Origin of the sequence: uncultured Parvibaculum sp. (genome assembly GCF_963975745.1) — a bacterium.
GTDB lineage: Bacteria > Pseudomonadota > Alphaproteobacteria > Parvibaculales > Parvibaculaceae > Parvibaculum.
In genome coordinates this window covers 55,635-109,368 of sequence record NZ_CAXBIB010000005.1, presented here as the reverse complement: position 1 = coordinate 109,368, position 53,734 = coordinate 55,635, and the positions used below count along the sequence as shown (strand labels likewise).

Here is a 53,734-nt window from a genome sequence, read left to right as displayed (position 1 = left end):
TGGCGGCGAGGACTTCGACATGCGCCTGGTCAATTATCTCGCCGACGAATTCAAGAAAGAGAACGGCATCGACCTGCGGGGCGACAAGCTGGCGCTGCAGCGGCTGAAGGAAGCCGCCGAGAAGGCCAAGATCGAGCTTTCCTCGGCGACGCAGACCGAAGTCAACCTGCCTTTCATCACGGCAGACGCGTCGGGCCCGAAACATCTCACCATGAAGATTACCCGTGCCAAGCTCGAAGCGCTTGTCGAAGACCTGGTCCAGCGCACGATCGATCCCTGCAAGGCCGCATTGAAGGACGCCGGCGTCACGGCCGGGCAGATCAATGAAATCGTGCTGGTCGGCGGCCAGTCGCGCATGCCGAAGATCCGTGAAGCGGTAAAGCAGTTCTTCGGCAAAGAGCCGAACATGAGCGTCAACCCGGATGAAGTGGTCGCCATGGGCGCCGCGATCCAGGCCGGCGTGTTGCAGGGCGACGTCAAGGACGTGCTGCTGCTCGACGTGACGCCGCTGTCGCTCGGTATCGAGACGCTGGGCGGCGTGTTCACGCGTCTCATCGAACGCAACACGACGATCCCGACCAAGAAGGCACAGACTTTCTCGACGGCCGAGGACAACCAGTCGGCGGTGACGATCCGCGTCTTCCAGGGCGAGCGCGAGATGGCAGCCGACAACAAGCTGCTCGGTCAGTTCGACCTTGTCGGTATTCCGTCAGCGCCGCGCGGCGTGCCGCAGATCGAGGTTGCCTTCGACATCGACGCCAACGGCATCGTCAACGTGTCGGCCAAGGACAAGGCGACCAACAAGGAACAGACGATCCGCATCGAGGCGTCGGGCGGTCTGTCCGAAGCCGATATCGAAAAGATGGTCAAGGACGCCGAGGCGCATGCCGAGGAAGACCGGAAGCGGCGCGAAGAAGCCGAGACCCGCAACCACGGCGAAGCGCTAGCCAATTCAACCGAGAAGATGCTGGCCGAGAACGCCGACAAGGTTCCGGCCGATGTGAAGTCCGAAGTCGAAACCGCGCTGGAAGCCTTGAAGACCGCGCTCACGGGCGGCGACACTGCCGACATCAAGGCCAAGACCGATGCGTTGACACAGGTGTCGATGAAACTCGGCGAGGCGCTCTACAAGGCGGCCCAGGCCGAAGCCCAGACCGACGAGGCCGGCGGCGGTACGGATACCGATGGCGGGCGCGAAAATGTCGTCGATGCCGACTTCGAGGAAGTCGACGACGACAAGAAAGATCAGGACAAGTCCGCCTGATCAGGGGCCTTGAGATGATGCCCGTATTCTCCACACGATATGCCCGGCGGGTGCGCGCAAGCGCGTCCGCTGCGGCGTTACATTGTCTATGGTGACCTGCGATGTCGAAACGCGATTTCTACGACGTCCTGGGAGTCGGCCGCGATGCAAGCGCGGACGAATTGAAGAAGGCGTATCGTAATCTCGCCAAGAAGTATCACCCCGATCAGAATCAGGGCGACAAGGAGGCCGAGCAGCGCTTCAAGGAACTCAACGAAGCCTATGACGCGCTGAAGGACGATCAATCGCGTGCCGCCTATGACCAGTTCGGCCATGCCGCTTTCGATGGCGGCATGGGTGGGCGCGGCGGCGGGCGCGGCGGGTTTGGCGGCGGCGCCTCGATGTCGGACATCTTCGACGACCTCTTCGGCGAGTTCATGGGCGGAAGACGGGGCGGGCGCGGCGATGGCGGCCGCATGCGCGGACACGACCTTCGCTACAACATGGAAATCGACCTCGAAGAAGCCTTCGAGGGCAAGAAGGCGCAAATTCGCGTGCCGTCGTCGGTTGCCTGCGAGGCCTGCACCGGAACGGGCGCCGCACCCGGATCGAGCCCCATCACCTGCACGACCTGCCAGGGCCATGGCAAGGTGCGCGCCTCTCAGGGCTTTTTCACCATCGAGCGGACCTGTCCGACCTGCCACGGACGCGGACAGACCATCGACAAACCCTGTACGGCCTGTCATGGCCAGGGCCGCGTCGAAAAGGAGCGGACACTTTCGGTCAACATCCCGGCAGGCGTCGAAGACGGCACGCGCATCCGGCTGGCCGGCGAGGGCGAAGCCGGCATGCGGGGCGGACCGGCTGGCGATCTCTATATCTTTCTCTCGGTCCGGCCGCACCGGCTCTTCGAGCGCGACGGCGCGGATCTCTTCTGCCGGGTGCCGATCTCGATGGCAACGGCGGCCCTTGGCGGCGAAATAGAAGTGCCGACGCTGGGCGGCAAACGGGTCAAGGTGAAGGTGCCGGAGGGCGCGCAGACCGGCCGGCAATTCCGCCTCAAGGGCAAGGGGATGCCGGTCGTCAATTCGCGCGAGGCGGGCGATCTCTATATCCAGATCACGGTCGAGACGCCGGTTCATCTTACCAGGAAACAGAAGGAGTTGCTGCGGGAGTTCGAGACTTCGTCATCCGACAGCAACAGTCCGGAAAGCTCGGGCTTTTTCGCCAGGGTCAAGGAGTTCTGGGACGGATTCCAGAACTGACTGGATCGCGACGCAGCACTTTACGCTAGTCTGGGAGGGTCCCGCCGAAGCATCGGCGGGACCTTTTTCGACAGGCCTGCCCATAGATGCGAAACCATGTCCTGCCGGTGGCGCTGCTGATCGCCTCCAATCTCTTCATGACGGTGGCCTGGTACTGGCACCTCAAATACAAGCATCTGCCGATTGCGGCCGTCGTGCTGGTCAGCTGGGGCATCGCACTGATCGAGTATTCGCTCGCCGTTCCCGCCAACCGGATCGGATACGGTGTCTATACGGCGCATCAGCTCAAGACCCTTCAGGAAGTCATCACGCTGACGGTTTTCGTCGGTTTCTCGGCGTTCTATCTGGGGCAGGGGCCGACATGGAACACCGCGATCGGCTTTTCGCTGATCGCGCTGGGGGCTTATTTCGTCTTCCGGGGCTGAATAGGGGCTGCTATACCGCCCCAAACGCATGGAAGACCGACATGGCCGATGACATCAAGATTGCAGTGACGGGAGCGGGCGGCCGGATGGGCCGGACGCTGATCGGGCTCATCCATCAAACCGACGGGCTCGTGCTGACCGGCGGCATCGAGGCGGCGGGATCGGTCCATCTCGGCGCCGATCTGGGCACGCTTGCCGGGCTGGCACCGCTCGGCCTCGCGGCAACCGACGATGCCCTTGGCGTCGTCAAGGAGGCCGATGCGCTGATCGATTTTTCGGTACCGGCTGCGAGCGTCGAGCTGGCGGCGCTGGCCGCACAGGCGCGGATCGTTCATGTGATCGGCACAACCGGCTTTTCGGACGCCGATGAGGAACGGATCGCGGCGGCGGCGCGGCATGCGACCATCGTCAAGGCCGGCAATATGAGCCTCGGAGTCAATCTGCTGGCCGCCTTGGTCCGGCAGGCGGCCCGCGCACTCGATAGCGACTGGGATATCGAGATCGTCGAGATGCATCACCGTCACAAGGTCGATGCGCCGTCGGGCACAGCCCTGCTGCTCGGCGCGGCGGCCGCCGAGGGGCGCGGCATTGCGCTGAAGGAGAATTCCGAACGCGGGCGCGACGGACAGACCGGGGCGAGAAAGACGGGCGCCATCGGCTTTGCGAGTTTGCGCGGCGGTTCGGTCGTTGGCGACCATCAGGTGATCTTTGCCGGCGCACAGGAGCGCATCGTGCTTGGCCATGTGGCCGAGGACCGGGGTATCTTTGCGCGCGGCGCGCTGAAGGCGGCACAATGGGGGCAGGGCAAGGGGCCCGGCCTGTTCAGCATGGCCGACGTGCTGGGTATCGAATAATCTGTCTACGGATAAAACGCTGGAGTGAGCCTTGTCGAATCTGCTTGTGCTTGTCCGCCACGGACAAAGCGAATGGAACAAGAAGAACCTTTTTACCGGCTGGCGCGATCCTGGCCTGACCGAACAGGGCATTGCCGAGGCGCGCGAGGCGGGCCAGGCGATGAAGGCGCGCGGCCTCGTGTTCGATGTCGCCTTCACCTCGGCGCTCAGCCGCGCGCAGGAGACCAACCGGCTGATGCTCGAGGAGCTCGGCCAGACGGACATCGAGATCGTGAAGGATCAAGCGCTCAACGAGCGCGACTATGGCGATCTGTCGGGTCTCAACAAGGACGATGCGCGCCAGAAGTGGGGCGAGGAACAGGTGCATATCTGGCGCCGTTCCTACGACGTGCCGCCGCCCGGCGGCGAAAGCCTGAAGATGACCGCCGAGCGGGTGCTGCCCTATTACGAAAAGGAAATCCTGCCGCGCGTCCTCAAGGGCGAGCGCGTGCTTGTTGCGGCACATGGCAATTCGCTGCGGGCGCTGGTCATGCTGCTCGACAGGCTCAGCCAGGAAGAAGTGCTCGCGCTCAACATCGCGACCGGTGCGCCGATCGTCTATGAGCTCGACGACCGGGGAAATGTGCTGAAAAAGGAAATGCTGATCGAGCGCGAAGCGCATTGACCGGCCGTCAGGCCGGCCGCGCGGATTTGAGGCCGGCCAGCGCCGCTTCGAGCGCGCGGGCAAAATCGGCGCGCTCGGCTGGCGAGAGGAAGGATGCCACCTCCAGCCGCCGTCCGTGACTCAGCAAATGGAGATGGGTCGACTTGTCGGGGTTCTCCGTCAGCGAAAGGCGGACCCAATAGGGCTGGAAACTGAAGGCCCGGGCGCGCCCGCGTGCATCGACACGACGGATGCGCAATTCATCGTCCGACAATTGCACGGTTTCATGTGCCCGCGCGGCCCGGTAGTTGGCCCTGAACGCCAACCAGACCAGTGCGACCTCAAGACCGCAAAAGCCGAGAACCGGCCAGGCGCCCTTGGCCATGAAAAATGCGCCAGCGGTGAAATTGACCGCCGCAACGACCCCCATGACGATGAAGAAACCCCGGCGCGAAAGCGAACGATGCGGCGTCAGCAACGCATCGAAATGAAGCGGCGCGGACAGCGGCACCGCGTTCATGGCGGCGGCAGGGAAGGCGGCCAAGGCAGTCATGTGTGAAAGCTAGTGCAGGGCGGGCGCATGGGCAATGCGGCCTTGCAGCGCGGCGGCGTTATGGCAAAGTCTCTGCCATGCCAATGAAAAAACCCGAGATCGAAGAATTCTTCCGCCGCCTTTCGGCCAACCTCCCGGCACCCGAGACCGAGCTGAAATACAGCAACACCTATACGCTGCTGGTCGCGGTCGTGCTGTCGGCGCAGGCCACCGATGTCGGCGTCAACAAGGCCACCGAGAAACTCTTCAAGATCGCCGACAGTCCGCAGAAGATGCTGAAGCTCGGCGAGGCCGGCCTTGTCAGCCATATCAAGACGATCGGCCTCTATCGCAACAAGGCCAGGAACGTCATCGCGTTGTCGCGCCTGCTGATCGATCGACATGGCGGCGCGGTGCCGCGCGACCGCGCGGCGTTGCAGGCCCTGCCCGGCGTCGGCCGCAAGACGGCCAATGTGGTGCTCAATGTCGCCTTCGGCGAACCCACCATTGCCGTCGACACGCATATCTTCCGCGTTGCCAACCGGACCGGACTTGCGCCCGGCAAGGATGTGCTGGCGGTCGAACTGAAGCTCGAAAAGGTCGTGCCGGCCAAATATCGCCTGCATGCGCATCATTGGCTGATCCTGCATGGGCGCTATGTCTGCAAGGCGCGCAAGCCCGACTGTCCGGCCTGCAAGCTGGCCGATCTCTGCCAGTTCAAGGCCAAGACGACGCTGGCCTGAGCTTCAGGACACCGGCATGTTGCGGCGTGCCATCACCGATGACAGGCAGGCGGTCTTGTCGGCCGCGCCGCCCTCGAGCCTGCGCGCATCGACATGGCGTGCCGCGAGCACGCCGGAGGCGGTCTTGTAGAAATAGACGAAGAGACTGCAATCGCTGCCGGCATATTGCCAGACCTCGGCATCCGGTTCGCTGCGACGGAAATCGGGCGCGCCCAGACGCGCCGAAATGGCGGCAGGTGCCGCACCTGCAAGGCTCGCCGGGGTCAGCGCGCCGGCGCCAAGCGATGCCATCGCGCCGCCGCGCGCGTCGATGCCGCTACCCGGCGCCGTTTCGCAAGCGGCGAGGATCAAGGGCAGCAACAGAACCAGACGACGCTTCATGCAAAACTCTCCGGGGCGGCAAGCTTCTTGTAGGTATGGACCATCAGGATGGCGCCGAAAAGGGGCGCAAAGAGATTGAGGACCGGTACGGTCGCAAAGAGCGCCACAAGTACGCCGGCAGCCAGGACCCGGCCGCGGTGGCGGCGGCGGAGGGCCGTCGCATCTTTCGGCGCCCGATGGCGCAACGCCACCAGCTCGAAATATTCGCGGCCGAGGAGATAGCCGTTGACGGCCCAGAACAGAAAAACATTCACGATCGGGATCAGATAGAAGGGCAACACCAGCAGATTGACCGCAATCAGTACGGCCGTGAAGCGGATGGCAACGGCCACCGATTGCCAGAATGGCTGGTCCTGCCCCGGCGGATCGGAAGGATAAGACGTTTCCTCGACGCGCGCCGCGACGTTTTCGAGAAACAGGCCGGCGACCAGCGAAACGACCGGGTGAACCAGCGGGATCAACACGATGACGGCCAGGAAGCGCACTGCGTAGGCGAGGACGGTGTCGATCCAGCCAATGCCGAATTCGGGCAGCGCGGCGAGCGCCCATTGCAGGCCGGCGCCAAACAGCACCAGCAGGACCAGTGTCAGACCCAGGGACAGCCACATCACGCGGCGCAAGGGAGCGGAAAAGGTTTCGCGCAGGGCGCGCAGGGCGTCGGACAACATCCAGCATATCCTCGTCTGTTGCCGGTCGAAGCTGAAATGAAGAAAGGGCCGGCAGATGACAGAATGCCCGGCATGCGCCGCATGGTCGAGACATCATGTCGCATCCGAGAGGCGGCGAGCGCCCGATCTGATGCGGAAAGCCCCGTTTTTTGGACTTATGGAGCCGGTTGCCTATACTCCGGCCCGAACCCCTCCCCGAACTTCAATTGAATCCGAGGACCATGACCGATCTCAAATATGACGTTGCCGGCATCGGCAATGCGCTGGTGGATGTTATCGCCGACGCCGACGACAAATTCCTGATCGCCAACGACATCGAAAAAGGCTCGATGACGCTGATCGACGACAAGCGCGCCGACGAACTCTACGCACATATGGGCCAGGCGGTCGAAATGTCAGGCGGCTCCTGCGCCAACACGATCGCGGGGCTTGCCTCGCTGGGCGGCAAGGGTGCCTTTTTCGGCAAGGTGCGGAAGGACCAGCTCGGCGACGTCTTCATGCATGACATCAAGGCGCTCGGCGCCGATTTTCCGGCGAAGCCTGCAACATCCGGCGCGCCGACCGGGCGCTGCCTCATTCTGGTAACGCCGGACGCGCAGCGCAGCATGAACACCTTTCTGGGCGCTGCGCAGAAGCTCGGCCCGGACGACATCGACGAAGAAACGATCCGCGCTGCCGCCATCACCTACATGGAAGGCTATCTGTGGGACGAGCCCGGCGCCAAGCAGGCCTTTCTCAAGGCCGCGAAGATCGCGCATCAGGCCGGACGTCTGGTTTCGCTGACGCTGTCCGACAGTTTCTGCGTCAATCGCTACCGCGACGAATTCCGCCGTCTGGCAAAGGACGAAGTCGATCTGCTATTCGCCAACGAAGCAGAAATCCTGGCGCTTTATGAAACCGACGTCTTCGACGAGGCGCTTCAGAAAGTGCGGGCCGACTGCAAGTTCGCGGCGCTGACGCGCTCGGAAGCAGGCGCGGTCATCGTCGCCGATGGCGAGGTGCATGTGGTCGATGCCGACAAGGTTGCGAAGGTTGTCGATACGACGGGTGCGGGCGATCTCTTTGCGGCGGGATTTCTGTTCGGCCTGACCCGGGGGCGCGACCCGGTTACCTGTGGGCGGCTCGGCGCGATGGCGGCGGCCGAGGTGATCTCGCATTACGGACCCAGGCCGCAAGTCTCGCTGGCAAAGCTGGCGCAGACAAAAGGGCTGCTCTGAACGTCAGATCTTCCTGAGATACACGTCGCGAATGCGGTGGTCATCGCCCTTGCGCAGGATCAGGTCGGCACGCTGGCGCGTCGGCAGGACGTTGCGGTGGAGGTTGGCGAGGTTGATCGAGGTCCAGATCGCATCTGCCGTTTCGATCGCTTCGGCTTCGCTCAGCTTCGAATAGCGGTGGAAATAAGCGGCCGGGTCCTTGAATGAGGTGCGGCGCAAGCTCAGGAAACGCTCGATATACCAGCGCCGGATCGCTTCCTCGTCGGCGTCGAGATAGATCGAGAAGTCGAAGAAATCCGAAACGAAGGGTTGCGGGTCGTCGCCATCGGCAGGCTTCCAGGGCTGCAGCACGTTCAGGCCTTCGACGACAAGAATGTCGGGCTGGTCGACCATGACCGTTTCGCCCGCGAGAATGTCATAGGTGAAATGCGAATAGACCGGTGCTTCGACACGGCGTGAGCCGGCCTTCACATCGGAGAGGAAACGCAGCAGGCGCTTGATGTCGAAGCTTTCGGGGAAGCCCTTGCGCTGCATCAGGCCGCGTTCCTCGAGCACCTTGTTCGGATAGAGAAATCCGTCCGTCGTGATGAGGTCAACCTTCGGATGATTGGGCCAGCGCGCCAGCAAGGTGCGCAGAATGCGCGCCGTGGTCGACTTGCCGACCGCCACCGAGCCGGCCACACCGACGATATAGGGAACCTTGTCCTGCTCGCGGCCCAGAAAATCCGAGGTGACGCGATAGAGTTCCTGCATCTCGCCGACATAGAGATTGAGCAGGCGCGACAGCGGCAGAAAGATTTCCGACACCTCATCCAGTGAAATGCGCTCGCCGAAGCCGCGCAACTCCTCCAGTTCCGCTTCCGAAAGCGGCAAGGGCGTATCCTTGCGCAGACGGCCCCAGTCCTCCGAGGTGAAATGCCGAAAAGGCGACAGAAGCACCTTGTCGTCGGGGTCGCTCAGAGGCATGGGCCGGTTTCCACTGCGGTGGTCATGATGTCGGATCCCGTCTCAGTTCGAGCTTCGGGCAGCTTTTTCATCGAGACCGGAGCGCCCTTCGCGGCGCGCCAGTTCGGCATAGACATCGGCAGGATCGATCTCGAGGGCGGCCAGCAGCACCAGCCAGTGATAGAGCAGGTCGGCGCTTTCTGCGATGGTTGCCCCGGCATCGCCACGCGTAGCGGCGATCACCGTTTCGACCGCTTCCTCGCCAAGCTTCTGGGCGCAAAGCGGCGTGCCGCCAGCGAGCAGCCTGGCCGTGTAGGATGCCGCCGCATCCGTGCCCTTGCGGGCCGCAATCGTCGCGAACAATTGATCGAGCTGGCTGGCGTCGGCGGCCATGCGTGGCGGCTCCGGAAGCGTTGACATATCCGGCGGATGCCCGAAATGGCGCCGCACGGCGGCTTTGCGTAGCAGATTTGGGGCCGGGAAGCCAGCGGCGGCGCTGAAGGCCCGTCAGACCCGCGTCGAGAGGCTGGTGCCCGACAGTTCGCCGGTTTTTGCCCCATCCTGCGTTGCCTCCTTCAGATCGGCGCCCCGGAGATCGGCGCCCCGGAGATCGGCACCCAGAAGATTGGCCCGCAACAGGATCGCATTGGTGAAATCTGCGGCCGCGAGAAAGGCATTCTCAAAATTGACGTCGGCAAGGATCGTCTCGCGAAACACGGCGCCGGCCAGCACCGCACGCGAAAAATCGGTCCGCGACAGGTCCATGCGGGCGAAATCGGCGCGATGGCCCTTTTGTTGCCCGGTCTGAATCCAGAGCATGTGGTCGGCCAGAATCTTCGCCATGCGCTCCGGCCCGGGCGCTGTGCGCGGCTTCACGGCGCGCATCAGATCGCCGCGCGCCGAGGTCGCCTCATCCATGATGGCACGGCGAAAATCGGCATCGGCCAGATTGGCGCCCGACAGTTCGACGCCGCGCAGTTCGGCGCCAGCGAAGCTCGCCCCCCGCAGATCGGCACCCTGCAGGCTGGCGCCCGACATCGCCGCGCCTTCGAAATCGGCGTCCAGCAGTTTGCATTCGGCCATATTGGTGCCGAACATGCGCGCGCCGCGAAAGCTCGAATTCTCCTTGCCGACAGGCGCCGAAGCGCCGGTGCGAATGACCGCACCGCGGCGCAGATCGGCGCCGTCGAGGCGGGCGCCTTCAAGCTCGGCATTCTCGAATTGCGCCCCACGCAGATCGGCGCGGGTGAAATTCGTGCGCGTCAGATTGGCGCGATCGAACTGGGCACTGAAAAGATTGGCACCCGCAAACCGCGAGTCCTCGAGATTGGCACCGCTGAAATCACACCCGATGAAATGACCATGCGAGAAATTGAGATTGCGGAAGTCGAGACCTGACAGGTCGCACTCCTTCATGACGATGCACCAGCCATTGGGCACACCCCTCAAATACCGCTCATGAAGATCGTGAAGGCGCTTCAGCGCTTCCTGACTGATGCGGCGCCCGACAATGGCGTGCGGTTCGCCGGCCGATTTGCGCTCGGGCGCGGGCTCCAGCTCGATCGCAACCATTCGCGGTGCGGTACCTGAACTCTCGGACATTGACAGAAGACCCTAACGCACACTTTGCCGCGCAAAAGCGCGGTCACCAACCCGAAGCGCAAGCCTAGGTCGCAGCCTTTCACATTTGCTTAACAGGGGCACCCATGTCTGGTGCGATGGCGCCAGACAGATGTTCGCGCTCGAACGTCCCAACTTGAGACGCCATATGTACAGCCTGCGAGATCAGTCGCGCCAGAAGGGCTCGGCCTCGCGGAAGCGCCGCCACAGCCGGAGGGCGCCCTTCCAGTCCGCGGCGGCGCGCTTTTCGGACCATGCGAAAATGCGGGTTGCCGCACCGGCCGATCCCTCGTCGTTCGGCAGGGCGGCCAGCGGCCCGTCGAGGATCGCATGTGCGGTCGCCACATCGTTCAGGCCGCCGAATACGTCCTGAAGCTGCGAAAGATGCCTGATATAGGGTTTCGCCTTCCCGGCCTCGAAAAGAGACGAGAGAAAATGCAGGCCGTAGCGGAACTTTTTCAGACGCTTGCGTAGTTCATGGCGATCTTCGAGATCGAGCGTTTCGATGTCACGGCCAAGCTTGACGACGCTGGCGAGGCGGCGGTCGAGCGCCTCGACGGCGAAGTCACGCGCAAGCCGCGGCGCCTTGCGTTTGAGGCGCCAGCCGCGGCTGGCAAGAAACAATCCATATTCGAGGAGAAAGCGCGTATAGCGCCGCGACCCGAGTGCGGCCAGTGCCCGGTCCCAGGCCTCGTTCCGCGCCGCTGTCGCCCGCGCATGAAGACGCGACAGGGCCGCGTCGCGTGGCGTCACGGGCGCGACGATCTCCTCGACAAAGACATCGAAATCGCGCGCAGGCCCCAGTTCATTCGCCAGCCATTTCGCTTCCCCGGCAAGACGGTCGGCCATGCCGCCGCCGATCGCGGGGCGGAAAATCGCCAGAGCCGAACGCGCGCGCCGCAACGCCACCCGCATCTGATGCAGCGCCTCGGGAAGACGTGCTTCGACTGTGGCGGCTTCATTGGACGTCAGATGCACGAGGCAGTGACGCAATATGGTCGCGTAGGCGTCTTCCAGCGTCGTATCCGGCGCCAGCGCAAGCGTTTCCGCCTTGATCGCTGCCGGAACGCGCGGCCGCAGAAGCGCAAAGCCGCGTTCGGACTTGCTTTCGAAGCCGACGCGCAGATTTGCGATATCGCTGAGATCAAGCGCAAGCCGGTAGAGGCTTTCAGGCGATCCTTCCTTGAGTTCCAGTTCGATTTCGCTGACCGGAATCTCGCGTGCAGCGCCGGCGCGCAAGGCGCCCTTGTCGAGCGCCAGCTCGATGACATCGCCATCGGGCGTTTCGAGGCAATGAACGGTGCGGCGGATGTCGCTGACGAGGCGTGGTGAAATGGGGCTGCCGTTTGCGAGTTTCTGGATGCGCGACTTGAGGCCAGCCGGCAGCTTGTTGAGATCGGGTCCCTCGGCGCCGCGGGGCAAGCGCGCTTCGTATTCGCCAGTGTCGCGCGCCAGGGCGCCCGTCTTGTCGCCCGACAGGCCGCTGTCGGTCTTCAGCGTCTGCAGGCATGTGCGGCCCGATCGGCGCAGACGCAAGGCGAAACCATGATCGCCCAGCACCAGATCGTCGGTATCGAAATAGACCGAGTGCAGATGCCTGCCGCTGGCGCGACCGCGCTTCAGCCGCGCAATGGCCGGAGCGTGCCGTACCCGCTCCAGCTCGGCCGGCGTACAGACAAGTTTCAACTCGATTTCGCGGTCAGACATTCCGGGTCCGTTTCGCGCCATTCGCGGGGGGATCAAAGGGCCTCACTCGCAACCGGAGCGGGGCCATTCTGCCGGGCCGCCCCGTTGCGCGCAATCGCAACCGGATGGATGCGGCAAAACCTCACAGTCCGTAGCGTTTCCGGCGATTGGAACTACCAGCCCTAGCGTCTGATCGGCACGCCCGCCGCCGCCATATGCGCCTTGGCCTCGCCGATCGTGTATTCGCCGAAGTGGAAGATCGAGGCGGCGAGCACGGCGCTCGCATGTCCGTCGCGAATGCCCTCGACCAGATGGTCGAGATTGCCGACCCCGCCCGAGGCGATGACGGGCACCGGGACGGCGTCGGAGACCGCGCGTGTCAGCGCAATGTCGAAGCCCGACTTCGCGCCATCGCGATCCATCGAGGTCAGCAGGATTTCGCCGGCACCCAGCGCGGTGACCTTCACGGCATATTCGACCGCATCGATGCCGGTCGGCTTGCGCCCGCCATGCGTGAATATCTCCCATTTGCCGGGCGCGGTCTGCTTGGCGTCGATGGCGACGACGATGCATTGATTGCCGAATTTCTCGGACGCGGCGCGCACGAAATCCGGATCGAAGACGGCGGCCGTGTTGATCGAGACCTTGTCTGCACCGGCCAGCAGCAATTCGCGCACATCGGAGATCGCGCGCACCCCGCCGCCAACCGTCAGCGGCATGAAGCATTGCTCGGCGGTACGGCGCACCACGTCGAAAATGATCGCACGTTCCTCGTGGCTGGCCGTGATGTCGAGAAAGCAGAGTTCGTCGGCGCCGGCGGCATCATAGGCGCGCGCCGCTTCGACCGGATCGCCGGCGTCGCGCAGATCGACGAAGTTGACGCCCTTGACGACACGACCGTCCTTGACGTCGAGACAGGGAATGACGCGCGCTTTCAGCATCAGACGCGATCCTTCAGCAGCGCCAGCACTTCCTTCGGGTCGAGGCGGCCGTCATAGAGTGCGCGGCCCGAAATCGCCCCTTCGATATTGTCCGTGTCGGCGGCCAGAAGTTTCTTCACGTCGTCGATCGAGGAAAGGCCGCCCGACGCAATGACCGGAATCGAAATCGCGTTGGCGAGCGCCACCGTCGCCTCGATGTTCAAGCCCTCCAACGCGCCGTCGCGGTCGATATCGGTGTAGATGATGGCGGCGACGCCCACATCCTCGAAGCGCCGCGCCATGTCGAGTACGGTCAGATCGGAAACGTCAGCCCAGCCCTCGGTAGCGACGTAGCCGCCCCTGGCATCGAGGCCGACCGCAATGCGGCCGGGAAATCTCCTGCAGGCCTCGATCACCAGCGCCGGGTTCTTGACCGCCGACGTGCCGATGATGACGCGGGCGATGCCCTTGGCAAGCCACATTTCGATGGTCGCCAGATCGCGGATGCCGCCACCGAGCTGCGCCGGCATCGAGATCGCGGCAAGAATGCGCTCGACCGCCGCGGCGTTGACCGGCGTGCCGGCAAAGGCCCCGTTGAGATCGACGATGTGCAGATATTCGAAACCTGCCGCCTCGAAGGCGCGCGCCTGCGCGGCCGGATCGTCATTGAAGACGGTCGCCTTGTCCATCAACCCGTGGACCAGACGCACGCATTGCCCGTCTTTCAGATCGATCGCGGGAAAGAGGATCATTTCACTACCTTCAGGGACGCCATTTCAGGAAGTTGCCGATCAGCGCCAGACCGAGCGCCTGGCTTTTCTCGGGATGAAACTGCGCGCCGACCATATTGTCCTTCGCAACCATCGCCGTCACCGGCCCGCCGTAATCGGTGCGAGCCAGCATGTCGAGTTCGGAGACCGTGGCGAGAAAATAGGAATGGACGAAATAGGCATGCAGCCCATTCTCGCCGGTTTCGATATCGTCGAGCAGCCGGTGCGGTTTCGCCTGCGTCAACGTGTTCCAACCCATGTGCGGAATCTTCAGCGTCCGGTCGTCGGGGCGGATCATCACGACATCGCCTTCGATCCAGCCAAGACCTTCATGAATCCCATGCTCGATGCCGCGCGTCGCCATCAGTTGCATGCCGACGCAAATGCCGAAAAAGGGCTTCGCGTCGCGGTGCACCGCATCGGTCAGCGCCTCGACCATGCCGTTGACCGCCTGAAGCCCGGCGCGGCAGTCGCCGAAGGCCCCGACGCCGGGCAGCACGATGCGGTCGGCATCGCGCAGGGCGTCCGGATCGCTCGTCACCAGCACATCGGCGGCAATGGCATTGTCACGCGCCGCGCGTTCGAAGGCTTTCGCCGCCGAACGAAGATTGCCCGAGCCGTAATCGATGATCGCGATCTTCACCGGCGCCTAGCTCCCCGCTTTCGGAAAGAGACCGACAACGTCATCGGGCGTCGCTTCGGCGCGGCGCGGCCAGACCGGCCCGGGCGCCGCCACGCGGTCGAGGTGAAGAGGCCCCTCCCATTTGGCAAAGAAGGCCCGCTCGGCCTCTTCGAGATTGCCGCCCCCCGCCAGACCGACCATGCGATAGCGGTTCCGCTCCAGCGTCCAGCGGCGGATGTCGTTGGCCTCGAAGCCGAGCATCAGCTGCAGGACCAGCGAACAGACGGCAGCCGCTTCGGCCCCGAAAAGGTTCTGCGCGACCAGCGACACGGCAACGACCAGCAAGATCCAGAGCGCCAGCGCAATCCAGAGCCGGTGCCAGAGCAACCAGATCCATGAAAATGCAAAAGCCGGGAATGAGAAGCCTTCCTTGACCAGCACGATGCCTGCGCCGTCGAGCGGGGCGCCGGGAAGCTGGTGAACCGTATAGATGCGCATCGACATGAGGCCCGCTCGCAGCGGCGTTGCGTTCGGGCTCTATCTAGGCCAGACGGCGGCAAAAGGCCAGCGGCTCAGCTTCCCAGCACGCCCTTGGTCGAGGGGATGCGGGTCGCGGCGCGCGGATCGATCTCGATCGCCTCGCGCAGCGCCCGGGCCAGACCCTTGAAGCAGCTTTCGACGATGTGGTGATTGTTCTCGCCATAGATGTTTTCGATATGCAGCGTGATGCCGGCGTTCTGCGCGAAGGCCTGAAACCACTCCTTGAACAGCTCGGTATCCATATCGCCGAGCTTGGGCCTGGTGAAATCGACCTTCCAGACCAGATAGGGGCGCTGCGAGACATCGATCGAGACGCGGGTGCAGGTCTCGTCCATCGGGATGATGGCGGTTGCATAGCGGCGGATGCCCTTGAAATCGCCCAGAGCCTTTCGCACGGCTTCGCCGATCACGATGCCGGTGTCCTCGGTCGTGTGGTGGAAATCGATATGCAGATCGCCCTTGGCGCGCAGCTTCAGGTCGATCAGCGAATGACGCGACAGCTGCTCGAGCATGTGGTCGAGAAAACCGATGCCGGTCTCGACGTCATAATCGCCATTGCCATCGAGGTCGATCTCGACCGCGATCGAGGTCTCCTTGGTCTGGCGTTCGAGCCTGGCGGTGCGGGGCTTGCGGGTTTCGGACATCATAAGGTTCCGGCGGCGTGACTTTCAGCGGGCTTTTAGCAGGTGGCGCGGAAACCGGCCAGTGCCAAGCGGTCCGATTGCGCACCACCCAGGTTAAAGTGGCAATTCAATTTGAATCACAATGACTTAAAAGACGTTAACCAATTTACTTGGGCTTGTCTCAGATATTACTTTAAGAAATTCGATTTTTCCATGCGATATGAACGATAAGCTGTTGATTCAAATTGTAGCTGTTCATTTTTCCTAGTATTCGTCCAAGAGCTTGTCACAACATCTTGTTGGGCCGCGCCGCTGGTATCTATCCCGTCGACAACCATATGGGTGTTTACGCAATCCGATCGAGGACCCCCTGATGGCCTGGCAGACCCGCCTTACGCCCGAGCTCGCCCGTTTCGTCGCCGAGCAGGACCATTTCTATCTCGGCACCGCCAATGCGGCCGGAAGGCCCTATATCCAGCATCGCGGCGGTCCGAAGGGCTTTCTGAAGGTTCTGGGCGAAAACCGTCTCGGCTTTGCCGATTTCGCCGGCAATCAGCAGTTCGTCACGCTCGGACATCTGGCCGAGAACCCGCAGGCCTTCCTGTTTCTGATCGACTATCCGGCCCGGCGGCGCGTCAAGATCAGAGGGCAGGCCAGGGCTGTCGCCGACGATCCGGCGCTGGCCCGCTCGCTGGCCGATCCCGCCTATCCCGGCCGGGTCGAGCGGGCCATCCTGATCGATATCGACGAATGGGACGCCAACTGCCCGAGCCATATCCTGCCGCGCTGGGACGCCGCAGCCCTGACGCCAGCCTTCGAGCGTCTGGAGGCCCGCATCCGGGCGCTCGAGACCCAGGTCCGCGCGCTTGGCGGCGATCCGGGCGCATTCGACATGCCGGCCTGAGGCGCCCCCGGCCGGCCGGTCAATAGAGGTTCTTCTTCGCGTCGTCTTCCAGTGCCGTATCGATCAGCGCCGGCGCGACATCGAGCTTCATCTGGTCACGCAGCATCTCGCCGAAGCTTGGCAGGGCGTCGCGCGGTACATGATTTTCCGGATTCCAGAGATCCGAACGCTTCAGCGCCTTGGTGCAATGGAGATAGACCTCCCTGACCTCGACCAGCAGCACCGAGCGCGGCGGCTTGCCCTCAAGGGTGAAGCGGGCCATCAGATCGGGCGCCAGCGAGGTTGCGGCAAAGCCGTTGACGCGGAGCATCTCCTCGAAACCCGGCAGGAAGAAGAGAAGCCCGACCGCCGGCGCATGGGCGATATTGGTCAGCGTATCGAGGCGGTTGTTGCCCGGCCGGTCGGGCAGCGCGAGCCGCCGGTCATCGAGGACATGAACAAAGCCAGGTTCGCCGCCCCGGGGCGACACATCGGCCAGGCCGTCGGGTCGACTCGAACCGATGCAGAGAAAGGGCGAAAGTTCGATGAAACGGCGGCAATGCCGGTCGATGAAATCGAGCTGCTTGCCCAGCGCGCCGCCCGAGGGCTTCGGATAGACCTCACGCAGCGCTTCTTCCGATGTCAGGCGTGCGGGCATGGTATCTCTCCTCGGCCGGTAATTTGCGAGACATTATCACCCGCATTTCCGCCACTCCAGCCGTGTGACACTGCCATTTCGGCCAGGCCCCGGACGCGGCGCGGACTTGACCCTGTGGCGCAGAGCGGCCACATGGTAGCGGCAACCGCCGGCTCCCACGCAAATCCGACAGGAAAGACATGATGGCCCCGCACGATCCGATCAACTGGCACGGCACGACGATCCTGTCCGTGCGCAAGGACGGCCGGGTGGCGATTGCCGGCGATGGACAGGTGTCGATGGGCGACACGATCATGAAGGGTAATGCGCGCAAGGTGCGGCCGCTCGGCAAGGGCGATGTCATTGCCGGCTTTGCCGGCGCGACCGCCGATGCGATGACGCTGTTCGAACGGCTGGAGGCCAAGATCGAGCAATATCCGGGTCAGCTGATGCGGGCCTGTGTCGAGCTTGCAAAGGACTGGCGCACCGACAAGTATCTCCGCCGCCTCGAAGCGCTGATGATCGTCGCCGACGCGCAGGTCACGCTGGTGCTGACAGGCAATGGCGACGTGCTCGAGCCCGAGGGTGGCGTTGTCGGCATCGGGTCGGGCGGCAATTACGCGCTGGCCGCCGCGCGCGCCCTTGCCGACATGGATCTCGATGCCGAGGCGATCGTCCGCAAGGCGATGGGTATTGCCGCCGATATCTGCGTCTACACCAATAACAAGCTGACCGTCGAAACGCTCGATGCCGCCTGATCGGCGCCTCGCCGGGTTGCGATCCTCACCTTCTTCCTTCCGGAGTTTTCCTTTTTCCGATGACCAGTTTTTCCCCGCGTGAAATTGTTTCCGAGCTCGATCGCTATATCGTCGGCCAGCGCGACGCCAAGCGCGCGGTCGCCATCGCGCTCCGCAATCGCTGGCGTCGGCAGCAACTTCCGGAGGATTTGCGCGAGGAAGTCCTGCCGAAGAACATCCTGATGATCGGGCCGACCGGTGTGGGCAAGACCGAGATCTCGCGGCGCCTGGCGCGGCTGGCCGAGGCGCCCTTCATCAAGGTCGAGGCGACAAAGTTCACCGAAGTCGGCTATGTCGGCCGCGATGTCGAACAGATCATTCGCGATCTCGTCGAGATTGCGCTGGGCATGACGCGGACGAGGAAGCGCAAGGATGTCGAAGCAAAGGCGCATCTCGCGGCCGAGGCCCGCGTGCTCGAGGCGCTGGTCGGTGCCGGCGCAGGCGAAGCGACCCGCGAGAGCTTCCGGCGCAAGCTCCGGTCCGGCGAACTCGACGACAAGGAGATCGAAGTCGAGGTGACCGACAGCGGCGGCGGGATGCCGACTTTCGATATTCCGGGCATGCCGGGCAGCCAGATGGGCATGATCAATCTCGGCGACATCATGGGAAAGGCCTTTGGCGGCCGGACAAAGACGCGGCGCATGAACGTCCGCGACAGCTACGAGGTGCTGATCGCCGAGGAAAGCGACAAGCTGCTCGACCAGGAACAGCTGACGCAGGAGGCCATCCTTTCGGTCGAACAGAACGGCATCGTCTTTCTCGACGAGGTCGACAAGATCTGTGCCCGGGCCGAACGGCAGGGCGGCGATGTCAGCCGCGAGGGCGTGCAGCGCGATCTTCTGCCGCTGATCGAGGGCACGACGGTTTCGACCAAGCATGGCGCGGTCAAGACCGACCATATTCTTTTCATCGCGTCCGGCGCCTTCCATATAGCCAAGCCGTCGGACCTGTTGCCGGAACTGCAGGGCCGGCTGCCGATCCGGGTCGAACTCAAGGCGCTCGGCAAGGACGAGTTGCGCCGCGTGCTGACCGAACCCGAAGCGAGCCTGATCAAGCAATATGTCGCGCTGATGGAGACCGAAGGCGTCACGCTGGCCTTCACCGATGACGGGATCGACGCGATTGCCGATATCGCCGCATCGGTCAATGCGACGGTCGAGAATATCGGCGCACGCCGCCTGCACACGGTCATGGAACGGGTGCTCGACGAGATCAGCTTCGGCGCCACCGACCGTACCGGCGAGACGGTCACGGTCGATGCGCCCTATGTGCAGAAGCATATCGGCGATCTGTCGAAGAATGCCGACCTGTCGAAGTTCATTCTCTGAGCACGATCAGGCCGGCACACCCGTCCATCTGCCTTGCCGCGAATCCTGGCGTCAGTTGTCAAATCGCGCATGGCGAATCCGTTTTCGGTGGACTTCGCCAATAGCGAGTCGTCACCTGCCCGGCCCTTCACCAGCAGCGAGTCATTCAACCTTGCGCCGCTTACGTGTGTCGAGAACCGCCAGCAACCGGGCAATTTCGGCCGGATTCATGTCGCCGATCTCTTCGGCGAGCCGGTTTGCGGCCTCCGTTGCCTCCGGGGCAAGACCCGATGTATCGATGACCACGCGCGGATGGGAAAGCCGCGCCAGGCGCTCCAGTTCCTCGGCTTCGTCCCAGATCACGTTGAAATAGCCGACGATTGCCTGCACCAGACGCCAGCTCGGGCGGCCGCGCCGGCCATGTTCCAGCGCCGAGAGATAGGCCGGCGTCACACGCAGGGCCGCCGCCATCTCCTTCATTGTCGTGCCGCGCGCGCGGCGCAGTTCGCGCAGTTTCCGGCCGAAGGGCGTCATCGTTTCCTGCGCAACCAGATATAGAAGGCGCCGCCGCCGCCATGTTTGGGGTGGGCCGGCTGGAAGCCCGAGAGATGAATGCGGAAGGCCGCTTCCTCAAGCCAGCGCGGCACGGCACTTCTGAGCACGCCCTGGCGTTCTGGCACCTCATAGAAGCTGGCGCCATGCAGCGTATGGCGCGCATAGGGCGAGGCGCCCTTGCCGGTGATCACCAGCAAGCAGCGCAGACCGCGCGCCCGCGAGCGGCTCAGAAACGACAGCAGCGCTTCATGTGCCTCGTGCTGGCTATGTCCGTGCAGATCGAGCGTCGCCTCGACCTCCATCTGGCCGCGGGCAAGGCGCTGGCTGACGCGGCGGTCGAGACCGGTCAGCAGCGGTGGCTCGGGCGCGCGTGTTTTCGCCGCCTTCGGCGGCAACGGCGCGGCGGGCGCGGTGCGGATGGGCGGGGGAACGATGGCGGCAAGCTCGGCGGCCTCGGCCAATGGTATTTCCACAGCGGGTTTCCGGCGGCGGCGGGGCAGCGGCTTTGCGTCCTTCACCACCGCGCGCCAGAGCTTGTTCTCTTCTTCGGTCAGCGGCCGCGCCCGCCGCCGCGACACTTTCCCGTCGTCATCGTTGTTGCCGCCGGTTGCCATCAAGCGCCTCCGGCCTATCGGGGGGCGATGGTTTTCGGCAGCAATGCGACAAGCGTGCCTTCGGCCTTCATGCGGCCGGCGATCTCGCCGGGTTCGTCGCCCGAGCCGAAAAAAATGTCGCCGCGCTGCCGCCCCAGGATCGCCGAGCCCGTGTCCTGCGCGACCATCAGATGCGCGAACGGCACTTCGCCGCGGCCATCGGGTGTCGGATGCCGCGTCGTCAGCCAGAACAGCGAACCGAGCGGATGCAGCGTGCGATCGACTGCGAGACTGCGGCGCGGCGTCAGGTTGACGCCTTCGGCGCCGGGCGGGCCAAGTGCCGGATCGGTATTCCTCAGTAGACGGAAGAAAATATAGGAATCGTTCTGCCGCATCACGTCGCGGCCCTCCGCCGGGTTGGCCTCGAGCCAGGCGCGGATCGTCTGCATCGAGACATCCTCGCGCCGGATCGCCCCGCGATCGATCAGCACCTTGCCGATGGAGGTATATTCGTGGCCGCTTTTCGCGGCGAAGGCGAGGCGCACTGTCTCGCCGTTCTCGAGACGCACGCGGCCTGAGCCCTGGACATGCAGGAAGAAGGCGTCGACCGGACTTTCGAGCCAGACCAGCGCCAGCGCATCATGATCGAGCGCGCCGTCCTCGATTTCGCGACGGGTCGGAAACCCGGCCCCGCCCGGACGCATCTCGAAGCCCGGCGGCGGCGCGAGTACCGGCGTCTGATAGGGCCCGTGGCGGGTCAACGCGCCGCGCATTTCGGGTTCGTAATAGCCGGTGAAGAGGCCCGTCTCGGCCGGAAGGCGCACCGGCACGAACCAGTGTTCGAAGAAGCCGCGCGCCGAGCCGGGTGCGACCGGCTGCAGCGCCGCGGCACAGGCCGGTTGCCAGTCGCCGGCCCGGCCATAGATCGATCCGGCGCCGGTCTTGCCGTCGAGCGGCGCGCCGGCATCGAGCTCTGCGATGCGGGCACAGGAGCGGGCAAAGGCCGCAAGCGCGGCGGCGTGGTCGTCTTCGGCCCAGCCTGCGAGATCGGCAAAAGACATCGCGGCCACATTTGCACGCGCATCCATGACGGTCGCTCCCGGCGCACAGGACAGAACGGCCAGCACCAACAAGGCCGGCAGGAGAGATCGCATCAGCCGGCGCATCGCCGCGCCGGTCAGGCGGAAGCGCCGGTCGCGACCAGCTTCCAGTTCGGATCGCGGCTCTTCACGTCGCGCTCGAAGGTCCAGACATCGTTGACCTCGCGGATCGTCACCGGATCGCCCTCGACGACAACGCCGTCTGCGTTCTTGGTGCAGGAAGTCAACTGGCTGCGGAAGGTGACGGTCAGGCGCGCGCGCGTGCCGTCAAGCGCGGCCGCACTGAGCTTTGCCCTGTCGATGCCGATGAAGCTCTGTTCCACCTGCAAATTCTTGCTTTCCCGCGCAGCAATGGCGGAATCGAATCCGGCAAAGACTTCGGCGCTCAGCAGCGGCCGCAAGGCCGCGCGGTCGCCTTCGGCATAGGCCGTGACGATCATTTCATAGGCCGCGCGTGCGCCGCCCAGAAAGGCTTCGGCATCGAAACCGCGATCGATCTGCGAAATGGCGGTCAGCGTATCGGCCAGCGGTGTACCGTCTTCGGCGATGCCGCGCCAGCGATTGCGAATTTCGAAGGGCTCGGCGAAAGGGTCGCCTGCTGCATCGACGGTACGGCTGCGGCCGGCGCTGTCGGCCTTTGTGCGCGGGCGTGTCGGCAGCGTCACGACCTTGTCGTTGCCCGCCGGCGTGCCGCCGGCCGGATTGCCCGCATCGGAATAGGGGTCGTAAGGCGGGCGCTCATGGCCGGTGCGGCGGCCGAGTACGCTTCTGAGCTTCAGAAAAACGCCGATCGCAATCGCGAGCAGAATGATGTTGAGAAGTGTCAAGCCGCCGTCCATTCGCTCGATGAGCCTTGCCTGTGAGCCGGATCGGACCCTTGCCGGGCCCCTGTTTTCATATAGAGCAGCAGCCCCGCGCCGCCCAATGGGTGACGGACGCCTCCAAGCTCGCTACTGTAATTCTAACCTAGGGCAATTGAAGCGAATTTGCTACCGGAGCCGTCGCGACGGATTGCCCGCGATTCACCCTTGCGGGGCCAAATGCCCCTGGAAACGCCTTGCCCCTCTTCGTTTTCCTGGTCCTTGTCGGCCTGCCGCTGGCCGAGATCGCCCTGTTCGTCGAAACCGGCCGCGTCATCGGCGCCTGGCCGGTCGTCGGCCTTGTCGCGTTGAGTGCGCTGGCCGGCATCTGGCTGATGCGGCTGCAGGGGCCGGCGACGCTGCGGCGCGCGCAAGCCGCCATGCAGCGCGGCGAACCGCCGGTGGCCGAAATGCTGGATGGCACCCTCCTGTTCGTCGCCGCGCTTCTGATGGCGACGCCGGGCTTTCTGACTTCCGCCCTCGGGGTCTTGCTGCTGGTCGCGCCGCTGCGCCGCCTCGCCGCGCGGTTTGCGGCACGGCGCTTCGCACAGCGGGCCCATCTCCATGTCCACGCCGCGCATATGCGGCCCGGTCCGGGCGGCCCGATCATCGAGGCGGAAGACTGGGAAGTCGATCCGGCGCCCGATGCGGAACCCGGCAACGACCCCGCATCGCGGCGCCTGCCGCCCGGCCGCAACGATGATTGAACGGCCCGGCTTTCTTGTCGCGGATCGGGTTCCGTGGTAGCCAGCAGCCTCGTCATTTGCTGACGCATGTCTTTACTGAAGAATATCGGGAGCGGCCGGGATGTCGGATCAGAGCACCAACAATGACGCGAACAACGCCGGGCAACCTGCCGTCGCACAACTTCGGATATTGACGCAGTATGTGAAGGATCTCTCTTTCGAGAATCCGAATGCGCCGCAATCGCTCGGCCCGGTCGAGGAACAGCCCAATATTTCGGTGCGGGTCGATGTCGGCGTGCAGCGCATGAGCGACACCGACTACGAAGTGTCCCTGAAGCTCGGCGCCGATGCCAAGACCGGCGACAAGACGATGTTCCTGGTCGAGCTCGATTATGCCGGCCTGTTCCGGCTGACCAATATTCCGGAGGCCAATCTCGAAGGGGTTCTGGTGGTCGAGTGCCCGCGCCAGATCTTCCCCTTCGCGCGCCGGATCATTGGCGACCTGACGCGCGATGGCGGTTTTCCGCCGCTGATGATCGACCCGATCGATTTCGTCACGCTTTATCAGCAGCGCCGTCAGCAGATGGCCCAGGAGCCGGCCGGTAGCGGCCAGCCCAACTGATCCGACCCGGTCAGGGTTTCGACGCCGCCCACAGGGTTTCGCCGCGCAAGTCCCCGACAAAGGCCTCATGGGCCTCGCGCTCGGCCGCGGTCAGGCGTGGCGGCAGCGGTTCGGGACGCGGCCGGGCCTGCGACCGGACAGGCTCGGTGCCATTGGCGCGGGCCGCGTCGATCTCGGCCTGCAGCACGAGACCGGGCTGGCGCCCGCCCATCAGTTCCAGATAGACCTCGGCCAGAAGCTCCGAGTCGAGCAGCGCACCATGTTTCGTGCGGCCCGAATTGTCGACGTTGAAACGCCGGCACAGCGCATCGAGATTGTTCTGCGCGCCTGGAAAGCGCCGCCGCGCGATGTCGAGCGTGTCGATGGCGCGTGCCATCGGCAAGGCCGGACGGCCGATCCGCGCCAGCTCGGCATTGATGAATCCCATGTCGAAATTTGCATTGTGAATGACCAGCGGATCCTCGCCGATAAACTCCAGGAACTCATCCGCCTTGTCGGCGAATTTCGGTTTGCCGCTGAGAAACTCGGCCGAGAGGCCGTGAATCTTCTGCGCCCCGTCCGGCATGTCGCGTTCGGGATCGAGATAGGTATGAAAGAATTTCCCGGTCGCCATATGGTTGAAGAGCTCGATGCAACCAAGCTCGACCAGACGATGGCCATCCTGTGGCGAGAGGCCGGTGGTTTCGGTATCGAGAACGATTTCGCGCATCGGCTCGTTGTCTCCGCTTTCTCTCTCAGCGTTCGGCAAAACGGAAGCTGCCATCCGCACCGATAATCGCGCCGGGATTCCAGGCCACTTCCCAGACATGCCCGTCGGGATCGGCGAAATAGCCCGTATAGCCGCCCCAGAAAGCATCGCAGCCGCGCTTCAGGATCTTTCCGCCGGCCGCTTCGGCTTCTGCCAGCAGCGCATCCACCTCGTCCTTTTCGCGCACATTATGCGCCAGCGCGATGCCCGAAAAACCTTCGCCATGGGGCGCCAGATTGGCATCTTCGGCCAGCGCATTGCGGCCGAACAGGGCGAAGACGATACCGCCGCATTGATAGAAGGCGACGCTGTCGTTGCTTTGCGGCAATGTCCGCCAGCCCAGCGTCTCGTAGAAGCCGCGGGCGCGGCCGAGATCGGCGACACCCAGCGTGATCAGGCTCAGTCTTTGTTCCATGACGCCATTCTAACGCCCTGAACTAGGCCTTGCCGAGCCTTTCCTTCAGCACCTTGCCCTCGCGGCTCTTCAATGCCTCGACGATGGCAGCGACCTGCGCGCGCGCATGATCGAGCCCCTTGTCGCTTTCGACGATGAAATCGGCGCGGGCGCGCTTTTCGGCATCGGGGACCTGTTTGGCGTGGATGGCCGCGAATTTCGCCTCGTCCATGTCGGGCCGCGCCAGAACGCGCGTCTTCTGCAAATCGTAGGGTGCGGACACCACCACCACCACGTCGACGCGGGCTTCGCCGCCGGTTTCGTAGAGCAGCGGAATGTCGAGCACCGCCATCCTGTGGCCGGCAGCCAGGCTCTCGCGCAGAAAGGTGACCTGCGCGTCGCCGACCAGCGGATGGACGATCGCTTCGAGTTTTCTCATCTCGTCCGGCAGGCCGAGCACGCAGCGCGACAGCGCCTTGCGGTCGACCGCGTCGTCGACAATCGCAGACGGGAAGGCGGCACGGATCGGCTCGACGGCCTTGCCGCCCTTCTCGTAAAGCGCATGGACAGCGGCATCGGCGTCATAGACCGGCACACCGAGTGCGCGGAACATCTTTGCGGTTTCCGATTTTCCCATGCCGATGGAGCCGGTAAGGCCGATAAGGAGCATGATCCGGTTCCTTTCACTTCTTTCCGATGTCGGCCAGCACGAGATTGCGCAATTCCGCGGTGACGTCGGGGCGCACGCCGAACCAGGCCTCGAAGCCCGGCACCGCCTGATGCAGCAGCATGCCGAGCCCGTCGACCGTCGGGTGCCCGGCTTCGCGGGCGCGGCGCAGCAGTCCGGTTTCGAGCGGCGTATAGACGATGTCGGTGACCAGCGCCGATTGCGGCAACGGCGCCAGATCGATGGTCACATCGTTCTCGCCCTTCATGCCCAGCGTGGTCGTGTTGACGAGGAGCCCCGCGCCATCGAGCGCCCTTGCCGCTTCGGCGGTCGAAAAGACTTTCGCCGATTTGAGTTCGAGATCGCGCATCAGCGCCTCGGCACGCGACCGCGTCCGGTTGACGATGCGGATTTCGGGCGCGCCTTCGTCTTCGAGGGCGGCGGCGATCGCGCGTGCCGCACCACCGGCACCGAGGATCACCGCAGGTCCGGCAGCAGCCGCCCAGGATGATGCGCGATCCTTCAAATTGGCGATGAAGCCATAGCCATCCGTGTTGCGGCCCTCGAGGCCTTTTGCCGTGGTGACAATCGTATTGACCGCCTTCAGGCGTCTTGCCACCGCATCATGGCGGTCGAGCGCGGCAAATGCCGTTTCCTTGTGCGGCACCGTCACATTGGCGCCGATGAATCCGAGCGAGGGCAATTCGCGGATCGTCTGTGCGGCGCCGTCCGGCGCAACGGCAAGGCTCACATATTCGGCATCGGGGATTGCGTATTTCTCGATCCAGTATGTGTGGATCAGCGGAGAGCGCGAATGCGCGACCGGCCAGCCGATGACGCAGACTCGCTTGAGATCCTTCTCGGCGGGCGCCCGCTCCTTGCTCGGCTCGGTCATGGCGTCACCACGCCATGCCGGCGCAATTCGGCCAGCAGCGGCAGCAAGGGCAGTCCGAGAATGGTGAAGTAGTCGCCTTCGATCTGCTCGAAAAGCTGCACGCCGGGCCCCTCGAGCTGATAGCAGCCAACGCTTTTCATCACCTTCTCACCGGCATTGGCCAGATATTCATCGAGAAATGTGTCGCTGAAGTCGCGCATGGTCAGATGGGCCTGTGCAGCATGGCGCCAGATGACGACATCGTTTGCCGCCAGCGCAACGCCGCTGTGGAGAATATGCGGGCGACCGCGAAAAGCCTGCAAATTGGCGCGCGCTTCTTCCATCGAGCGCGGCTTGTCGTAGCGGCGGCCTTCACAGGACAGGATCTGGTCGGCACCGATCACGAACGCGGCCGGATGCCGTTGCGAAACGGCCCTTGCCTTTTCCTCGGCAAGTTTCAGCGCCAGCATATCGGTTTCGTCCGCTCCCTCGCGGCCGGCGAATCCTTCCTTCAACGCATCTTCATCAAGCCGCGAATCCACGATCTCGAAAGCAAGGCCGGCGCCCTTCAGAAGGGTCGCGCGCACGGCGCTGGCCGATGCCAGGATGAGGGAAGGTTTCGTCATGCCGGTCAGCTGATCTTTTGCCGCTCATTATAGAGGTTGAGTACCGCAGCCGCGGTTTCCTCGATCGAACGGCGCGTCACATCGATCACCGGCCAGCCATTGCGGGCAAACAGCTTGCGGGCAAAGGCAACCTCTTCGGCAACGACTTCCGGCTCGACATAGGCCGTGTCGGCCTTCTCGTGCAGCGAAAGCAGCCTGTTCTTGCGGATTTGCACCAGGCGATCGGGGCTGGTTGTCAGACCGACGATCAGCGGATGCTCGACCGTCTCGAGGTCCGGCGGCAGGATCGTGCCGGGCACGATCGGGATATTGGCGGCCTTGATGCCACGATTGGCCAGATAGATGCAGGTCGGCGTCTTCGAGGTGCGGCTGACGCCGAGCAGGATGATGTCGGCTTCGTTGAGATCGCCGGCCGACTGTCCGTCGTCATGCGCCATGGTGAAGTTCAGCGCGGTGATGCGGCCGAAATATTCGGCATCCATTGTGTGTTGCGAACCGGGTTTGTGCGAGCTCTCCTTGCCGAGATACTGACCGAGTGCCTGCATGGCCGGATCGAGAACCGAAATGCAGGGCGACTGCAATTCGCGGCAGCGCCGTTCGAGCCGGTCGCGCAGTTCGTCATTGACCATCGTGAACATCACGATCCCGGGTGCGGATTCGATCTCGCCCAGCACGCGCTCAAGCTGCTTGGGTCCGCGCACCAGCGCATAGACATGCTCGATCGGGCGTGCGTCTTCATATTGCGCGCAGGCCGCGCGGGCCACCGTGTTCAGCGTTTCGCCGGTGGCGTCGGAGACCAGATGGAGATGGAAGACGCGTTTGCCGCTCATTCTTGTGCCGTGTTCCTGCTTTTCCTGGCGCCCTTCCGGGCCGGCGCGGCAAAGGTATCGGGGGCAGGGGAGAGGCGCCAATTCTTTTTGCGCAAGAGGCATAACAGCTATCGGCCATGTTGTGGCCGCGCCTGTGAATCCGTGTGATTAACGGGTGTAAGTCGCGCTTTCGCGCCAGGCCCTACATAGTCATACCCGTGTTTCGTTTTTACTCCCCCGTATCGTGCCCCGCTGCGTAAACCGGCGATCATGTCCGGAAAAACGGGTATGACCGGGCGGTCGGAATCGGGCGGTCGAGTTGTCCCCGTTCGTCATGTCTTGTTGACGCTTTCGCTCCCCAACCTATCTCGCTGAAGCCAAAGGAGCAGCGCTTTGACGGGCTGTATTTTGTCACAGCCTGTGGCATGAAGGACCGGCCATGGGCTTCGAAGAAGCTGCCCTTTCCAATCTGTGGACAAGCCTGCGCAAGGATTTGATCCCCACCATTCACAGGCATCCTTCACTATCCACTATTTTTAAGATTCTTGAATCGTAGGAGAAAGAACGGTTGAAAGCGGCAAGCGCTGGCGGGAAACGGCTTCTCAAGGCATTGAGACGCGAGCCGGTCGATCAGGTGCCTGTCTGGCTGATGCGCCAGGCCGGTCGTTACCTGCCCGAGTACCGGAAGGTGCGTGCCGAGGCCGGCAGCTTTCTCGATCTCTGCTACACGCCGGATTTCGCCGAGGAGGTCACCTTGCAGCCGATCCGGCGCTATGGTTTCGACGCCTCGATCCTGTTCTCCGATATTCTGGTCGTTCCCGATGCGCTCGGTCAGCCTGTTGCCTTCAAGGAAGGCGAAGGTCCGGTGCTCGAACCGATCCGGAATGCCGGCGAACTGGCAAAGTTGAAAAGCGTCGAGGGGCTGCGGGACAGACTGGCGCCGGTCTATGAGACGGTGCGGCGGTTGCGCAGGAGCCTGCCGGCCGAGACTACGCTGATCGGTTTTGCCGGAGCACCCTGGACCGTGGCGACCTATATGGTTGGCGGCAGGGGATCGCCCGATCAGGCGGCGGCAAAGGCATGGGTCTATACGGCGCCGGATGAGTTCCAGAAACTGATCGATCTTCTGGTCGCGGCAACCATCGAGCATCTCTCGGCCCAGATCGAGGCCGGTGCGGAAGTGGTGCAGATTTTCGATACCTGGGCCGGCAGTCTGCCGGAACTTTCCTTCAGGCGGTTTGCGATGACGCCGATGGCCGAAATTCGCACGGCCCTGAAGCAGCGCTATCCGGCTGTGCCGGTGATCGGCTTTCCGCGCGGTGCGGGTCCGATGACGGCCGCGTATCTCGATGCGACCGGAATCGACGGGCTGAGCCTCGATACTGCGATGTCGCCTGGCTGGGCGCGGGATCGGTTGCAGGGGACAACTTGCCTTCAAGGCAATCTCGATCCGTTGCTGCTGGTTGCCGGCGGTTCCGAAATGCAGAGACAGGTCCGCCATATCCTCGACACGCTGGGCCACGGACCGTTCATTTTCAATCTCGGTCACGGCATCGTTCCGCAAACGCCGCCCGATCACGTTGCTGAACTGGTCGAGCTGGTCCGGGAGTGGCGGCCATGACACGCCGGATCGCGATCGTCCTGTTCAATCTCGGCGGGCCGGATCGCCCGGAGGCGGTCGAGCCGTTCCTGTTCAATCTGTTCAGCGATCCGGCCATCATTCGGGTGCCACAGCCCTTTCGCTGGCTGATTGCCAGGCTCGTGTCGAAAAGACGCGCGCCGGTGGCGCAGGAGATCTATGCCGAGATCGGTGGCGGCTCGCCGCTGGTGCCGCTGACCGAGGCCCAGGCACGCGCCCTTGAGGCTGCATTAGCCGATGGCGAGTCCGAGTATCGCTGCTTCCTCGCCATGCGCTACTGGCATCCCTTCGCCGATGAAGCCGCCGCGGCCGTCAAGGCTTGGGGCGCCGACGAGATCGTGCTGCTGCCGCTCTATCCGCAATATTCGACGACAACGACCGAGTCTTCGCTGAAAGACTGGGACCGGGCGGCAAAGAGGGCGCGGCTTGCCGTGCCGGCAAAAGCCGTCTGCTGCTATCCGGTGACCGAGGGCTTCATTGCCGCACATGCGTCCTTGCTGGCCGAAGCGCTGCAGAAGGCCGGGCCGACCGACAATCTCCGGGTGCTGTTCTCGGCGCATGGCCTGCCGAAAAGGATTGTCGAGCAGGGCGACCCCTACCAGGCGCAGGTCGAACAAAGCTGTGCGGCCATCGTGGCGAAACTCGATCGGCCCGGCCTCGACTGGGTGACCTGCTACCAGTCGCGCGTCGGGCCGCTCGAATGGATCGGGCCGTCGACCGAGGCCGAGATCAAGCGTGCCGGCGCCGAGGGCAAGCGGCTGATCGTCGTGCCGGTCGCCTTCGTCTCGGAACATTCCGAAACGCTGGTCGAACTCGACATCGAATATGCGAAGCTTGCGCAGGAGAACGGGGTGCCGGCCTATTTCCGGGTGCCGGCGCTGGGCGTCCATCCCGATTTCATCGCTGCGCTGGCCGGTCTGGTGCGCGCGGCGCGGGACGACAGCGAGATTCTCTGCCCCGAAGAGGCGGCCGGGCGGCCCTGCACCGCCAAGATCATGCTCGAAACGGTCAACTGAGGCACGTCATGGATTTCCTTGCGGGTTACTACGTCTGGATCAAGGCGCTGCACATCATTTCGGTGATTTTCTGGATGGCCGGCATGGCCTATCTGCCGCGCCTGTTCGTCTATCATGCCGAGGCGGCGCCGGGCTCGGACAAGGCCGAGACCTTCAAGATCATGGAACGGCGTCTGCTCAGGGGCATCGTCAATCCGGCGATGATCGCGAGTTTCCTGTTCGGAATCCTGATGCTGGTCGCCAATCCGGCGCTGCTGTCGCAGGGCTGGATGCATGTGAAACTGCTGCTGATCCTGGTCATGTCGGCGCTGCACGGCTTCTTCGCGCGCTGGCGCAAGCAGCTCGAGCGGGACGAAAACCGCCACGATGCTCGCTTCTACCGGATCGTCAATGAGGGGCCGCCACTCCTGGTGATCCTGATCGTGCTGCTGGCGGTTGCCAAGCCCTTCTAGCCGGGCCGTGGGGCCCCGCACCAATTTTCGTTGAATTTTCCGGCGCCTGGTCTTATATCGGTTGCAAGCCGGATTTCTTCCGGTGGCCTTCTTTCAAGTCCTTTCCCGGCCCAGGCCTCAGACAGGCGGCGGCCAGAAGACCGCGCACAAGGCTCAAGACCCGCAAGGGACAGCCCTTCTCGTGCGACGGCGGAGAGAGCGAAGGCCCGCTTTCCCATCAGATTCTCATACGAAACACCGATCCGCCCTTCAAAACCCGCCCCTATAGGTCCCGCAACGGCCTTCCGGCGGCACCCTCCAAAGAAAGACCACCAAAGCCGATGACGCAGATCAAGCTGCAGGACCTCAAGGCCAAATCGCCGACCGACCTTCTGGCGCTGGCCGAGGAACTCGAAGTCGAGAACGCCTCGACGCTCCGGACGCAGGACATGATGTTCGCGATCCTGAAGCAATATGCCGAACAGAATATCGACATCATCGGCGAAGGCGTGGTCGAGGTGCTGCCCGACGGCTTCGGCTTCCTGCGCTCGCCGGAAGCCAATTACCTGCCGGGCCCGGACGATATCTATGTCTCGCCCTCGCAGATCCGGCGCTTCTCGCTCCGCACCGGCGACACGGTCGAAGGCGAGATCCGCAGCCCCAAGGATGGCGAGCGCTATTTCGCGCTGCTGAAGGTCTCGACGGTCAATTTCGAGAGCCCCGACAAGGCGCGCCACAAGGTCCATTTCGACAATCTGACGCCGCTCTATCCGGACGAAAAGCTCAATATGGAGGTCGACGATCCGACGCTGAAGGACAAGTCGTCCCGCGTCATCGACATCGTGGCGCCGCTCGGCAAGGGCCAGCGCGGGCTGATCGTCGCGCCGCCGCGCACCGGCAAGACGGTGCTGTTGCAGAACATCGCCCATTCGATCACCACCAACCATCCCGACTGCTATCTGATCGTGCTGCTGATCGACGAGCGGCCGGAAGAAGTCACCGACATGCAGCGCTCGGTCAAGGGCGAGGTGATTTCCTCGACCTTCGACGAACCGGCGACGCGCCACGTCCAGGTCGCCGAAATGGTCATCGAGAAGGCCAAGCGCCTGGTCGAACATGGCCGCGACGTCGTGATCCTCTTGGACTCGATCACCCGTCTCGGCCGCGCCTACAACACCGTTGTGCCGTCGTCCGGCAAGGTGCTGACCGGCGGCGTCGACGCCAATGCGCTGCAGCGCCCCAAACGCTTCTTCGGCGCGGCGCGCAACATCGAGGAGGGCGGCTCGCTGACCATCATCGCGACCGCGCTGATCGATACCGGCTCGCGCATGGACGAAGTGATCTTCGAAGAGTTCAAGGGCACCGGCAACTCGGAAATCATTCTCGACCGCAAGGTCGCCGACAAGCGCGTCTTCCCGGCGATCGACATCCTCAAGTCGGGCACCCGCAAGGAAGAGCTGCTGGTCGAGAAGGGTCAGCTCTCGAAGATGTATGTGCTCAGGCGCATTCTCAATCCGATGGGCACGGTCGATGCGATCGAGTTCCTGCTCGACAAGCTGAAGCAGACCAAGAGCAATGACGAGTTCTTCGACTCGATGAATACCTGAGGCTCAGGGCCGCAAGTTTTCCCAGCCCGGAAAGGCGCCGTCGAAATGCGGCGCCTTTTCGCTGTCGCGGTCCCATGCGGCTTTCGCGGCACAATGTTCCTGCGCGATGACGCGCGCCGCGACGTCGCCGTCAAGCGCATTGGCCGCGAGAATGACCGTCTCGTCAGGCTCGATCAGATTGGCGCCGGTCATCGCGGTGCCGCAGCGCGAACAGAACGAGCGTTCGAGGCCGGGCGAGCTTTGATGGACCGTCAGATGTTCGGCGCCTTCCCATGTCACCTCGTCGCGCAGCGCAACGCAGAAGGCGCCGGCCGCGCCGCCGGCCGCCTTGCGGCACATCGTACAATGACAGGTGACGATGCCGCTGATGCGCCTGGCGCGGAAGCGCACCGCGCCGCAAAGGCAGCTGCCCTCGATCATCGCTGCTCCTTTCAGGGCACCAGCACGCTGGCGCCGGTCGTCTTGCGCGCCTCGAGATCCATATGCGCCTTCGCGGCCTCGCCCAGCGCATAACGCTGATTGACCTCGATCTTCACCGCGCCTTTCGCGACGACATCGAAAAGTTCGGCCGCCATCTCCTGGAAGGCGGTCGGCGTTTTCAGCATGTAGTGGAACATGGTCGGCCGCGTCACGAAGAGCGATCCCTTCTGCGCCAGGATGCCGAGATCGACGCCGGTCACCGGGCCCGAGGCATTGCCGAAGGAGACCAGAAGTCCCAGGGGCGCCAGGCTGTCGAGCGAACCGATAAAGGTCGCCTTGCCGACGCCGTCATAGACGACCGGCACTTTCTTGCCGCCGGTGATTTCCTTGACGCGTTCGGCGACGTCCTCCTTTGTGTAATCGATCACGTGATCGCAGCCATGGGCGCGGGCCAGCGCCGCCTTCTCGTCGGAACTCGTCGTGCCGATCACGGTGGCGCCGAGATGCTTGGCCCATTGGCAGGCGATCAGGCCGACGCCGCCGGCGGCTGCATGCCAGAGGATCGTCTGGCCCTTCTCGACACGGAAGGTCTGGCGCAACAGGAACTGCGCGGTCATGCCTTTCAGCATCATCGCGGCGGCCTGTTCGTCGGCAACGCCGTCCGGAACTTTCGCAACCGTCATCGCATTGACGTTATGGGCTTCGGCATAGGCGCCGATCGGACCGGAGGCATAGGCGACGCGGTCGCCTTCCTTCAGATGCGTGACGCCCTCGCCGACCGCGGCAACCGTGCCGGCCGCTTCCATGCCGATGCCCGACGGCAGCGCCACCGGGTAAAGCCCCGAGCGGTGATAGGTGTCGATGAAATTGATGCCGATCGCCTTCGCGCGCACCTGCACCTCGCCGGGTTTGGGCCCCGCGAGTTCGACCTCCCTGAGCGCCATCGCTTCCGGTCCGCCGGTCTTCTCGATCCTGATCGCCTTGATCTTCTGCATGTGAATGCGCCTCTGTTGCTTTCTGGTGTTCGGATTATTTGCGGGCCAGCGCCAGGCCGATGCCGGCGCCGACCAGCACCGCGCCGGTGATGCGGTTGCGGATCGCCTGGGCGCGCGCGCCCTTCAGATAGGGCGCCAGCCTGCCGGCCGCGAGGCCGAAGGCGCCGTCCGACAATGTGCCGACCGCGATGAAACTTGCGGCCAGCAGCAGCAATTGCGGTGTCGCCGCTGCGGCCGGGCTGATGAACTGCGGAAAGAACGCCGCGTAGAAAGCCAGCGTCTTCGGATTGGTGACCGAGATCAGAAAGCCGCGGCGGTAAAGCGTTGCGGCGCTGTCGGTCTTTTTGAGTTGGGCCGGGAGATCGGGATCCTCATAGGGCGCGCGGAAGGCCTGCACACCGAGAAAGACCAGATAGGCCGCGCCGATCAGCTTCAATGCTTCCGACCAGGGTCCCAATGCCGCGAGCAGCGGCGCAAGTCCGAGGACCGTCAGCGTCATGTGAACGAGAAGCGCCGATGTGGTGCCGGCCAGTCCGATCATCGCCGCGCGCGGGCCCTGGCGGATGCCGCAGGCGACCAGATAGGTCACCACCGGTCCCGGCATCAGGCAGAGGATCAGCGTCGCGGCGATGAAGCCCAGATAAAGCTCGAGCGACAAAGGCAGCTCCACAAAGGAGCGTCATTGCTTCGTCGGCCTTGCGGCCTCCTCGCAATGACGATTGTTGTTTATCCCAGATGCCGGGCGAAGAATTTCAGCGTGCGGTCGTTGGCCTCGTCGGCGGTTGCCTTGTCGTAATGCGCGCCGCCGGGACGGGCGAAGGCGTGGTCCATCTCCGGATAGCGATGGATCGTCACATGGCTGTTGTCGCGCAGGCCCGCCACCACGGCCTCCTGCGCCTCCGGCGGCACGAATTCGTCCTTGCCGGCGATATGCAGCATCAGCGGCTTCTTGATGCCCCGGGCATCGTCGAGCCGGTTCTGGATGTTGACGCCGTAATAGCCGACCGAGGCATCGGTGCTGGTGTGGCAGGCGGCCAGATAGGCCAGCTGCCCGCCCAGGCAATAGCCGACCGTGCCGACCTTGCCGGACGAAAGCGGACGCAGCGTGCGGATGGTCGCGGCGATGTCGGCCACGCCCTTGTCGACATCGAACTTGCCGAAGAGATCGAAGGCCTTTTTCCACTCGGCTTCGCTCTGATCGGTGATGTCGATGCCGGGCTCGATGCGCCAGAAGAGATCGGGGCAGAGCGCCATATAGCCTTTGCCGGCCAGCCCGTCGCAGAGATCGCGCATCACCTTGTTGACGCCGAAGATCTCCTGGATGACGACAATGCCGGGGCCTGTGCCCGTTGCCGGTTTCGCGAGATAGCCCGTGAAGTTTCCGTCCGGGGTTTCGATCGCAATCGTGTCGCCGCTCATGGCCGGCCTCCTTCGTCGTCAACGGGGGAACGTCAGAGCCGGAACTCTAGCGATCCTTACCCGTCGAATCGAGGGAAAGCGGCAGTTTTTCAGGCGGCTTCGGCGGTTTCCGGACGGCCCAGCAGGGCGCGCAGGCGCAGCCGCGCCGGCAGGCGGCGGGGGCTGTCGTCGTGCTTGCCGGCCGGCTGTTCGCTGCGCGCGGACAGGGCGACGTCGAAGGCATTGACGTAGCTCGAGGCATAAGTGGCAAGGATGTTCATTTTATTCACCAATGGGTCTAGTCTGTGGGCTTGATATGCGCCTTGTCGTGGCCATTATCAAACGATCTTTTTGCACCGCAGAAGTGAGAAAAACTAACCTATGTTGACCCGCCGCCTGCCGTCGCTGAAAGCCCTGCGCGCCTTCGAGGCGGCCGCCCGGCTGGGCAGCTTCTCGCGCGCCGCTGCTGAGCTCGGCGTCACCCATGGCGCGGTCAGCCATCAGATCCGGGCGCTGGAGGAGGAACTCGGGGCGGCGCTGTTTCACCGCACCGGCCGCGCGGTCGAACTGACCGAGCGCGGCGCGCGGCTGCTGCCGGTGCTGTCGGCCGCCTTCGACCAGATCGCCGAGGGCTGGGTGCAGGCGGGTGCGCGCGACAGCGCCGCGCTGACGGTTTCGGTCGAGCCCTCCTTTGCCGCGCGCTGGCTGGTGCTTCGGCTCGGCAAATTCCACCGCGCCCATCCCGATATCGAGCTTCGGCTGATGCCGTCCTCCGAGCTGGTCGATTTCGAGCGCGAGGATGTCGATATCGGCGTGCGCTACGGGCTCGGCGGCTGGCCCGATGCGATCGCCGAGAAGCTCTTCGAGGCGACCGTCTATCCGGTCTGCGCGCCCTCGCTGATCGATCCGAAAAAGCCGATCCGCAAGCCGGAAGACCTGAAGAACTATCCGCTGCTGCATGAGGAGACGATGCAGCACTGGCTCAACTGGCTCGAAGGGGCCGGCGTGAAGAACCCGCGCTGGGCCGCCAAGGGCCCGCTCTTCATCGAGGCCAGCCTGGCGCTGCAGGCGGCGGCCGGCGGGCAGGGCGTGGCGCTGGCCAATGACACGCTGGCCATGGCCGATCTCGCCGAAGGCCGGCTGGTGCGGCTGTTCGAATTCGAGATGCCCGACGAGGAAGCCTATTGGCTGGTCTATCCCGAACGCAGCGCCGCCCGGCCCAAGGTGCAGGCCTTCCGCAACTGGATTCGCGAAGAGGCCGGCCTGCCGGCGACGGCGATGGGCGGTGGTGTGGGGAGAGGGCGGGGACGGAAGTAGGGATCAGGCGTCGGCGAGACCCAGCCGGTTCTCAAGCCGCGCCATGCGCTCGTCCAGACGGTCGAGGCGATTGGAGACATTGGCATACTGGTTTTCGAGAATGCCGAGACGCGATTTGACCTCGCGCATGTCCTTGGCGGCCCGATCGACTTTTTCGTCGAGACGGCGGAGATAGGTCAGGGCGGCGTTGTTTTGTCCCTCTGCCATCTGGAAATCCTACCCCGTAACTATCCCGTCCGCACCCGCCTGAGCTCCGCCAACAGCGCCGCCGCTTCCGTCAGCGGCAGCGAGCAGGTCTCGCCGGCACAGACATAAGCGGCCGGCTGGCCGCCCTGTTTCCCCTTGCCGCGCGCGGGGTGCCCCGCCGGCAGCGCCGCATCATCCGCGACCCGCATCAGCACGCGGTTCGGCAGTGCGACGCCGAAAGCGGCGCGGGCGAGGGGGGCGGTCTCTTCCGTGGTTCCCACCAGCACGATCTGGACGGGCCTGAGCCGCGTCTCGAAGCTTGCGATATAGGTGCCGAGCGGAAAGATGTTCTGCTGCAGCTCGCCGGCAAAGGCGCGGATGATCTCGTCGGCGCGGGCCATGTGGTCCGGTTTGCCGGTCATGAGCGCCAGCCGCGCGAAGACCGCGGGCAGGGTGCCGTTGGCGGCCGGCGTCGCGTCGTCGGCAACCGTCCGTCTGCGGACGATCAGCGCCGGGGCGTCGTCGGCGGTGAAGAAATAGCCGCCGTTTGTCCCGTCGCGGTAATGGGCGTCGAGTTCGGCGACCAGGCTTTCGGCGGCCTCGACATAGGCGCCGTCCCCCGTCGCCTCGTGAAGCGCCAGCGCGGCCGCGGCCATGTTGGCCAGATCGTCGGCCATGGCGAGATGCTGCAGGCGGCCGTCGCGCCAGGCGTGGTGCAGCCGGCGCTCGCCGTCCTTGTCTGGACGCATCGTCTCCATCACGAAGCGGAAGGCTGATGCTGCCATCTCGATCCAGCCCGGCTCGCCGAAAGCGGCGCCGGCACGCGCCAGGGCCGCGATCGCCATGCCGTTCCAGTCGGCCAGCACCTTGTCGTCGAAGCCCGGATGCACGCGCAGGTCGCGCTCGACGAAGAGGCGCGCCTTCAGCGGTTCGAGTGCGGCTTCCTCTTCGGGCGAAAGCGGCAGGTCGGCGCGGGCCAGCCGGTTGAGAATGTTTGCGTGTTCCCAGTTGCCTTCCGCCGTCACGTCATAGGCGGTCTTGAAGAGTTCGGCCTCGGCCGGGGTGAAGAGATTGTCGATCTCGGCTTCCGACCAGACATAGAACCTGCCCTCGACGCCCTCGCTGTCGGCATCCAGAGACGCGGCAAATGCCTTGTTTGTTTGCGCCTCGCTGCGGGACGAAGAAGCTCCTTGCCCGGCGCCGCCCTCGACAACCATCTCGCGGGCGATCCACTCGACCGTCTCGCGCACCCGGCGCGCGTAAAGCGGCTTGCGCGTCTCCTGCCAGACCAGCGTCAAAAGGTCGATCAGCAGCGCATTGTCGTAGAGCATCTTCTCGAAATGCGGCGCCAGCCAGAACTCGTCGACCGAATAGCGCGCAAAGCCGCCGCCGAGATGATCGTAGATGCCGCCCTCCGACATGTGGTCGAGGGCCCGCGTCACGGCTTGCGAAAAATCGGCGCGGCCGGTTTTCAGATGCGCGCGCAAGAGCAGGGTCAGGATCGGCACTTGCGGAAATTTCGGCGCGCCCTTTATGCCGCCATTCTCGCCATCCATCATCGGCAGCAATTTTTCGGCGACGATCAGCGGCACCTGTTCGGTCGGCTCGCCCGGCCGCGCGGTCGCCGATTGTTCGGCGAGTGCGGCCACCAGCGCCGTGCGGTTCTTGTCGATCTTTTCGGGTTCCTCGCGAAAGAGGCGCGCCACTTCCTCCAGCACCTGCACGAAGCCCGGCCGGCCGTAATTGGGTTCCTTGGGAAAATAGGTGCCGCCCCAGAAGGGCTCGCCGTCCGGCGTCAGGAACATCGTCAAGGGCCAGCCGCCCTGCTGTCCCAGCAGATGCAGCGCCGACATGTAGATCGCATCGATGTCGGGGCGTTCCTCGCGGTCGACCTTGATGTTGACGAAATGCGCGTTCATCACCGCCGCGACGCCCGGATCCTCGAAGCTCTCATGCGCCATCACATGGCACCAGTGACAGGCCGCATAGCCGACCGAAAGCAGGATCGGCTTGCCGGTCGCGCGCGCGGCCTCGAGCGCCGCCTCCCCCCAGGGATGCCAGTGCACCGGATTGTCCTTGTGCTGCAGGAGATAGGGACTCGTTTCATGCTTCAGAAAATTGCGTGACATCGGGCCTTCCGGACGATTGACTCGGGAGCGAACTGATTTGTTGCGGCAATGTGGGGCATATGATCCGCCCCGTCGAGAAAGAGATAGGGCAATGAAAGTCACGATCGATGTCGATCTCACCCCGGTTGAAGCGCGGCGGCTGATGGGCCTGCCCGATCTCGAACCGATGCAGCAGCGCCTGATTGCCGAGCTCGAGAAACGCATGGCCTCGAACCTCTCCTATGTCGATCCCGAGCAGATCGTGAAGGCGATCATGCCGGTCGGCGCACAGGGGCTCGAACAGTTCCAGAGCCTGTTATGGGGCATGGCGCAGACGGCGATGGGCGGCGGCAAGAAGCCGGCGAAAAAGGACGACGCCGGCAAAAGCGGAACGAAGAAGGAATCCTAGGCGCATAAGCAACGGATCGCCGCGACGTGGAAACGATTTATGCCCTGTCGTCGGCTTCGGGCCGCGCCGGCGTTGCCGTGTTGCGCGTCTCGGGGCCGCGCGCCCGCGCGGCGCTCGAGGCGCTGACGGGGGAGGGCGTGCCGCGCCCGCGCATGGCGGCGCTGCGCCGTTTCAGCGATCCCGAAACAGGCGCCGCGCTCGATCGCGGCCTGGCGCTTTTCTTTCCGGCGCCCGCAAGTTTCACCGGCGAGGATGTCGTCGAGCTGCATCTGCATGGCGGCCGCGCGGTCGTGACGGGCGTTCTCTCGGCGCTGGCGCGGCTGCCGGATCTGCGCGCGGCGGCGCCGGGCGAGTTCACGCGCCGCGCCTTCGAGAACGGCAAGCTCGACCTGACCGAGGTCGAAGGCCTTGCCGATCTGATCGATGCCGAGACCGAGGCCCAGCGTGTCCAGGCGCTGAGGCAGATGGAAGGGGCGCTGGGCCAGCTCTATGAAGGCTGGCGGGCGCGCCTCGTGCGGCTGCTGGCCCATGCCGAGGCCGAAATCGATTTTCCCGACGAGGAAGTGCCGGGCGACCTGATCGCGAAACTCGGCCCCGAGATCGCGCGGCTGCAGGCCGGGATCGCCGCGCATCTCGACGATGGCGGGCGCGGCGAGCGCTTGCGCGACGGTATCGAGGTCGCAATCGTCGGGCCGCCCAATGTCGGCAAGTCGAGCCTCCTCAACCGGCTGGCGCGGCGCGAGGCCGCGATTGTGTCCGATGAGGCCGGCACCACGCGCGACGTGCTCGAAGTCCGGCTCGATATCGGCGGCGTGCCGGTGACGCTGGCCGACACGGCGGGCCTGCGCGAGGCGGCGGGGGCCGTCGAGCGGGAAGGGGTGCGGCGCGCGCTGGAGCGCGCCGAACGGGCCGATCTGCGGCTGGTGGTCGCTGCGCCGGATGCCGGCGACTTCGCGCTGGCGCGGCCGGGCGACATCAGGCTCCTCAACAAGATCGATCTCGGGGCCGAGGTGCCGGCCGGCGTGATCGGCGTTTCGGCGGCGACCGGCGCCGGCCTGGACCTTCTGGAGGCGGCGCTGGCCGAGAAGGTCGGTCTGGCCTATGGCGTCAGCGAGCATCCGCTGATCACCCGGGCCCGGCATCGCGAAGGCTTGCGCGAATGCGCCGCGGCGCTGGTGCGGGCAGGCGAGGGCAGCGAGGCCGATCTCGTCGCCGAGGATCTGCGTCTGGCCGCCCGTGCGCTTGGCCGGATCACCGGCCGGGTCGATGTCGAGGAACTGCTCGACGTGATCTTCCGCGATTTCTGCATCGGAAAGTGATGAGCCGGATTGATGGACGCTTCCACCCTCCCCTCGGGGAGGGTCAAACGGCTGCTAGCCGTTTGGGGCGGGGGCAGGGCAGATGCCCGCGAGATAGTCGTTGATGTGTAGGGATGGGAAGCGCCGCGCCCCCGCCCCGAAAACTTTCGCTTCGCTCAATTTTTCGACCCTGCCCGAGGGGAGGGTGGTAAGCGGAGTACGCGGCCTGTTTCACGTGAAACATGAGGAGTGCGAAGAATCCGATTCCGCCTCAAAGGCTTGCGCGCGAATCTTCATCCATGCGCCTTCGGCATGTGGAAAAGTTTTGACGCATGCCTCGCCAGCGACTAAAGCTCTGACGCGCTGTCGTTGAATCCGTTGCTACGGAGACAGGCATTTCTCGCGCGGACAGGAATGATGAGCGAAGCTTTCGATGTGATCGTGATCGGCGGCGGCCATGCCGGCTGCGAGGCGGCCTCGGCTGCAGCGCGGGCCGGCGCGCGCACCGCGCTGGTCACGCACCGGATCGCGACCATCGGCGAGATGTCCTGCAATCCGGCGATTGGCGGGCTCGGCAAGGGCCATCTGGTGCGGGAGGTCGATGCGCTGGACGGGCTGATGGGACGGGTCGCCGATCGCGCCGGCATCCAGTTCCGCCTGCTCAACCGGCGCAAGGGGCCGGCCGTACGCGGTCCGCGCGCCCAGGCCGATCGCAAGCTCTATCGCCAGGCGATGCAGGATGCGATTCTGAATCATTCCAGCCTGACCGTGATCGAGGCCGGCGTCGGCGATCTGCTGGTCGAACATGGCGTCGTGGCCGGCGTCGTTACCGAGGATGGCCGCAGCCTGCGCGGCGGAAGGGTGGTGCTGACGACGGGAACCTTTCTGCGCGGCATGATCCATCTCGGCACCACGCGGATCCCGGCCGGCCGCGCTGGCGAGGCGCCGGCGCTGGGTCTTTCGGAGCGGCTCTACGGGCTGGGCTTCCGGCTCGGCCGCCTCAAGACCGGGACGCCGCCGCGGCTCGATGGCGCCAGCATTGACTGGGCTTCGCTCGAGGTACAGCCGGGCGACCGGCCGCCGGTGCCCTTCTCCTTCCTGACGCGCGAGATCACCGGGCCACAGGTCAATTGCCACATCACCCGGACGACGGCGGCCGGGCACCGGATCATCGAGGAAAATCTCGGTTTTTCTCCGGTCTATTCCGGTCAGATCGAGGGTGTCGGGCCGCGCTATTGTCCTTCCATCGAGGACAAGGTGGTGCGCTTCCGCGAGCGCGACAGCCACCAGATCTTTCTCGAGCCGGAAGGCCTCGACGACGACACGATCTATCCCAACGGCATTTCGACGGCGCTGCCGGAAGAGGTACAGCTGGCCTTCCTGAAGACGATACCGGGGCTTGAGCATGTCGTCATGCGGCGCGCGGGCTATGCGATCGAATATGACTATATCGATCCGCGCGAGCTGAAGCCGACGCTGGAGACCAGGCGCCTGCCGGGGCTCTATCTGGCCGGCCAGATCAATGGCACCACAGGCTATGAGGAAGCGGCGGCGCAGGGGCTGATGGCCGGGCTCAATGCGGCGCTTTCGGCCGGGGGCGGCGAGGGCGTCGTCTTCGACCGGGCGCAGGCCTATATCGGGGTGCTGATCGACGATCTGATCACGCGGGGCGTCAGCGAACCCTATCGGATGTTCACCTCGCGGGCCGAGTACCGGCTGACGCTTCGGGCCGACAATGCCGATCAGCGGCTGACCGGTCTTGGCATCGCCTCGGGCATTGTCGGTCCGGAGCGGGCGGGGGTCTTTGCGGCCAGGCAGGCGGCGCTTGAGACCGCGCGGGCCTTTTGCGGTTCGGCGCGGCTCAGCCCCAGCGAGCTGGTCAAACGGGGCCTCAGGATCAATCAGGATGGCGTCGCCCGGTCGGCCATGGACCTTCTGGCTCATCCAGATATCGATATAGGCGTTCTTGCCGGGATCTGGCCGGAGATGCGGGCATTCGAGCCCGGGATCGCCGAACAGCTCGAGATCGAGGCGCAGTATGCGGGCTATCTCGGCCGGCAGGAGGCCGATATAAGGGCCTTCCGCAAGGATGAGGGGATGCGGCTGCCGGCCGGGATCGACTATGCCGGGATCAAGGGCCTGTCGATCGAGGTCCGGCAGAAGCTGGCGGCGGCGCGTCCGGCGACGCTCGGGCAGGCGGCCAGGGTCGATGGCGTGACCCCTGCTGCACTGACAACGTTAATGATTCACGTGAAACAAAAGCGCAGTGCTTGAGGGGCATGACCCGGTATGTCCCAACATATAGTGTCTGACGGCGCGCAAGTCATTGATGCGGAATCCTTTTCGGCCGTTACCCATGTTTCACGTGAAACAATGGCCGGGCTGGTCCTTTACGAGACCCTGCTCCGGAAATGGCAGAAATCCATCAATCTGGTCTCTTCGGCCACGCTTTCCGAGCTCTGGCGCCGGCATATGCTCGATTCCGCCCAGCTGGCGGCCCTGGCGCCGGACGATGCCCGGGATTGGGTCGATCTGGGCAGCGGCGGCGGCTTTCCGGGGCTGGTGATCGCCATTATACTGAAGAATCGACCCGGTTTTCGCATGCATCTGGTCGAGAGCGACCAACGCAAATGCGTCTTTCTGCGCGAGGTGGCGCGGGAAACCGGCGCCCCGGTCGAAGTCCATGCAAGGCGGATCGAGGATTTCGCGGCCAAAAGGGGTGCGACGGCCGATGTGGTTTCGGCCCGGGCCCTGGCGCCGCTCGAGCGGCTGCTGGGCTGGGCCGCACCGCTTTTCGACACCGAAACAATCGGGCTGTTCCTGAAGGGGCAGGGGATCGAAGGCGAATTGACGGAAGCGCGCAAAGGGTGGATATTTGAGGCCGAGTTTTCCCCCAGCCGTTCCGATCCCTCGGGATGCGTGCTCAAGCTGCGAGGCCTCCATGGAGCCGATCGACCTTAACCAGGGTGCCGCGACGCCGGTTTCCGCGGGTAGTGCCGCGTCGCTACTTGCTCCGTCCACGGATCGACCGCGCATTCTGGTGGTTGCCAACCAGAAGGGCGGCGTCGGCAAGACGACAACCGCGATCAATCTGGGTACGGCGCTTGCCGCGGTTGGCGAGCGTGTGCTGATCGTCGACCTCGATCCGCAGGGCAATGCCAGCACCGGTCTCGGCATCGGCCGGGCCGAGCGCAAGGTTTCGGCCTATGACGTGCTGATCGGTGCGGCGCTGATCGAAGATGCGGTGGTGCCGACCAAGGTGCCGGGTCTCGATATTGTTCCGTCCACGATGGATCTTCTCGGTGCCGAGCTGGAGCTTGCCTCGGTGCCGCGCCGTTCGCACCGGTTGCGCGATGCGCTGGCGCGGATGCCGCGTCACGGCAAGAAGCGCGAGAACAGCGAAACCGAAGCGGCGATGACCGCGCGGCCCTATACCTATCTGCTGATCGACTGCCCGCCTTCGCTCAATCTTCTGACCATCAATGCGATGACGGCGGCCGATGCGATCCTGGTGCCGCTGCAATGCGAGTTCTTTGCGCTTGAAGGGTTGAGCCAGTTGCTGCGCACCGTCGAGCGCGTCAAGACCAGCCTCAATCCGCGGCTCGAAATCCAGGGCATCGTGCTGACCATGTTCGATCAGCGCAACAAGCTCTCCGACCAGGTCGCCTCCGATGTGCGGTCGCATCTCGGCGACAAGGTCTATCGTACCGTCATTCCGCGCAATGTCCGGATCTCGGAAGCGCCATCCTATGGCAAGCCGGCACTGGTTTATGACCATCGCTGTGCCGGCAGCAAGGCCTATATGAAGCTGGCCGCCGAAATGATCCAGCGCGAAAGAGCGTTGCGGCGCAGCGCTGCGTGAGGCGTCTGCGTTAACTTAATCCGTGGTCTGAAGACTCTTAACAAAATCTTCTAACCACTTGTAATGATTCGACAAGAGGCCCTACCCGGTAGTGATGCCGGCGGGCGGGGTTGCGGAAAACGAGCCTTTCCGCGGATCTGCGGCAAGGCCCGGCCGGTACGGCCGGTCATACCGGACAAACAGCAGGCCGCGCCTTCGGGTGGCGGCAGGGGGCAGAGGAAGAAGGATGACGACCATGGCAGAGGAAACCCCGAGCCGTCTCGGCCGCGGTCTGGCGGCGCTGATCGGCGACGACACGGCTTTCGCACTGGGCGACAGCGCGGCACAGGCGCCGCGCGGCATTCGCGAGGTGCCGATCGAACATCTGCGCGCCAACCCGTTCCAGCCGCGCCATACCTTCCGGGCCGAGGAGCTCAACGACCTTGCTGCCTCGATCCGCGAGAAGGGCATCCTGCAGCCGATCGTGGTGCGGCCGGTGGCGGGCGATGCCAACAGTTTCGAGATCGTCGCCGGCGAGCGGCGCTGGCGTGCCGCCCAGGCCGCGCAGCTCCACAAGGTGCCGGTGATCGTCAAGGAACTCTCGGACGCCGAATCGCTCGAGATCGCCATCATCGAGAATGTGCAGCGTGCCGATCTCAATGCGGTCGAGGAGGCGGCCGGCTATGACCGCCTGATGATGCAGTTCGACTATACGCAGGAAAAGCTCTCGCAGCTGATCGGCAAGAGCCGCAGCCATGTCGCCAACACGCTGCGTCTGCTGTCGCTGCCCAAGCCGGTCCAGGCGCTGATCGAGGAGGGCCGGCTCACCGCCGGTCATGCGCGTTCGCTGATCGGGCAGGCGCGGGCCGAGGAGATGGCGCGCGAGATCGTCGCCAAGGGATTGTCGGTGCGCGAGGCGGAAGCGCTGACGCGCAAATCCGAAGCGCCCGGTTCGGCGACGCGGCCGAAATCGCTGCCCAAGGCAGAGAAGGATGCCGACACGCTGGCGCTGGAAAAGAACATTTCCGACCAGCTCGGTCTCAAGGTCGAGATTTCCTTTTCCGGCGACAAGGGCGGGCAGGTGACCATCGCCTACAAGACACTGGAGCAGCTCGACGAGATCTGCCGGCGCCTGGCGGGGCGCAACGCGCAGAAGATCAACTGATCCGTATACGGAGCGTTTTCCGTTGCGCCGGCCGCCGTCCCGGCAATGGCGGCGGATTATGTTCAGAAAAAGCCTGACGGCGACTTGTCCCCGTGTGGCCGGGATGCACTTGGCTGTGTCTTTCCTGTCAGGACCGGTCCGGCATCCGCCTGGCGCGGCGGGGATAAATCGGGGATAACTCCGTTTGTGACAGTTTTTTGACAGTTGCGTGACAGAGGGGGGGTCCCGCTGTCATTTGCGCTGTCACATTCCGCGTCGCGGACGCGCGGCCTGCGCAATTCTGAACAAGGTCTGTCCACAAATGGCCTCGGCCGGACTGCCGGTCGTCTTGCACTGGCCTTCGGCCTCGAGCGCCAGCGCCAGCGCGCGATCGAGCTTCCGGCGGTTCCAGTTTTTCATCTGACGCGTCACCGCGTCCTTGCGCTTGAAATGCAGCGGCGGACGGAAGCTGCGCATCGCGCCGTTGATGTCGCTGCCGCTTTCGATATGCGCGGCGGCCAGATGCATCTGCATCAGATGACGCGACAGGGCATTGAGGATCGCGATCGCATTGGTATCGGCGGCGCGCGCGCGCGCCAGCGCCGTGTCGAGATGATCGAGTTCGCCGCCCAGCGTCGCATCGATCACCGCGTCGAGATTGGAAGCCGCGTTGTCGCCGATGCATTCGCGCACATCGGCCAGCGTCACTTCGCGGGCCGCGCCCGTCTCGCCCGCGCCCATATAGAGCATCAGCTTTTCCAGTTCGTTCTGCGTCACGCCGCGATCGGAACCGAGATGGGAAAGCAGATAGTCGAGTGCTGCCGGTTCGGGGCGCAAGCCGGCCGCGCCGAGCCGTGTACGGATCACATCGGCCAGCGTCGCCGCGTCATCGGCATAGCAGGGCAGGGCGGCGGCGTTGGCCGCTTCCTCGAAAAGCAGACGCAGGGAGGAACGCGGTCCGAGCTCGCCGGCTTCGGCCAGCACGAGCGCATCGCCGACCGGGTTCTCGAGAAACGACGCCACTGTCTTCGATGCGGCGTCGGCGATGCCGCGCAGCCGCACGACGCGCCGTCCGCCCAGCATCGAGATCGACGCCGCTTCGTCGGCCAGGCGCGCCGGATCGCTTTTCAGATCGCTGTCGGAAATTTCGGAAAGACGAAACGGATCGGCCAGATCGTCGAGCACACTCCGCGCCAGCGTTTCGACGCGCTGGCGCACAAGGCCGGAATCGGGTCCGTAGACCAGCACCGCAACAATGTTCGCCGGCGGCTTGGCCGCAAAGCGATCGGCCTCCTGCGGTTTGACTTTCAAGGCGCGCTTCGCCTTTCGCTCACAGGGTTGCGTCCGCCATGCGCGGCTGGCGGTTGAAATGAATGCCGAGCTGCAGCTTGATGTCCTCGGCCACGGCCTTGGCCGCACGCTCGCGCGCGTCGCGCGCCGCGGTGATGTTGGCGAATTCGGAATCGACGCGGTTGTAGGAGGTGCGCGTGCGTGCGACCGAGCGCAGCACCGGCTTGTCGGTTGCGGTGTCTACGAGGCGGAAGGGAACGACCAGCACCACATTCTTGCGCGTCACATCGGCGTCGCGTTCGATCGCGACATCTTCCTCATAGAGCGAGGGCACCAGCTCGACGCGATAGGCGGGGTTGGCGGGCGGGTTGCCGCTCGAGGAGAGAATGTCGAGCAGATCGTATTTCAGCGCGCGGCCGATGTCGTTCTCCGGCGCCTTGACGTCGAGCAGCGCCAGTTCGGCGGCGATGCCGGCCCTGTCGCTGTGCTCGGCATAAAGCGGCGTGAAACCGCAGGCGGGCAGCGCCAGCGCAACCAGCAGCAGCGCGGCGAGGCGAAAGTCAGACCACGACATTGACGATCTTGCCCGGCACGACGATGACCTTGCGAACCGCTTTTCCATCGATCGCCTTCTCCACCTTGTCGAGTGCCAGCGCGGCCCGCTCGATCGTCTGGTTGTCCGCGTCCCGGGCGATGGTCAGCTCGTCGCGGCGCTTGCCGTTGACCTGAACGGCAATCGTGACGGAGTCTTCCACGATGAGGGCCTTGTCGGCAACCGGCCATTCGGTCTCGACCACCGGCGTCTCGTGGCCGAGCGCGGCCCAGCATTCCTCGGCCAGATGCGGCATCATCGGCGCGGTCGCCAGCACCATGAACTCCAGCGCCTCGCGCTTGGCCCATTTTCCGGCCGCATCGGCCGGCGTGAAGCCCGAAATCGCATTGGCCAGTTCATAGATGCGCGCCACCGCGCGGTTGAAGCGCAGGTTCTCGATATCGTCGGTCAGCGCGTCGAGCGCCTTGTGCGCGGCGCGGCGAAGCGCCAGCGCGGCATCGTCGAAGCTTGCCGGCAGCGGCGTACCGGCCGGCGCAATCTCGTCAGGCGTCGCGGTCGCCAGGCGCCAGAAGCGCTGCGTGAAGCGCCAGGCACCTTCGGCGCCGGCATCCGTCCATTGCACGTCGCGCTCGGGCGGGCTGTCCGAGAGCATGAACCAGCGCGCCGTGTCGGCGCCGTATTGCGCGATGATCTGTTCGGGGTCGACCGTGTTCTTCTTCGACTTCGACATCTTCTCGATCGCGCCGATCGTCACCGGCGCGCCGTCCGACAGACGTTTGGCGACGCGCGCGCCGTCGACCGTCTCGATCGCGACATCGGCGGGCGGCAACCAGTGCCCGGATGCGTCGCGATAGGTTTCGTGATTGACCATGCCTTGCGTGAACATGCCGGCGAAGGGTTCGTCGAGACCGACATGACCGGTCTTGTGCATGGCGCGGTTGAAGAAGCGCGAATAGAGCAGATGCAGGATCGCATGCTCGACGCCGCCGAAATACTGATCGACCGGCAACCAGTGATCGACCGCCGCACGGTCGGTCGGCGTTGCGGCCCGGGGCGCGCAGAAGCGCGCGAAATACCAGGAAGAGTCGACGAAGGTGTCGAAGGTGTCGGTTTCGCGGTGCGCCGGCTTGCCGCATTTCGGACAGTCGACATTCTTCCAGGTCGGATGGCGGTCGAGCGGATTGCCCGGCTTGTCGAAGGTCACGTCGTCGGGCAGCGTGACCGGCAACTGATCGCGCGGCACGGGCACGGTGCCGCAGCCATCGCAATGGATGATCGGGATCGGACAGCCCCAGTAGCGCTGGCGCGAAATGCCCCAGTCGCGCAGGCGGTAATTGATCGTGCCCTGACCGAGCTTCATCGCTTCGAGCTTTTCGATCGCGGCGCGCTTGGCCGCGGTGACGTCGAGCCCGTCGAGGAATTCCGAATTGACCGCCACGCCGTCGCCGGTAAAGGCGTCGGTGCCATGCGCGGCCAGCGCTTCGACGAAGGCGGCGCGGGCCGTCGCGTCCAATTCCTTCGGGGAGACGACCGGGATCACCGGCAGCTTGTACTTGCGGGCGAAGTCGAGGTCGCGCTGGTCATGTGCCGGGCAGGCGAAGATCGCGCCGGTGCCGTATTCCATCAGCACGAAATTCGCGACATAGACCGGCAGCGTCTTTCCCTCGATGAAGGGATGGCGCGCCGTGAGACCGGTGTCGAAACCCAGCTTCTCGGCCGTCTCGATCGCTTCCTCGGAGGTTCCGATCTGATCGCATTTCCTGACAAAGGCCTGCAGTTCGGCATTGTCGGCGGCCAGCGATTGCGTCAGCGGATGATGCGGCGAGAGCGCGCAGAAGCTGGCGCCGAACAGGGTGTCGGGCCGCGTCGTGAAGATTTCGAGCCTGTAGTCGGGCGCGTCCCGGACGCCGTCGATGGCGAAGAAGACTTTCGCGCCTTCCGAGCGGCCGATCCAGTTCCGCTGCATCGTCCGCACTTTGTCGGGCCAGCGTTCCAGCGTGTCGAGACCGTCCAGCAATTCGTCGGCGAGATCGGAAATCCTGAGGAACCACTGGGTCAGCTCGCGCCGTTCGACCGGCGCGCCCGAGCGCCAGCCGCGGCCGTCGATCACCTGTTCATTGGCGAGCACGGTGTTGTCGACCGGATCCCAGTTGACGGTGCTCTTCTTGCGGCTGACCAGGCCGGCATCGAGGAAATCCAGAAAGAGCGCCTGTTCGTGGCCGTAATATTCGGGATCGCAGGTGGCGAATTCGCGCTCCCAGTCGATCGACAGGCCGATCGCCTTCAGCTGCGCGCGCATCGCCGCGATGTTGTCGTAGGTCCAGCCCTTCGGGTGGACGTTCTTTTCCATCGCCGCGTTTTCGGCCGGCATGCCGAAAGCGTCCCAGCCCATCGGGTGCAGCACGTCGAAACCGCGCGCCCGCTTGTAGCGTGCGATGACGTCGCCGATCGCGTAGTTGCGGACATGGCCCATGTGAATGCGCCCCGACGGATAGGGGAACATTTCGAGAACATAATATTTCGGGCGGCCGGAAACGGCGCCGTCATCGCGTGTGCGAAAGACGGCTTTCTCCTCCCAGACCTTCTGCCATTTCGGTTCGACGGCGCGGGCGTTGTAACGGTCGTTGGGACTTGGTGACATGATCGTCGGCTGGTCCGTCTTCAATCCGGACCGCTAGCGGCGCTCGGTGGCCTCGATGGTGCTGATACGGAGCTGGCGGGCGCGGACCAGAATGGCGTTTTCGATCTGCAGCGGCGTGTTGCCGGCAACCGCCGCATCGACCCATTCGCCGCTGCCGTTATCGGACCGCGTCTGGCGGAAAACGGCCACTTTCACGCCATCGGCGCGCAGGCGCCGGTCGAGAATATAGACCGTGACCTTGAAGCGTTCGCCCGGCGTTTTCGGGTCCTGGTACCAGTCGGTGATGATGACGCCGCCGAAGGGATCGGCCGAGACCAGCGGCATGAAGGCGATGGTGTCGAGCGAGGCGCGCCAGAGGAAGCTGTTGACGCCGATGCCCGAGCCTTCAACCGCGTCGTTCGAGCCGCCGCCGAACAGCGTCAGCCCGTCCTCGCCGAAGATTGATTCGCGCTGCTGTTCGCCGGTCGGGTTGTTGGGGCCCTGGCCCGTCGGACGCCCCGGATAATTGGAGGTTGAGGGACCGCAGGCGGTCAGGCCGAGCATGGCGGCGAGCGCCAGCGCGGCGGCGGCGCGGGTGGCGCCTTTCGTTCCGGTATGGGTCATCAGATTTACGGCAAGCCTCTCGCGTTACGCCTCTCTCATCCGCCTGCCGGTTCTTGTGCCAAGGGCTTGCGGGGAGCAACCAGTTCGCGCGCCGAATCACGTTGCGGACGGCGCATCATCCATTTGTCCTGCGCCTTTATAGCGAGATAAAGCCGTCTCCTGCAATCGCGGTTGTCGCGGGCCCCGGTTCGGCTGTCCGGCACTGTCCCGGCGGCACCGACTGTTGCCCGCAAGGCACAAAAAATCCGCAGCGCCGCATGGGCAGGCGAGAGGCAATCGGTGTGCGCTCGAAGACGATTTCCGAGCCCTGAATCCCCATCTTTGTTGAGTCCCCGGAGCGGAACCCGCGGCGCAAGGCGTCGATTTGGTAACCGATCATTAACCAAATGGCGCCGATTTGTGCCCTTTCCGCAACATGCGGCGACATTCCTTCGCCATGCGTGCCGGTTCGCTTGACCCGAAGGGGGTATCAACGGATTAATCGGGTTACGCGCTCGGGGGGCAGTTTCAGTCGGCCCGGCGATGGACGCGGCCATGGGGGGTATTTCCGATGGCTCGTGCGAATGGAACAGCTTTTAGCTGATACTGCGAGGAACACATGAAAAAGATTCTCCTTGGGACGACTGCTCTCGTCTCGGCCGGCCTGATCGCCGGTCCGGCGCTCGCGAGCGATCCGCTGGCCGTTACGGTCGGCGGCACGGTCACGGCCGGCTTCTATGTCATCGACGCCGATGACATCGGCGCAACGTCGTTCACCGACACCGCCGTCAAGCTCGTCGCGCGCAATATCGACATCAAGGCCGAAGGCACGCTCGACAACGGCATGGTTGCCGGTGTTATCGCGACGCTTTCGCTCGGCGACGACTGGAACACCGCTGCAACAACGGTTGGCGGCAATCTCGTTGGCGGCAACAACAACGACGCCGTGTTCCGTGAACTCTTCGCCTACCTCGAAGGCGGCTTCGGCCGGTTCGAGATCGGTGGCACCGACGGCGCCGCCTTCAAGATGCACTACACCTCGCCCTGGTTCGTGCCGGGCAACGGTCTCGACAGCCCGAACATCCTGAATGCCGTGCTGGCCGCTTCGGCGTTCCGCCACTCGACGTTCTCGCTGATGGCTGCCGATGCCAACAAGGTGACCTACTTCACGCCGCGTTTCGCCGGCTTCCAGCTCGGCGGTTCGTACACGCCGGAAACCTCGTTCAACGGCCCGAACCCGAACGGTCTCGGCCTGCTGCCGAACACGGCCGTCAACATCGGTGACGTGTTCGAAATCGCTCTCAACTATGCCGGCTCGTTCGGTGGTGTTGATGTCGGTGCCGACGCCTTCTACGTTTCGGGCGAATCCGGTCCGACGGCGGCCGATCCGGAAGAACTCGGTTTCGGCCTCAACCTCGGCATGGCTGGCTTCACGCTCGGCGGTGCCTGGTACCAGTCGGAAGACCTGCTCGTGGCGTCGGTCCCGGTTCCGTCGGCTGCCGGTGTCGAGGAAGAAGTCTGGACCGTGGGTCTGTCCTACGGCACGGGTCCCTGGACGGTTGGCGTGGCCTATCTGACGGATGAGATCAGCAGCCCGGGCTTCTCGGCTGAGATCGAAAGCTGGCAGGCCGGTGGCGGCTACAACCTCGGCTCCGGCGTCGATGTCGGCGTCGATGTGCAGATGTCGACGATCAATATTGGCGGTGGCGCCGATATCGACTCGACCTCGGCCGGTCTCGTTCTCTCGATCGGTTTCTGATCGCTTCGGCGACCGGATCGTTCGAAAACGACCCAGGTTACGAGAGAGCGGGCCTTGTGCCCGCTCTCTTTTTTTGTGCGCCGTCCTTTGCTAGACAGGGCATGTTTCCTCGACGAGAGCGAAAGACCGCAACATGGGCGCCCTGATCTGGCTCGCTTCCTACCCCAAATCCGGCAACACCTGGATGCGCAGTTTCCTGCACAATCTGTTCAGGAACACGGCCGCGCCGGTCAGCATCAACGATCTCGACGATTTCTGTCTCGGTGAATCCGCCGCGGCCTGGTATGCGCCACGCGCGCCGCGTCCGCTGGCGGAGCTTGAACTCGAAGAGATCGCCAGGTTGCGCCCGATCGTGCATCGCGATTTCACCCGCGCCTTTCCGGACTCGGTCTTCGTCAAGACGCATAACTATCTCGGCGAGTTTTTCGGTGTTCCGCTGCACAATATGGATGTCACGGCCGGCGGCATCTATGTGCTGCGCAATCCGCTCGATGTGGCGATCTCCATCAGCCACCACTTCGGCGAGACAATCGACGAAGCAATCGCGCATCTTGCCAATGAAGGGGCGGGGACACCCGTTACCGACACGCATGTGCCGGAGGTGCATCGCTCCTGGTCGACCCATGTCGCAAGCTGGACCGCCGTGCCCAATCCGCAATTGCTGGTGCTCCGCTACGAGGATCTGCTGCTCAAGCCAAGAAAGCATTTCAAGAAGGTGGCACAGTTTCTCGGCCTCAAACCATCTCCCGAGCGGCTCGAGCGCGCCATCCGCAACTCGTCTTTCAAGGCGCTGAAAGCGCAGGAGCAGAAGGCCGGCTTCAAGGAGCGGTCCGACAAGGCGGCCGCCTTCTTTCGCGAGGGGCGGGCCGAACAGTGGCGCGACGTGCTGACGCCCGATCAGGTTCGCCGGATCATCGCCGATCATCATGTCCAGATGGCACGCTTCGGTTATATTCCCGCCGACTACAAGGATGCCGTGCCCGCGCCGGACGAATCCCGTGCCGCGTCCTGAGGCCGTATCGAGCGAGGCATCGACATGGGAACGCTAGTCTGGCTCGCCTCCTATCCGAAATCCGGCAATACTTGGGTGCGGAGTTTCCTGCACAATCTCGTGCGCGATGCGGATACGCCGGCCGACATCAACACCCTCGATGAATTCTGTCTCGGCGGCTCATCGCGGCGCTGGTTCGAACTGGTCTCCCAGGTTCCGCTCGAGACGCTCGAACCGGCCGAGCTGGCAAAGCT

The 53,734-nt window shown here is 64.3% G+C and carries 60 protein-coding genes (2 of these 60 only partly in view); 26 read left to right on the top strand and 34 right to left on the bottom strand.

Translation table 11 applies throughout. The features are described from left to right. The 5 genes from dnaK to AAC071_RS05780 form a co-directional block, all read left to right on the top strand. Positions 1-1,264, top strand: partial view of a molecular chaperone DnaK gene (gene dnaK / locus AAC071_RS05800; RefSeq protein ID WP_339830839.1) — the 3' portion only. It extends 665 nt beyond the left edge of the window; the window shows 1,264 of its 1,929 coding nt (coding positions 666-1,929); its start codon lies beyond the left edge, outside the window; the stop codon is at positions 1,262-1,264. A gap of 101 nt (positions 1,265-1,365) precedes the next feature. Then, complete coding sequence (gene dnaJ / locus AAC071_RS05795) at positions 1,366-2,508, top strand: molecular chaperone DnaJ (RefSeq protein WP_339830838.1); 1,143 nt, start codon at positions 1,366-1,368, stop codon at positions 2,506-2,508. 86 nt (positions 2,509-2,594) lie between these two features. After that, positions 2,595-2,933: a DMT family protein gene (locus tag AAC071_RS05790; RefSeq protein ID WP_339830837.1), complete on the top strand. Its 339-nt coding sequence runs from the start codon at positions 2,595-2,597 to the stop codon at positions 2,931-2,933. A gap of 41 nt (positions 2,934-2,974) precedes the next feature. Continuing rightward, entirely contained in the window at positions 2,975-3,787 is an 813-nt protein-coding gene (dapB, locus tag AAC071_RS05785; RefSeq protein ID WP_339830835.1) for a 4-hydroxy-tetrahydrodipicolinate reductase, read from the top strand. A 31-nt stretch (positions 3,788-3,818) separates the two neighbouring features. Beyond that, positions 3,819-4,451, top strand: coding sequence for a 2,3-bisphosphoglycerate-dependent phosphoglycerate mutase (locus AAC071_RS05780; protein WP_339830833.1), 633 nt, complete (start codon positions 3,819-3,821; stop codon positions 4,449-4,451). 7 nt (positions 4,452-4,458) lie between these two features. Here the strand turns inward: AAC071_RS05780 and AAC071_RS05775 are convergent, their stop codons facing one another. Next, positions 4,459-4,983, bottom strand: a complete 525-nt coding sequence (locus AAC071_RS05775; RefSeq protein ID WP_339830832.1) for a DUF2244 domain-containing protein — start codon at positions 4,981-4,983, stop codon at positions 4,459-4,461. A 2-nt stretch (positions 4,984-4,985) separates the two neighbouring features. Between AAC071_RS05775 and nth the strand changes: the two genes are divergently transcribed. Beyond that, positions 4,986-5,705: an endonuclease III gene (gene nth, locus AAC071_RS05770; protein ID WP_339830831.1), complete on the top strand. Its 720-nt coding sequence runs from the start codon at positions 4,986-4,988 to the stop codon at positions 5,703-5,705. A gap of 3 nt (positions 5,706-5,708) precedes the next feature. On the opposite strand, the gene AAC071_RS05765 is transcribed toward nth, so the two are convergent. Next, positions 5,709-6,086: a hypothetical protein gene (locus tag AAC071_RS05765; protein WP_339830830.1), complete on the bottom strand. Its 378-nt coding sequence runs from the start codon at positions 6,084-6,086 to the stop codon at positions 5,709-5,711. Then, positions 6,083-6,754 carry an EI24 domain-containing protein gene (locus AAC071_RS05760; RefSeq protein ID WP_339830829.1) on the bottom strand — a complete coding sequence of 224 codons (672 nt, stop codon included), beginning with the start codon at positions 6,752-6,754 and terminating at the stop codon, positions 6,083-6,085. Before AAC071_RS05760 ends, AAC071_RS05765 begins: the two co-directional genes overlap by 4 nt. A gap of 221 nt (positions 6,755-6,975) precedes the next feature. On the opposite strand from AAC071_RS05760, the gene AAC071_RS05755 reads away from it, so the two are divergent. Then, on the top strand, positions 6,976-7,971 hold the full coding sequence (locus tag AAC071_RS05755; RefSeq protein ID WP_339830828.1) for an adenosine kinase: 996 nt from the start codon (positions 6,976-6,978) through the stop codon (positions 7,969-7,971). A 3-nt stretch (positions 7,972-7,974) separates the two neighbouring features. Here the strand turns inward: AAC071_RS05755 and coaA are convergent, their stop codons facing one another. The 9 genes from coaA to hisB form a co-directional block, all read right to left on the bottom strand. Further along, entirely contained in the window at positions 7,975-8,937 is a 963-nt protein-coding gene (gene coaA, locus AAC071_RS05750) for a type I pantothenate kinase (RefSeq protein WP_339830826.1), read from the bottom strand. Between the two features lie 42 nt (positions 8,938-8,979). Beyond that, positions 8,980-9,309 (bottom strand): phosphoribosyl-ATP diphosphatase, encoded by a 330-nt coding sequence (locus AAC071_RS05745; protein ID WP_339830825.1) that lies wholly within the window; start codon positions 9,307-9,309, stop codon positions 8,980-8,982. Positions 9,310-9,423: 114 nt separating this feature from the next. Next, positions 9,424-10,518, bottom strand: a complete 1,095-nt coding sequence (locus tag AAC071_RS05740) for a pentapeptide repeat-containing protein (protein WP_339830824.1) — start codon at positions 10,516-10,518, stop codon at positions 9,424-9,426. Between the two features lie 183 nt (positions 10,519-10,701). Then, complete coding sequence (locus AAC071_RS05735; protein ID WP_339830823.1) at positions 10,702-12,243, bottom strand: CYTH and CHAD domain-containing protein; 1,542 nt, start codon at positions 12,241-12,243, stop codon at positions 10,702-10,704. Between the two features lie 161 nt (positions 12,244-12,404). Then, the gene (gene hisF / locus AAC071_RS05730) at positions 12,405-13,163 is read right to left on the bottom strand and encodes an imidazole glycerol phosphate synthase subunit HisF (RefSeq protein ID WP_339830822.1); all 759 of its coding nucleotides are present in this window, start codon (positions 13,161-13,163) and stop codon (positions 12,405-12,407) included. Continuing rightward, positions 13,163-13,894, bottom strand: coding sequence for a 1-(5-phosphoribosyl)-5-[(5-phosphoribosylamino)methylideneamino]imidazole-4-carboxamide isomerase (gene hisA, locus AAC071_RS05725; RefSeq protein ID WP_339830820.1), 732 nt, complete (start codon positions 13,892-13,894; stop codon positions 13,163-13,165). The genes hisF and hisA overlap by 1 nt, the downstream gene beginning before the upstream one ends. Positions 13,895-13,904: 10 nt before the next feature. Then, on the bottom strand, positions 13,905-14,555 hold the full coding sequence (gene hisH, locus AAC071_RS05720) for an imidazole glycerol phosphate synthase subunit HisH (RefSeq protein ID WP_339830819.1): 651 nt from the start codon (positions 14,553-14,555) through the stop codon (positions 13,905-13,907). Positions 14,556-14,561: 6 nt separating this feature from the next. Then, entirely contained in the window at positions 14,562-15,038 is a 477-nt protein-coding gene (locus tag AAC071_RS05715; protein WP_339830818.1) for a DUF2628 domain-containing protein, read from the bottom strand. 68 nt (positions 15,039-15,106) lie between these two features. Continuing rightward, positions 15,107-15,718 (bottom strand): imidazoleglycerol-phosphate dehydratase HisB, encoded by a 612-nt coding sequence (hisB, locus tag AAC071_RS05710; RefSeq protein WP_339830816.1) that lies wholly within the window; start codon positions 15,716-15,718, stop codon positions 15,107-15,109. Between the two features lie 352 nt (positions 15,719-16,070). Between hisB and AAC071_RS05705 the strand changes: the two genes are divergently transcribed. Then, a complete protein-coding gene (locus tag AAC071_RS05705; RefSeq protein WP_339830814.1) occupies positions 16,071-16,601 on the top strand; it encodes a pyridoxamine 5'-phosphate oxidase family protein in 531 nt (176 codons plus the stop codon). A gap of 19 nt (positions 16,602-16,620) precedes the next feature. Here the strand turns inward: AAC071_RS05705 and AAC071_RS05700 are convergent, their stop codons facing one another. Then, positions 16,621-17,238, bottom strand: a complete 618-nt coding sequence (locus AAC071_RS05700; protein ID WP_339830813.1) for a pyridoxamine 5'-phosphate oxidase family protein — start codon at positions 17,236-17,238, stop codon at positions 16,621-16,623. 182 nt (positions 17,239-17,420) lie between these two features. Between AAC071_RS05700 and hslV the strand changes: the two genes are divergently transcribed. Continuing rightward, on the top strand, positions 17,421-17,975 hold the full coding sequence (gene hslV, locus AAC071_RS05695; protein WP_339830812.1) for an ATP-dependent protease subunit HslV: 555 nt from the start codon (positions 17,421-17,423) through the stop codon (positions 17,973-17,975). A gap of 59 nt (positions 17,976-18,034) precedes the next feature. Then, positions 18,035-19,342 (top strand): ATP-dependent protease ATPase subunit HslU, encoded by a 1,308-nt coding sequence (gene hslU / locus AAC071_RS05690; RefSeq protein ID WP_339830811.1) that lies wholly within the window; start codon positions 18,035-18,037, stop codon positions 19,340-19,342. Between the two features lie 141 nt (positions 19,343-19,483). Here the strand turns inward: hslU and AAC071_RS05685 are convergent, their stop codons facing one another. The 4 genes from AAC071_RS05685 to AAC071_RS05670 all read right to left on the bottom strand — a co-directional run bounded on the left by AAC071_RS05685 (position 19,484) and on the right by AAC071_RS05670 (position 22,396). Next, positions 19,484-19,855: a helix-turn-helix transcriptional regulator gene (locus AAC071_RS05685; RefSeq protein ID WP_339830810.1), complete on the bottom strand. Its 372-nt coding sequence runs from the start codon at positions 19,853-19,855 to the stop codon at positions 19,484-19,486. Continuing rightward, complete coding sequence (locus tag AAC071_RS05680; RefSeq protein ID WP_339830809.1) at positions 19,852-20,490, bottom strand: Smr/MutS family protein; 639 nt, start codon at positions 20,488-20,490, stop codon at positions 19,852-19,854. The genes AAC071_RS05685 and AAC071_RS05680 overlap by 4 nt, the downstream gene beginning before the upstream one ends. A gap of 14 nt (positions 20,491-20,504) precedes the next feature. Then, positions 20,505-21,557, bottom strand: a complete 1,053-nt coding sequence (locus AAC071_RS05675) for an MltA domain-containing protein (protein ID WP_339830807.1) — start codon at positions 21,555-21,557, stop codon at positions 20,505-20,507. An 89-nt stretch (positions 21,558-21,646) separates the two neighbouring features. After that, positions 21,647-22,396: a Tim44/TimA family putative adaptor protein gene (locus tag AAC071_RS05670; protein ID WP_339830806.1), complete on the bottom strand. Its 750-nt coding sequence runs from the start codon at positions 22,394-22,396 to the stop codon at positions 21,647-21,649. Between the two features lie 230 nt (positions 22,397-22,626). Between AAC071_RS05670 and AAC071_RS05665 the strand changes: the two genes are divergently transcribed. After that, the gene (locus AAC071_RS05665; protein WP_339830805.1) at positions 22,627-23,136 is read left to right on the top strand and encodes an FxsA family protein; all 510 of its coding nucleotides are present in this window, start codon (positions 22,627-22,629) and stop codon (positions 23,134-23,136) included. A gap of 100 nt (positions 23,137-23,236) precedes the next feature. Beyond that, the gene (gene secB, locus AAC071_RS05660) at positions 23,237-23,737 is read left to right on the top strand and encodes a protein-export chaperone SecB (protein ID WP_339830804.1); all 501 of its coding nucleotides are present in this window, start codon (positions 23,237-23,239) and stop codon (positions 23,735-23,737) included. Positions 23,738-23,747: 10 nt separating this feature from the next. Here the strand turns inward: secB and dnaQ are convergent, their stop codons facing one another. Genes dnaQ through AAC071_RS05630 form a run of 6 tightly spaced genes read right to left on the bottom strand, consistent with a single transcriptional unit; the run spans position 23,748 to position 27,876 of the window. Continuing rightward, complete coding sequence (dnaQ, locus tag AAC071_RS05655; protein ID WP_339830803.1) at positions 23,748-24,446, bottom strand: DNA polymerase III subunit epsilon; 699 nt, start codon at positions 24,444-24,446, stop codon at positions 23,748-23,750. Between the two features lie 25 nt (positions 24,447-24,471). After that, entirely contained in the window at positions 24,472-24,900 is a 429-nt protein-coding gene (locus AAC071_RS05650; RefSeq protein ID WP_339830802.1) for a VOC family protein, read from the bottom strand. A gap of 22 nt (positions 24,901-24,922) precedes the next feature. Then, positions 24,923-25,549 (bottom strand): dephospho-CoA kinase, encoded by a 627-nt coding sequence (gene coaE / locus AAC071_RS05645; RefSeq protein ID WP_339830800.1) that lies wholly within the window; start codon positions 25,547-25,549, stop codon positions 24,923-24,925. A 13-nt stretch (positions 25,550-25,562) separates the two neighbouring features. Beyond that, the gene (locus AAC071_RS05640; RefSeq protein ID WP_339830798.1) at positions 25,563-26,441 is read right to left on the bottom strand and encodes a shikimate dehydrogenase; all 879 of its coding nucleotides are present in this window, start codon (positions 26,439-26,441) and stop codon (positions 25,563-25,565) included. Next, positions 26,438-27,046 carry a Maf family nucleotide pyrophosphatase gene (locus AAC071_RS05635; protein WP_339830797.1) on the bottom strand — a complete coding sequence of 203 codons (609 nt, stop codon included), beginning with the start codon at positions 27,044-27,046 and terminating at the stop codon, positions 26,438-26,440. The genes AAC071_RS05640 and AAC071_RS05635 overlap by 4 nt, the downstream gene beginning before the upstream one ends. Positions 27,047-27,051: 5 nt before the next feature. Continuing rightward, positions 27,052-27,876 (bottom strand): pyruvate, water dikinase regulatory protein, encoded by an 825-nt coding sequence (locus AAC071_RS05630; RefSeq protein ID WP_339830796.1) that lies wholly within the window; start codon positions 27,874-27,876, stop codon positions 27,052-27,054. Between the two features lie 547 nt (positions 27,877-28,423). Here AAC071_RS05630 and hemE point away from each other — a divergent pair. The 4 genes from hemE (at position 28,424) to rho (ending at position 32,548) form a co-directional block, all read left to right on the top strand. Next, entirely contained in the window at positions 28,424-29,476 is a 1,053-nt protein-coding gene (gene hemE / locus AAC071_RS05625) for a uroporphyrinogen decarboxylase (RefSeq protein ID WP_339830794.1), read from the top strand. Further along, positions 29,473-30,510, top strand: a complete 1,038-nt coding sequence (hemH, locus tag AAC071_RS05620; protein WP_339830793.1) for a ferrochelatase — start codon at positions 29,473-29,475, stop codon at positions 30,508-30,510. Before hemE ends, hemH begins: the two co-directional genes overlap by 4 nt. Positions 30,511-30,518: 8 nt before the next feature. Then, positions 30,519-30,962 carry a protoporphyrinogen oxidase HemJ gene (hemJ, locus tag AAC071_RS05615; RefSeq protein WP_339830792.1) on the top strand — a complete coding sequence of 148 codons (444 nt, stop codon included), beginning with the start codon at positions 30,519-30,521 and terminating at the stop codon, positions 30,960-30,962. A gap of 320 nt (positions 30,963-31,282) precedes the next feature. Further along, complete coding sequence (rho, locus tag AAC071_RS05610) at positions 31,283-32,548, top strand: transcription termination factor Rho (protein WP_339830791.1); 1,266 nt, start codon at positions 31,283-31,285, stop codon at positions 32,546-32,548. Between the two features lie 3 nt (positions 32,549-32,551). Here rho and AAC071_RS05605 read toward each other — a convergent pair whose 3' ends face one another. The 5 genes from AAC071_RS05605 to AAC071_RS05585 all read right to left on the bottom strand — a co-directional run bounded on the left by AAC071_RS05605 (position 32,552) and on the right by AAC071_RS05585 (position 35,642). Continuing rightward, on the bottom strand, positions 32,552-32,968 hold the full coding sequence (locus AAC071_RS05605) for a GFA family protein (RefSeq protein ID WP_339830790.1): 417 nt from the start codon (positions 32,966-32,968) through the stop codon (positions 32,552-32,554). A gap of 11 nt (positions 32,969-32,979) precedes the next feature. After that, positions 32,980-33,963, bottom strand: coding sequence for a quinone oxidoreductase (locus AAC071_RS05600; RefSeq protein WP_339830789.1), 984 nt, complete (start codon positions 33,961-33,963; stop codon positions 32,980-32,982). Positions 33,964-33,997: 34 nt separating this feature from the next. Further along, positions 33,998-34,621 carry a LysE family translocator gene (locus AAC071_RS05595; protein ID WP_339830788.1) on the bottom strand — a complete coding sequence of 208 codons (624 nt, stop codon included), beginning with the start codon at positions 34,619-34,621 and terminating at the stop codon, positions 33,998-34,000. A gap of 68 nt (positions 34,622-34,689) precedes the next feature. Continuing rightward, a complete protein-coding gene (locus tag AAC071_RS05590; protein ID WP_339830786.1) occupies positions 34,690-35,382 on the bottom strand; it encodes a dienelactone hydrolase family protein in 693 nt (230 codons plus the stop codon). An 89-nt stretch (positions 35,383-35,471) separates the two neighbouring features. Further along, entirely contained in the window at positions 35,472-35,642 is a 171-nt protein-coding gene (locus AAC071_RS05585; protein WP_339830784.1) for a hypothetical protein, read from the bottom strand. 100 nt (positions 35,643-35,742) lie between these two features. On the opposite strand from AAC071_RS05585, the gene AAC071_RS05580 reads away from it, so the two are divergent. Next, positions 35,743-36,678, top strand: a complete 936-nt coding sequence (locus AAC071_RS05580) for a transcriptional regulator GcvA (RefSeq protein ID WP_339830782.1) — start codon at positions 35,743-35,745, stop codon at positions 36,676-36,678. A 3-nt stretch (positions 36,679-36,681) separates the two neighbouring features. Here AAC071_RS05580 and AAC071_RS05575 read toward each other — a convergent pair whose 3' ends face one another. Continuing rightward, a complete protein-coding gene (locus tag AAC071_RS05575) occupies positions 36,682-36,885 on the bottom strand; it encodes a hypothetical protein (protein ID WP_339830781.1) in 204 nt (67 codons plus the stop codon). Positions 36,886-36,905: 20 nt separating this feature from the next. Next, complete coding sequence (locus tag AAC071_RS05570; protein WP_339830779.1) at positions 36,906-38,993, bottom strand: thioredoxin domain-containing protein; 2,088 nt, start codon at positions 38,991-38,993, stop codon at positions 36,906-36,908. Positions 38,994-39,084: 91 nt separating this feature from the next. On the opposite strand from AAC071_RS05570, the gene AAC071_RS05565 reads away from it, so the two are divergent. The 6 genes from AAC071_RS05565 to AAC071_RS05540 all read left to right on the top strand — a co-directional run bounded on the left by AAC071_RS05565 (position 39,085) and on the right by AAC071_RS05540 (position 45,685). Continuing rightward, positions 39,085-39,381 carry a DUF6489 family protein gene (locus AAC071_RS05565; protein WP_339830778.1) on the top strand — a complete coding sequence of 99 codons (297 nt, stop codon included), beginning with the start codon at positions 39,085-39,087 and terminating at the stop codon, positions 39,379-39,381. Positions 39,382-39,407: 26 nt separating this feature from the next. Then, on the top strand, positions 39,408-40,700 hold the full coding sequence (mnmE, locus tag AAC071_RS05560) for a tRNA uridine-5-carboxymethylaminomethyl(34) synthesis GTPase MnmE (protein ID WP_339830776.1): 1,293 nt from the start codon (positions 39,408-39,410) through the stop codon (positions 40,698-40,700). A gap of 396 nt (positions 40,701-41,096) precedes the next feature. After that, positions 41,097-42,953, top strand: a complete 1,857-nt coding sequence (gene mnmG / locus AAC071_RS05555; RefSeq protein ID WP_339830774.1) for a tRNA uridine-5-carboxymethylaminomethyl(34) synthesis enzyme MnmG — start codon at positions 41,097-41,099, stop codon at positions 42,951-42,953. A gap of 99 nt (positions 42,954-43,052) precedes the next feature. Continuing rightward, on the top strand, positions 43,053-43,640 hold the full coding sequence (gene rsmG, locus AAC071_RS05550) for a 16S rRNA (guanine(527)-N(7))-methyltransferase RsmG (RefSeq protein ID WP_339830772.1): 588 nt from the start codon (positions 43,053-43,055) through the stop codon (positions 43,638-43,640). Further along, entirely contained in the window at positions 43,621-44,541 is a 921-nt protein-coding gene (locus AAC071_RS05545) for a ParA family protein (RefSeq protein WP_339830771.1), read from the top strand. The genes rsmG and AAC071_RS05545 overlap by 20 nt, the downstream gene beginning before the upstream one ends. A 235-nt stretch (positions 44,542-44,776) precedes the next feature. Then, complete coding sequence (locus AAC071_RS05540; RefSeq protein WP_339830770.1) at positions 44,777-45,685, top strand: ParB/RepB/Spo0J family partition protein; 909 nt, start codon at positions 44,777-44,779, stop codon at positions 45,683-45,685. Positions 45,686-45,928: 243 nt separating this feature from the next. Here AAC071_RS05540 and holA read toward each other — a convergent pair whose 3' ends face one another. From holA to AAC071_RS05520, 4 genes are read right to left on the bottom strand one after another with little or no spacing between them, the layout of a single operon-like run. Beyond that, a complete protein-coding gene (holA, locus tag AAC071_RS05535; RefSeq protein WP_339830768.1) occupies positions 45,929-46,975 on the bottom strand; it encodes a DNA polymerase III subunit delta in 1,047 nt (348 codons plus the stop codon). A 19-nt stretch (positions 46,976-46,994) separates the two neighbouring features. Next, complete coding sequence (gene lptE, locus AAC071_RS05530; RefSeq protein WP_339830767.1) at positions 46,995-47,528, bottom strand: LPS assembly lipoprotein LptE; 534 nt, start codon at positions 47,526-47,528, stop codon at positions 46,995-46,997. Further along, positions 47,515-50,148, bottom strand: a complete 2,634-nt coding sequence (gene leuS / locus AAC071_RS05525; protein WP_339830765.1) for a leucine--tRNA ligase — start codon at positions 50,146-50,148, stop codon at positions 47,515-47,517. The genes lptE and leuS overlap by 14 nt, the downstream gene beginning before the upstream one ends. Positions 50,149-50,181: 33 nt before the next feature. Beyond that, positions 50,182-50,751, bottom strand: coding sequence for a DUF3576 domain-containing protein (locus tag AAC071_RS05520; RefSeq protein ID WP_339830764.1), 570 nt, complete (start codon positions 50,749-50,751; stop codon positions 50,182-50,184). 598 nt (positions 50,752-51,349) lie between these two features. Between AAC071_RS05520 and AAC071_RS05515 the strand changes: the two genes are divergently transcribed. The 3 genes from AAC071_RS05515 to AAC071_RS05505 form a co-directional block, all read left to right on the top strand. Then, positions 51,350-52,489, top strand: coding sequence for a porin (locus AAC071_RS05515; protein WP_339830763.1), 1,140 nt, complete (start codon positions 51,350-51,352; stop codon positions 52,487-52,489). A gap of 133 nt (positions 52,490-52,622) precedes the next feature. Beyond that, complete coding sequence (locus AAC071_RS05510; RefSeq protein ID WP_339830761.1) at positions 52,623-53,501, top strand: sulfotransferase domain-containing protein; 879 nt, start codon at positions 52,623-52,625, stop codon at positions 53,499-53,501. 24 nt (positions 53,502-53,525) lie between these two features. Next, positions 53,526-53,734, top strand: the 5' end (the start) of a protein-coding gene (locus AAC071_RS05505; RefSeq protein ID WP_339830759.1) for a sulfotransferase domain-containing protein. It continues 661 nt past the right edge of the window; only the first 209 of its 870 coding nucleotides appear in the window; the start codon lies at positions 53,526-53,528; its stop codon lies beyond the right edge, outside the window.

What these genes read in the sequence shown, in the direction of transcription:
- dnaJ (WP_339830838.1), top strand. Translation starts at nt 1,366, where the DNA reads ATGTCGAAACGCGATTTCTACGACGTCCTGGGAGTCGGCCGCGATGCA.
- AAC071_RS05790 (WP_339830837.1), top strand. Translation starts at nt 2,595, where the DNA reads ATGCGAAACCATGTCCTGCCGGTGGCGCTGCTGATCGCCTCCAATCTC.
- dapB (WP_339830835.1), top strand. Translation starts at nt 2,975, where the DNA reads ATGGCCGATGACATCAAGATTGCAGTGACGGGAGCGGGCGGCCGGATG.
- AAC071_RS05775 (WP_339830832.1), bottom strand. Translation starts at nt 4,983, where the DNA reads ATGACTGCCTTGGCCGCCTTCCCTGCCGCCGCCATGAACGCGGTGCCG.
- AAC071_RS05765 (WP_339830830.1), bottom strand. Translation starts at nt 6,086, where the DNA reads ATGAAGCGTCGTCTGGTTCTGTTGCTGCCCTTGATCCTCGCCGCTTGC.
- AAC071_RS05760 (WP_339830829.1), bottom strand. Translation starts at nt 6,754, where the DNA reads ATGTTGTCCGACGCCCTGCGCGCCCTGCGCGAAACCTTTTCCGCTCCC.
- AAC071_RS05755 (WP_339830828.1), top strand. Translation starts at nt 6,976, where the DNA reads ATGACCGATCTCAAATATGACGTTGCCGGCATCGGCAATGCGCTGGTG.
- coaA (WP_339830826.1), bottom strand. Translation starts at nt 8,937, where the DNA reads ATGCCTCTGAGCGACCCCGACGACAAGGTGCTTCTGTCGCCTTTTCGG.
- AAC071_RS05745 (WP_339830825.1), bottom strand. Translation starts at nt 9,309, where the DNA reads ATGGCCGCCGACGCCAGCCAGCTCGATCAATTGTTCGCGACGATTGCG.
- AAC071_RS05740 (WP_339830824.1), bottom strand. Translation starts at nt 10,518, where the DNA reads ATGTCCGAGAGTTCAGGTACCGCACCGCGAATGGTTGCGATCGAGCTG.
- AAC071_RS05735 (WP_339830823.1), bottom strand. Translation starts at nt 12,243, where the DNA reads ATGTCTGACCGCGAAATCGAGTTGAAACTTGTCTGTACGCCGGCCGAG.
- hisF (WP_339830822.1), bottom strand. Translation starts at nt 13,163, where the DNA reads ATGCTGAAAGCGCGCGTCATTCCCTGTCTCGACGTCAAGGACGGTCGT.
- hisA (WP_339830820.1), bottom strand. Translation starts at nt 13,894, where the DNA reads ATGATCCTCTTTCCCGCGATCGATCTGAAAGACGGGCAATGCGTGCGT.
- AAC071_RS05715 (WP_339830818.1), bottom strand. Translation starts at nt 15,038, where the DNA reads ATGTCGATGCGCATCTATACGGTTCACCAGCTTCCCGGCGCCCCGCTC.
- hisB (WP_339830816.1), bottom strand. Translation starts at nt 15,718, where the DNA reads ATGTCCGAAACCCGCAAGCCCCGCACCGCCAGGCTCGAACGCCAGACC.
- AAC071_RS05705 (WP_339830814.1), top strand. Translation starts at nt 16,071, where the DNA reads ATGGCCTGGCAGACCCGCCTTACGCCCGAGCTCGCCCGTTTCGTCGCC.
- AAC071_RS05700 (WP_339830813.1), bottom strand. Translation starts at nt 17,238, where the DNA reads ATGCCCGCACGCCTGACATCGGAAGAAGCGCTGCGTGAGGTCTATCCG.
- hslV (WP_339830812.1), top strand. Translation starts at nt 17,421, where the DNA reads ATGGCCCCGCACGATCCGATCAACTGGCACGGCACGACGATCCTGTCC.
- hslU (WP_339830811.1), top strand. Translation starts at nt 18,035, where the DNA reads ATGACCAGTTTTTCCCCGCGTGAAATTGTTTCCGAGCTCGATCGCTAT.
- AAC071_RS05685 (WP_339830810.1), bottom strand. Translation starts at nt 19,855, where the DNA reads ATGACGCCCTTCGGCCGGAAACTGCGCGAACTGCGCCGCGCGCGCGGC.
- AAC071_RS05680 (WP_339830809.1), bottom strand. Translation starts at nt 20,490, where the DNA reads ATGGCAACCGGCGGCAACAACGATGACGACGGGAAAGTGTCGCGGCGG.
- AAC071_RS05675 (WP_339830807.1), bottom strand. Translation starts at nt 21,557, where the DNA reads ATGGATGCGCGTGCAAATGTGGCCGCGATGTCTTTTGCCGATCTCGCA.
- secB (WP_339830804.1), top strand. Translation starts at nt 23,237, where the DNA reads ATGTCGGATCAGAGCACCAACAATGACGCGAACAACGCCGGGCAACCT.
- dnaQ (WP_339830803.1), bottom strand. Translation starts at nt 24,446, where the DNA reads ATGCGCGAAATCGTTCTCGATACCGAAACCACCGGCCTCTCGCCACAG.
- AAC071_RS05650 (WP_339830802.1), bottom strand. Translation starts at nt 24,900, where the DNA reads ATGGAACAAAGACTGAGCCTGATCACGCTGGGTGTCGCCGATCTCGGC.
- coaE (WP_339830800.1), bottom strand. Translation starts at nt 25,549, where the DNA reads ATGCTCCTTATCGGCCTTACCGGCTCCATCGGCATGGGAAAATCGGAA.
- AAC071_RS05640 (WP_339830798.1), bottom strand. Translation starts at nt 26,441, where the DNA reads ATGACCGAGCCGAGCAAGGAGCGGGCGCCCGCCGAGAAGGATCTCAAG.
- AAC071_RS05635 (WP_339830797.1), bottom strand. Translation starts at nt 27,046, where the DNA reads ATGACGAAACCTTCCCTCATCCTGGCATCGGCCAGCGCCGTGCGCGCG.
- AAC071_RS05630 (WP_339830796.1), bottom strand. Translation starts at nt 27,876, where the DNA reads ATGAGCGGCAAACGCGTCTTCCATCTCCATCTGGTCTCCGACGCCACC.
- hemH (WP_339830793.1), top strand. Translation starts at nt 29,473, where the DNA reads ATGACACGCCGGATCGCGATCGTCCTGTTCAATCTCGGCGGGCCGGAT.
- hemJ (WP_339830792.1), top strand. Translation starts at nt 30,519, where the DNA reads ATGGATTTCCTTGCGGGTTACTACGTCTGGATCAAGGCGCTGCACATC.
- rho (WP_339830791.1), top strand. Translation starts at nt 31,283, where the DNA reads ATGACGCAGATCAAGCTGCAGGACCTCAAGGCCAAATCGCCGACCGAC.
- AAC071_RS05605 (WP_339830790.1), bottom strand. Translation starts at nt 32,968, where the DNA reads ATGATCGAGGGCAGCTGCCTTTGCGGCGCGGTGCGCTTCCGCGCCAGG.
- AAC071_RS05600 (WP_339830789.1), bottom strand. Translation starts at nt 33,963, where the DNA reads ATGCAGAAGATCAAGGCGATCAGGATCGAGAAGACCGGCGGACCGGAA.
- AAC071_RS05590 (WP_339830786.1), bottom strand. Translation starts at nt 35,382, where the DNA reads ATGAGCGGCGACACGATTGCGATCGAAACCCCGGACGGAAACTTCACG.
- AAC071_RS05585 (WP_339830784.1), bottom strand. Translation starts at nt 35,642, where the DNA reads ATGAACATCCTTGCCACTTATGCCTCGAGCTACGTCAATGCCTTCGAC.
- AAC071_RS05580 (WP_339830782.1), top strand. Translation starts at nt 35,743, where the DNA reads ATGTTGACCCGCCGCCTGCCGTCGCTGAAAGCCCTGCGCGCCTTCGAG.
- AAC071_RS05575 (WP_339830781.1), bottom strand. Translation starts at nt 36,885, where the DNA reads ATGGCAGAGGGACAAAACAACGCCGCCCTGACCTATCTCCGCCGTCTC.
- AAC071_RS05570 (WP_339830779.1), bottom strand. Translation starts at nt 38,993, where the DNA reads ATGTCACGCAATTTTCTGAAGCATGAAACGAGTCCCTATCTCCTGCAG.
- AAC071_RS05565 (WP_339830778.1), top strand. Translation starts at nt 39,085, where the DNA reads ATGAAAGTCACGATCGATGTCGATCTCACCCCGGTTGAAGCGCGGCGG.
- mnmG (WP_339830774.1), top strand. Translation starts at nt 41,097, where the DNA reads ATGAGCGAAGCTTTCGATGTGATCGTGATCGGCGGCGGCCATGCCGGC.
- rsmG (WP_339830772.1), top strand. Translation starts at nt 43,053, where the DNA reads ATGGCCGGGCTGGTCCTTTACGAGACCCTGCTCCGGAAATGGCAGAAA.
- AAC071_RS05545 (WP_339830771.1), top strand. Translation starts at nt 43,621, where the DNA reads ATGGAGCCGATCGACCTTAACCAGGGTGCCGCGACGCCGGTTTCCGCG.
- AAC071_RS05540 (WP_339830770.1), top strand. Translation starts at nt 44,777, where the DNA reads ATGGCAGAGGAAACCCCGAGCCGTCTCGGCCGCGGTCTGGCGGCGCTG.
- lptE (WP_339830767.1), bottom strand. Translation starts at nt 47,528, where the DNA reads ATGTCGTGGTCTGACTTTCGCCTCGCCGCGCTGCTGCTGGTTGCGCTG.
- leuS (WP_339830765.1), bottom strand. Translation starts at nt 50,148, where the DNA reads ATGTCACCAAGTCCCAACGACCGTTACAACGCCCGCGCCGTCGAACCG.
- AAC071_RS05520 (WP_339830764.1), bottom strand. Translation starts at nt 50,751, where the DNA reads ATGACCCATACCGGAACGAAAGGCGCCACCCGCGCCGCCGCCGCGCTG.
- AAC071_RS05515 (WP_339830763.1), top strand. Translation starts at nt 51,350, where the DNA reads ATGAAAAAGATTCTCCTTGGGACGACTGCTCTCGTCTCGGCCGGCCTG.
- AAC071_RS05510 (WP_339830761.1), top strand. Translation starts at nt 52,623, where the DNA reads ATGGGCGCCCTGATCTGGCTCGCTTCCTACCCCAAATCCGGCAACACC.